The sequence below is a fragment of the Pseudarthrobacter arbutini genome (assembly GCF_054510915.1).
The window spans coordinates 57,172-114,529 of sequence record NZ_JBTNDQ010000016.1; the positions used below are offsets into that span (position 1 = coordinate 57,172).

Sequence of the window (57,358 nt, forward strand, 5' to 3'; positions counted from 1 at the left end):
GGCCGTACTACGCTCTTGGCATGAGATCAGCCCCGACGTCCGCCCCCGCCGTGGCCTACCTCCCGGACACCGCCTCGACCCGCCAGTACATCGGCGCCTGGTCCGTGCTGAGTGTCCTGCAGTATTTTGTGGCGGAAACGGCCGTGATCGGGGCGTGGGCGGGTCCGGTGCCCTATGACCGCCGGACCGGCTACATCAGCGACCTGGGCGCCGTTAACTGCGGGATCTACGACGGGCGGGACGTGTGTTCGCCGCTACATTGGCTGATGAACGCCTCGTTTTTGGTCCAGGGGCTGGGGATGCTGCTCGGTGCGCTGCTGCTGGGATCGGGGCTGCTGTGTGTCGCCGCCAGGGCAGGGGCCCGGGTCCAGCCTGCGCGCCGGAAGCCTTGGCTGGCTGCGGTCTGCGTTCGGATCCTGACCGGCGCCGCCGGTGCCGGGACCATGGTGGTTGGCCTGGTGCCGGAGGATGCCGGCTCGGCCTTCCACTTCATCGGCGCGGTGGTGTATTTCCTCGCCGGCGCGGCGGCCCTCGTGGTGCTGGGCATCCTGTGGCTGCGGCAGACGCCCCTGGGTTGGCTCGTCCTGGTGTGCGGGCTGGTGTCGCTCGCCGCGCTGGCGACCGGCGGTCTCACGGGGATGGACGTTCCGGAACCGGGCACCCTGGAACGGCTGATGGGCTACCCCGTCACTGTGGGTGTGGCTGCCTCAGGTCTGGTGATCGCACAGCGGGTCCACCGGCACCGGAAGGAAGTACGCTCGGTCGCGTCTGCGGGTAGCCGCTGACCCAGTGCTCCAGACGTGGCGGACTCATGGCCGGTCGAGGAAGAATTCCCGGAAATCGGTGAGCGAAGCACCACCGGGGTAGCCGAGTGCATCGGCGCCCACCGACACCGCGTCGTCGGGTGAAAAAATGCCGACCGAGAAGGTGCCGGTCTTAAGGTCTTCGGTTTCTTCCAGCATCGCCGGAAGGGCTCCCTCCAGCGCCCGGGCAAGCGCTGCCTCGTCGCTGTCTGTCCCCACCAGCTTCGCGGTGATGAAGTTTCCCGACGTGTTCATGTTCACGTGGAGTTGGGCCGAGGCGATCCCCGGAACGGACATCGCGGCGTCCTGCATCGCGGTCTTCAGGCGCTCAGCCGGTGCGGGTCCGCCCACGACGCAGGCTGAGAGGCCGAGGACGACCAGCCCCATGATGATCGTTGAGGCGATGGGCTTGAGAATTCTGTGCAAGGTCACTGCTTTCGGGAGACATTGGTCACCGTTGAGGTGACTTGGCTGGCGTCTGAGGTCAGGAACTTTTGGGTTGAGTCTTTCTGGCTGTAGTTGGCGATCGGTCCCTGGGACTCCTGGTTCTCGGTTGACGTTACGTACGCGGAACCGTCGTGGTAACTCATGTTGGCCAACCCCGGGCCGCCGTCGGGATTCGGCATGGTGACGACGGTGGCCCCATTGTCCTGGGTGATGGAGGTGCTCACAGGCCAGCCGACGGGTCCCGGTCCGACGGTGGCATCCCCCAGGTCCACTCTCGGCACGGGATCTCCCTCGTGCTGCAGGGCCAGGACATCGATGGACGGCGGGATGGGTGCGGAGTCCACGGGCGAACCGAATGTGACGACGTTGGTGACGTTGAACTGGGCGGTGAACGCACTGTCTGATGCCAGGGCAACGGCGATCATTCCGCCTTGGGAGTGCCCCGAAAGCATCACGGGCGCTCCTGGCGGAATGCCGGCCTTCTCCATCGCCAGCCGGACAGCTTCCGCCGCGGTCGACATATTGCCGCCTGCCAGCTCAAGGTTCCCGGTGAGGTCGGTTGGATTCGCTGCTCCGTCGGGATACCACCGGGTGGTGCCCGGAATGCTGACGATGTAGGCGGGTGGCTCGCCTGGTTTGTTGACCATTACGATGCGGATGCTGGTGTCAGGAGTACCGGGCTTTCCCTGGTCGCCATAGGCTGCCTGTGTGGTGGCCAGGATGGCGCTGACGGTGGAGGGGACCGGCGTGTTGCCCCTGCTGTTGGCGTCCAGCTTCCCTGGATTTCCAACGCCCACGGCGATGGGATCCCCTGCGACGGGCCGGCCGTCGTCGAACAGGTGCGGGTTGGAAAAGCCCAGGGTGAAAGTGGCCTGTCTGAGGTTCTCCAAGGAAGCTGCCAGCATCACGCTGTTGGAGACAAGCTCTGTGATGGATGGCGGTTCGCCCGACGTCAGCCATCGCCAGCCCATCTCCGCGACGTTGCCGGCGTGGCTGAAGACATTTCCCTGCGCATCCATGATGTTCCTGATGGGAAGCGGAGCGATCTCCTGGACGTAGTGCCACGTGTTGCTGACTGTGTCCCCGACAGCCTCCGTAACTTCTCCGGCGGTGTCCCACAGGTCCTCCGTGGCGTCGGCTACGGAGTCCATTAGCTGGTCAAAGATTGAGGGACCGCCGGTAGTTTGGGGCGCCGCGCTTGCCTCCAAGCGGCGGCTGGCTGCCACTTGTTCCTCAACATTCTGTTTGACGGCCTTGGAAGCGGCCGCGAGTGCATGGGCAGTCCCGATCAGCTGCCGCCGGTGTCCAACCCACTCATCCGTGAACCGCTTTCCGTCGTCACCATTCCAGGGCGCACCGGTGATCAGCGGAGTCAGGCTGCCGCTCAGGGCCAGCAGCCGGTCACTGGTGCGGGCAAACTCTTCGCTGAGGCGCCGCCCGCTCTCCACGTCCATTCCGTACAGGGCCATGGTCACGCCGCCTTTTCCGCAGCGCTGGCAAGGTACTCGCGGGCTCCGAGCACACGCCACGCAAACTCGCGGCTGAGGTCAGCAATGGAATAGCTACGCTCCGCCAGAGCCCAGGCGTCTCTACTGAGATGTCCCGAGTGATGTCCCTGGTCCGCAGCGGGCACCGCCGCCGACACCTCAAGATGGAACGCATGGGTGGCGACAGGACCGGTTTCCTCGATGACGGTATCCGGTGCCGCCTGCCGTTCCGCGGCCGCGGGCAAATGGCGCCGGATGGCAGCCCAGGCATCTTCCTCGCGGAAGAAGGAAACTTCGACCGCGTTGCGGACTTCCGTCACGGCCACACCGTCCACACCGTGCCGGATCCTGCGGTAATAGGTGATTCCAACGCCCCGCCCGCCGGCGAGTCCGATCTCGGTGTGGACGGACAGCTCCTGTGTTTGGACCACCGCCGCGGCCTTCACGGGAGCAGACGCCGCAATCCACACTGCGAGCACCCACTGCCGGGTGATGGCGCCCTGCCCGTCGACAATTCCTGCCCGGCGCAGCTCGGCTTCCATGGCCTGGGGGTCTTCAGCATCCAGTTGGCGGCTGGCCTCGGCCTGGGCCGACTCCCGGTACGCGGAAAGGTCGCCATCCGCCTCGTTCGCCAGTACTTCCGCCGCCTTGTGGACAGTTGACGCCCAGGCCAGTCCGCTGATCTCAAAGATATTGAGAGCAGGATCCGTCCGTGATTCCCCCATGGATTCCCCCGATGTTTAAGATCCCCGGCATCGGATGCCGGCACTGGACACACTATCGGGGTGTCCGGCAGGAACGGTATGGGGAGAACTCTCCGGAGGTACGGGCGGGAACCTACTGCTGGCGCGGCCGTTTGCGCAGGAACACTGCCGCTGCCCCGGCCAGCAGGCTGACGACGAACAGCACCCACCCCGCAACGGTGAGCCCGGACGCCAAGGCGACCTGGCCGGCGTCGGCCGTTTCCGATCCCAGCGCGGCGTCGACGGCGACATTGCCCCACAACCGGACCACCACAAACAGCAGCGGCACCGCCCAGAGGGCCCAGCGGAGCGTCTTCCTGGCGACGTTGGTTCCGATCAGGAGCAGCCACGTGAAGCCGAAGATCAGCGGGAACAGTGTGCCGGCAGTCTTGTGGACGTAGTTGAGCTGGCCGCGGGCGTCGTTGTCCATGGCGGCGTTCAATTGGCCAACATAGCCGGTGTCAAAACCGCCCACCAGGGAATCCGGCATGGCCAGGCCGCCGGAGAGCTGGGTGAGCTGCTGCAGCGTGAGCAGGTGGACGTACCAGAACAGGAACAGGCTCACTGTCACACCCGCGATGAGGATTAGGTTGGTGTTGTTCTGGGCCTTCTGCGGCGAACGGCTGGTGGTGGGGTTGATGACCGGCGGAAGGCTGTGCTGCGGAACAGCCGCCTTGGAGCCGTGCTTCTTGATCCGCTGCGCTGGGGTTTTGGCCATGGCACCATTATCCCGCCACCTAAACTGGGTCCATGACCACTGGCCGGCACAGCGCCCTTGAACTTGACCCCGCCCTGGACGATTACCAGCTGGCCTCCGCGCTGGTGCGCGAAGCCGGGCAACTGGCGCTCCTGATGCGCATGGCCGGACTGCAGTCCCAGCAGAAAACCTCCATCTCCGACGTGGTGACCGCTGCGGACCACGCTGCGGAAGCCTACGTGCTGGGGCAGCTGCAGCGCTGCCGGCCGGAGGACGGCATCCTGGGGGAGGAAGGCGCTTCGGTGGCCGGCACCAGCGGCCGTACCTGGGTGATCGACCCCGTGGATGGCACCTATAACTTCCTGCACGGATCCACGTACTGGTGCTCGGCCCTCGCACTGAAGGACTCGTCCGATGTGCTGCTCGGCGCGATATTCCAGCCCGAGGAGGACAAACTCTGGCTCGGCGGCACGGCCCACGCGGCCACGCTGAATGGAGAGGTGATGACCGCCTACCGGGACGCGGGGGCCGGTCAGGACGGCACCGCGCGCAATGCGACCGCGCTCGCCGAACTCGGCGCAGCCACCTACATCCACCCCACCTGGCTGATGGATCCGCTCTGCGCCATGCCCTGGCACGCTGCGGCCACCTCCGCCGCGGCGCTGCGGATGTTCGGCTCCGGGTCCTGCGACCTGGGCCGGGTGGCCGATGGCCAGCTGGGGTGCTGGTTCCAGCACAGCTGCCCGGAATGGGACTGGCTGCCCGGCAAGGCAATCGTCCGGGCCGCCGGCGGTGCCACGGACACGGTCCGGATCAACGGCCTGGACTGGTTTATGGCGGGAGGCACGACGGCGGTACGGGAGCTGCGTGCCGCCCTCGAGTCGGGCTCCGTGGCCTGAGTCCGGGCCGCTTTTGCGCGTTTCCGAGGTTGGGCTCACGGTGTTATCCACAGGGTTGGACCTGACTGTCAGCCCCACCGCCTAGACTTGTAGGCACCATGGATATGTTGTTTGACCCGTACTCTGACGGACCGTTCAAGGCCGCCGCGCCAGCCTCCGCCCGCACCAAGTCGCGCCCGGAAGGCCTTGCCGCGGCCGCCGAATTCGGTGGCGGCGGGCCTGGCAGCGGACCGGGCGGCGGGTCCGAACACGCAGCAGAACAGGGCGCCCAGCGCACGGGCGGCTGGGCCAACCAGCAGCCCTCTCATGACGGCAACGGCGAGCCGGCCCACCACCGGCCCAATGCCGAGGAACTCCTGCAGGGGCTTAACCCGCAGCAGGAGGAGGCTGTCAAGCACGCCGGCGGTGCCCTGCTTATTGTGGCCGGCGCCGGCTCGGGAAAAACCCGCGTCCTCAGCAACCGGATCGCATACCTCATTGCCACGCGCCGCGCGCATCACGGTGAGATCCTGGCCATCACGTTCACCAACAAGGCCGCCGCCGAGATGCGGGAGCGCATCGCTGCGCTGGTGGGTGGACGGGCCAAGATCATGTGGATCTCCACGTTCCACTCGTCCTGCGTGCGTATCCTGCGCCAGGAGGCCGCCAACGTCGGCCGGAAGTCGAACTTCTCCATCTACGACTCCGCGGACTCGCTGCGGCTGGTAATCCAGGTCTCCAAGAGCCTGGACCTGGACCCCAAGAAGTTCGCGCCCAAGGCCATCCAGCACAAGATCTCCGCGCTCAAGAACGAGCTCATCGACGCAGATGCCTACGCGTCCTCCGCGAACTACAACGATCCCTTCGAGTCCGCCGTGGCTGACGTCTTCAAGGGCTACACCCAGCGGCTGCGCCAAGCCAACGCCATGGACTTCGATGACCTCATCGCCGAGACCGTCTACATGTTCCGCGCCTTCCCGGCGCTCGCCGATTCCTACCGGCGGCGGTTCCGGCACGTCCTGGTGGACGAGTACCAGGACACCAACCACGCCCAGTACGCCCTGGTCCGCGAAATCGTGGGTGAGGGCCCCGGCGCGTCCGAGCTCACCGTCGTCGGCGACTCCGACCAATCCATCTACGCCTTCCGCGGCGCCGACATCCGCAACATCGTGGAGTTCGAAAAGGACTACCCGGACGCCCGCACCATCAAACTGGAGCAGAACTACCGCTCCACGCAGAACATCCTCAGCGCGGCCAACTCCGTGATCTCACGCAACCCCAACCGCCCCGACAAGCGGCTGTGGACCGCCGAGGGCGAGGGCCACAAGATCATTGGCTATGTGGGCGAGAACGAGCACGCCGAGGCCCAGTTCATTGCCAAGGAGATTGACCGGCTCCAGGACGAGGACAACCTCCGCCCCGGTGATGTTGCCATTTTCTACCGCACCAACGCGCAGTCCCGTTCCATCGAGGACGTGCTGGTCCGGGTTGGCCTACCGTACAAAGTGGTGGGCGGCACCCGCTTCTACGACCGCAAGGAAATCAAGGACGCCCTCGCGTACCTCCGCGTTCTGGTGAACCCGGACGACGACGTCAACCTGCGCCGGGTGCTCAACGAACCCAAGCGCGGCATTGGTGACCGCGCCGAAGGTGCCGTGGCCGCACTGGCCGAGCGCGAACGGATGTCGTTCATGGCCGCCGCCCGGAGGGCTGAAGAAGCTCCCGGCATGGCCACCCGTTCCGTCAACGCCGTCCTCGGGTTTGTGAAACTGCTGGACGACCTCGCAGAGGTTGCCTCCGGTTCGGGTGCCGCCGCTGCGCTGGAGGCCGTCCTGGAACAAACCGGTTACCTTGCGGGGCTGCGTTCCAGCACTGATCCACAGGATGAGTCCCGCGTGGAGAACCTGGCGGAACTCGTCGCCGTCGTGCGCGAATACGAACAGGAGAACCCGGAAGGTTCCCTAGGCGCATTCCTGGAACAGGTGTCCCTGGTGGCAGACGCGGACCAGATCCCGGACGCCCCCGGCGCGGACATCGACGCCGCCGTGGCCGAAGCCAAACGCCTGGGCGTGGTCACGCTGATGACCCTCCACACCGCCAAGGGGCTCGAATTCCCGGTGGTGTTCCTGACCGGCATGGAACACGGGCTGTTCCCGCACCAGCGCTCGGCCACGGACCCCAAGGAACTCGCCGAGGAACGCCGGCTGGCCTACGTGGGCCTGACCCGCGCGCGCAAGCGCCTCTACGTCACCCGGTCAGAAGTCCGCAGCATGTGGGGCCAAAGCCAGTACAACCCGGCCAGCCAGTTCCTCGAGGAAATTCCCGCCGAGCTGCTGGACTGGAAACGCGAAGGCACCAGCCGGCAGTCCGGCGGCTGGGGGAGCAGCAGCGCGTCGATCGGTTCCAGCCGTTACGGCGGATCCTTCTGGGGCGCCGGCACGTCCCGCGGCGCGGCCGCCGATACCTCGGCGGGCTTCAACGCGGACGTTCCCGCGGCCATCGCCAAGAACCGGGTCCAGCCGCAGAAGGAGATTGTGGCCGTCAGTGTAGGCGACAAGGTCAACCACACCAGCTTCGGCAACGGCACGGTGCTAGCGCTGGAAGGCGCGGGGGACAAGACGGTGGCCAAGGTGAAGTTCAGCGTCGGCGAGAAGCGACTCCTGCTCCGCTACGCGCCACTCACGAAGCTTGACGCCTGACCACGCTTGCCCTTGTCCGGGCGCCCCGGCTGGCTTACAGTTCAGGAACGCGCGTACCCGGGAAACAGCCGGTAGCCGGGGAACCGGTGAAGCGCAGGCCACTTGAGCACAGCAGAACTTGAGCACAGCAGATTCGGGGGCACCACTGTGAAGATCCTGTTCGCCAGCCAGGCCATTGACGGCCATTTCAACCCCATGACGGGCGTGGCGATGCGGCTCAAGGACCGCGGCCACGAGGTGGTCTGGTACACGGGTCCGGTCTATGCGGACAGGCTCGGCGGCATGGGAATCCAGCACTTCCCCTTCCGCAGGGCCATCGAGCACCGCGCGGACAACCTCAATGAGCTCTATCCGGAGCGGGCCAAGCTCAAGGGCCCACGGGCCATCGGCTTCGACGGCGAGAAGATTTTCGCCAGCAACGTCAGCCACTTCTTCGAGGACATCCGCGAGGTCGCGCAGCAGAATCCCTTCGACGTTCTTGTGGCGGACAGTTCCATGTTCATTCACCGGCTCGTCTCCCACTTGATGGGCAAGCCGGTGGTGAATTTTGTTGCGATCCCCAACATGGAAAGCGACCCGCAGGTGCCGCCGCTTTTCTTCGGGTTCCGGCCGCCCCGCAATCCTGCGGAGAAGGCGGTCCAAGGCTTGGCGGGCCTGCTGTCCGACAAGGTCATCCTTCGGCCGGCCAGTCAAAGCTACCGCCGGCAGCATGCCGCCTACGGCCAGGCTGTTCCGCGGGAAGGCCGGCTGACGGACGAACCCTATCGGTGCTCGGACGCCATTATCCAGACCGGCCCGGAATCCCTCGATTTCCCGCGGCGCCGGGTCAACCCCAAAGTGCACTACGTCGGTGCGCTCCTGCCATACCGGTCGCCAGGCCCGGCCGCCCCCGGTTCCGCTGATTTCAGCGGGGACGGCGGGTTTCCCCGGTCCTACCCCGCAACACTCGTTGTCACCCAGGGAACTGTGGACAACCTGGACCAAGACAAACTCATCGTTCCGTCGCTTGAGGCGGTCAAGGACATGGATGCGTTGGTCATCGTGGCAACCGGCGGGCACGGCACCGAAGAGTTGAAAGCCCGGTACGCGCAACCCAACGTGGTGGTCCGGGACTACGTGGACTTCGCGGAGGTCTTTGACTTCACGGATGTCTTCATCACCAACGGTGGATTTGGCGGTGTCCAGCTGAGCCTGTCCAAGGGGGTTCCCTTGGTGGTTTCGGGGATCAACGAGGGCAAAAGTGATGTTAACGCCCGGGTGGAAAACGCCGGCGTCGGCATTAACCTCAGGACGGAGTCACCCAAGTCCGCCGACATAGCCGCTGCAGTTCGAAAGGTCCTGGAGGATCCCGGCTGGAAATCCCGCGCCCGGACGATGCAGGAGCAGTTCGACCGTGAGGATCCCGCCGAAGCTGCTGCCGCCGTCGTCGAGGCCGCCGGGACGCGCCCGACGGCCTGAGACCGCTGCCGGGGCATAATGGAGGCCATGCGACGGACTGTATTGGGGATCCTGGCCGCCTTCTTCCTGCTGGCAGGCACTGCGTGCAGCATCACCACCGAGGACCCGGACTATGTGGCTCCGCCGCCGCTGCCGGCCATGGAACAACTGGAACAGGCAGCGCTGGCCGACCCCGCCGCGTTCAAGGCCAGCGGGGATGTCCTGTCCTTCATCACGGAGGACCGGAACATTGTGTGCTCCCTGACATCGGCCCGTGGGGAACACCTCAACCTCCCGTATGAGTCGAACAGCTTCAGTGATGCGGCCAACAACAAGCTCGCCACCGTCCCGGTGGCGCATTGCGAGCTTGCCGGTTACCCCAAGCCTGCCGCGGGCGACATCAAGGACGACTGCGCCGGCACCGGCCTGGGCTATCTGGGCGGAGCGGCGCTGCTCAGCCCGGACAAGGCAACGTATGGGGAGTGCCGTTCCGGCGTCACACAAATGGAGGCAGCCTACGGACCCAAAGGAAATATAAGCGGCCCGCTGACCGAACTGGCGGTCCTCGCCGAGGGCCAGAACCTGGAACGGAACGGGCTGCGCTGTTCGGCCCATAACGGCGGCGTGGCGTGCGGAAACGTCTCGGCCGGCGTCGGATTCTTTGTGGCCCGGGACCGCTACGAACTTATTTCCAAGGCAGCTGCAACGGCCTCCCCGGCACCCGCGGAGGCCTCAAAAACCCCGTAATCTAGGCGTTTTTCTACGCTCCATAGAATAGTGTCGTTACTCACATAAGCGGTAGTGTGGAACGGGCCGGTCCTCTGAGAGGGCTAGAGTTCCGAATGGAGCATTGCGCTGTGGGGCCCGTTTCCGGACTGGTCGCAGGTGCAGGCAATCCGCAGCCCGGTCATCGTCTTCGGCGGTGCCCGACTGTACAGAAACTACTTCGACGTAGAAGGACACTAAACCGTGGACCTGTTTGAATACCAGGCGCGCGATATGTTCGAGGCGCACGGTGTACCCGTGCTTGCCGGCATCGTGGCGTACACCCCAGAAGAAGCAAAGGCAGCTGCCGAGAAAATCGGCGGCGTAACTGTCGTTAAGGCCCAGGTTAAGGCCGGTGGCCGCGGTAAGGCTGGCGGCGTCAAGGTTGCCAAAACCGCCGATGAGGCGTTTGAGCACTCCACCAACATCCTGGGCATGGACATCAAGGGCCACACCGTCAACAAGGTGATGATTGCCCAGGGTGCCGACATTGCCGAGGAGTACTACTTCTCCGTGCTGCTGGACCGGGCCAACCGCAACTACCTGGCCATGTGCTCGGTAGAAGGCGGCATGGAAATCGAACAGCTCGCCGTCGAACGCCCTGAGGCGCTCGCCAAGATCGCCATCGACCCCGCTGTGGGCATCGACCAGGCCAAGGCTGACGAAATCGTTGCAGCTGCAGGCTTCGATGAGGAACTGCGCGGCAAAGTCGCCGCCGTGATCCTCAAGCTCTGGGACGTCTTCAAGAAGGAAGACGCCACCCTCGTTGAGGTCAACCCGCTGGTCAAGACCGGCGCCGGCGACATCGTGGCACTGGATGGCAAGGTCTCGCTCGACGAGAACGCCGACTTCCGCCACGCCAAGCACGCCCTCCTTGAAGACAAGGACGCTGCAGATCCGCTCGAGGCCAAGGCCAAGGCGCAGGACCTGAACTACGTCAAGCTGGACGGCTCCGTGGGCATCATCGGCAACGGTGCAGGCCTGGTCATGTCCACCCTGGACGTTGTCGCCTACGCCGGTGAAAACCACGGCAACGTCAAGCCCGCCAACTTCCTGGACATCGGCGGTGGAGCTTCCGCCGAGGTCATGGCTGCCGGCCTCGACGTCATCCTGGGCGACCCGCAGGTCAAGTCCGTGTTCGTGAACGTCTTCGGTGGCATCACCGCGTGTGACGCCGTCGCCAAGGGCATCGTTGGTGCGCTGGCCGAGCTGGGCCACTCCGCGAACAAGCCGCTGGTAGTCCGCCTCGACGGCAACAACGTTGAGGAAGGCCGCCGCATCCTGGCCGAGGCCAACCACCCGCTGGTTACCCTGGCCGCCACCATGGACGAGGGCGCCGACAAGGCCGCCGAGCTCGCCAACGCAGCTAAGTAAAGGGACGCACCATGTCTATCTATCTGAACAAGGACTCCAAGGTCATCGTCCAGGGCATCACCGGCGGCGAAGGCACCAAGCACACCGCCCTGATGCTGAAGGCCGGCACCAACATTGTTGGTGGCGTTAACGCCCGTAAGGCCGGCACCACGGTCCTGCACGGCGACACCGAAATCACCGTTTTTGGCACCGTCAAGGAAGCCATGGCTGAAACCGGCGCCGACGTCTCCATCGTCTTCGTCCCGCCGGCATTCACCAAGAACGCCGTGGTTGAGGCCATCGAGGCAGGCATCGGCCTGGTCGTCGTCATCACCGAAGGCGTGCCGGTCCAGGATTCCGCCGAGTTCTGGGCACTGGCCCAGTCCACGGTTGACGCCGACGGCAAGCAGGTCACCCGCATCATCGGCCCGAACTGCCCCGGCATCATCACGCCGGGCGAAGCGCTGGTTGGCATCACGCCGGCCAACATCACGGGCAAGGGCCCCATCGGCCTGGTTTCCAAGTCCGGAACCCTGACCTACCAGATGATGTACGAGCTGCGCGACCTCGGCTTCTCCACCGCCATCGGCATCGGCGGCGACCCCGTCATCGGCACCACGCACATCGACGCCCTGGCCGCGTTCGAGGCTGACCCCGAGACTAAGGCGATCGTGATGATCGGCGAAATCGGTGGCGACGCCGAAGAGCGTGCTGCCGACTTCATCAAGGCACACGTCACCAAGCCGGTTGTTGGCTACGTTGCCGGCTTCACCGCTCCCGAAGGCAAGACCATGGGCCACGCCGGCGCCATCGTCTCCGGTTCCGCCGGAACCGCCCAGGCCAAGAAGGAAGCCCTCGAGGCTGCAGGCGTGAAGGTCGGCAAGACGCCGTCCGAGACCGCCAAGCTGCTGCGCGAAGTTTACGCAGCGCTCTAGTAGTTCTGTAAGAGCAACGCGGGGTCACTCCCTGCCCGTTCCAGAGGTTGGATCGGGCGCTGAGTGACCCCGCGTTCTTGGTTAAGTAGCTGCCCGGCCCCGGCAGTGGCCCAGAGCTTGTCCCGCCGGGTTCACGGGCCGTTCACTGCGGATATTCCTGGCTGCTAGGAGACGCGCCTAGCGTCTTTCGGGTGAACATATCTCAACGGAGACGCACCGGCCTGGTTGCAGCAGCGCTGCTGGCCGCCGTCCTGCTGCCCTTGCCCGCTGCCCGCGCATCCGCCCCACAAGTTTCTCCTGGCACAGTGTTGCCCGCAGCTGAACCGGCGCCCGCCTACAGCCAGGACTTTTCCGGTCCGGGGCTCCCCGAGGGATTCACCGCCGTGGACGGCGCGTGGAAGGTGGAAAACGGGCGCCTGTATGGAACCAGCACATCGTCCAGTCAGCTCTCACGGGTGACCTTCGGCCCCCACCTGCCCAACTACCGGTTCGAAGCGACCGTCCGGTTTGAAAACGTCCTCAACGCGGCCCGCTGGTCTGCCCTCGCCCTGGACATGAGGCCCGACGGCGGTGTCCCGTTCTGGATTGCGACCATGCGCTCCGGCACCAAGGCAACAAACGGCCTGGAGTTTGCCGAACGGACGGCCGCCAACAGCTGGAACGTCACGGAGACTGCCTCCGCGCCGTCGGACGCAGGAACCGGAAACGACGTGCGCGTGGCGGTCGAGGTGCGCAGCAGGAACGCCGTCTGGTACTTCAACGGTCAGGAAATGATGGAGACCAACCGGCTGATCAGAACGGACAACGGCATTCTTGGCCTGGTGGCCAACGGAGCCACCGTCTCATATGACGATATCAAGGTCACCGAACTGCCCGCCACGGAATCGCTCCTGGTCAAGCCAGGGCAGCAGCCCGCCGTGATCGCCCACCGCGGGCTCTCCGCAGTCATTCCTGAGAATACGCTGCAGGCGCTCCTCTCCGGGGGCCGGGCCGGCGCCGACTGGATTGAAATGGACGTCAACACGTCCAAAGACGGGGTGCCGGTGGTCATCCACGACAACACGGTTGACCGCGTCACTGCCGGAACGGGCGACGTCTCCACCCTCACCGCCGACTACATCGCCGGACTTGAGGCAGGCTCCTGGTTTGCACCCGCCTACGCCGGGGCCAAGGTGCCCACCTTGGCGGAATTCCTGGACCAGACTGACACCGAAGGAACGGGCCTGCTCCTGGAGGTGAAGGGCCCGGAGACGCGCGAGGAAGTGCAGCGGACCGTCGAGATGCTCAAGGAACGGGGCATGCTGAACCAGACCATCCTGCAGAGCTTTGACACAAACGTTCTGCAGTACGCACGCGACTACGAACCTTCGCTGCGGCTGGGACTGCTCCGCGGCGCCTTGGACACGGACGTTGTGGCGGCGGCCAAGCAGTTCGGAGCCGTGACGTACAACCCCAGCTGGTCCGCGCTTGCTGCCCGTCCGGCGGCCATCAAGGAACTCCACGATGCGGGCATCGCCGTGATGCCTTACACCGTGGACAACCCCCGGCAGTGGAAGGACATGACCGACGCCGGCGTTGACGGCATCATCACCAACCGCGCCGGGGCCCTGGTGGGCTTCCAAAGCGCTATTGGCACCACACCCACACCGGCCGCGCCCACCGTACGCTTCGCCGGGAACCTGGACGGCGGCGTGCTTGGCCGCGCGGACACTGTGGCTCCCGCCGTCGAAACCTCGAGTGCGGACCACGTGTCCATCCAGCTGGACGGCCAGCCCATTGCTGAGGGCTACCAGAAAAAGGCGGCCAGCCTGGCCCTGGGGGAGCACACCCTGACTGCCCAGGCCACGGGGACGGGCGGCGAGGCCACGGCATCCCTGACGTTCACCGTGCAGGCGAGCAAGGCCGGGCTGTATACCCTGCTGGTCACTGACGGCGTCGACAGTAACGTGCGGGACCGCTTAATGAAGAATGTTGACCGTGATCGCTGGCAGGATGTGGCAGCCGATGCCACTGCCTCCTCCGGCAAGGGTTTGCCGCCGGAGCTGGCAGCCATCATTGCGGGGGACGCCGCGGCCCTTTAGCCATAGCGTTTGCGAGCATTACGACGACGGACGCTCGCCTTCTCCTGGAAGGTGAGCGTCCGTCGTCGTACTTGCAGCCGCCCTGGGTTGGTCGTGCCTAGACGTTCGCGTGGAGCCGGGGGAGTGCGTCCACCAGCGCGGCCAGCTCGGGAATCTCCTGGGCCTCCGCCAGGGCGCGTTCCAGGGTGGCGTCATGGACCGGCCGGGTTTCCTCCAGCAGGGCGATGCCGCTGGGCGTGAGCTCGGTGTAGATGCCGCGGCGGTCGTCCGCGCAGAGGATCCGGGTCAGCAGGGCGCGGTCCTCAAGCCTGTTGACCAGCCGGGTGGTGGCGCTGGCGCTGAGCGCGGTGGCGCGGGCGAGCTGCTGCATACGCATGTGCCAGCCGTCCTGGCGGCTGAGCGCATCCAGCACGGTGTACTCCACCACTGACAGCTTTGATTCGGCCTGCAGGGAGCGTTCCAGCTCACCCTCGATCAGGCCGTGCAGCGCCGCGAGCGTGCGCCAACCCTGTGCCCGGACCTCCACGGCGTCGTCCTTGATGCCCATCTGTCTTTCCTCTCGCGGGTGCTCCGGCCGCCTGGCGGCGTGAGGCGGAGCACAATCGATAATAGTTGCTTGCGCGGTGTATCTGCTTGTGCAACAATAAATAACGCGTCTGCAACTACTAGCTTACGCGTCCTATCTCATTCCGTACAGTTTTCAAAGGAGCATCCACATGCCCATTGGCCTGATAGCCCTCGCCCTCGGCGGGTTCGGCATCGGACTCACCGAGTTCGTGATCATGGGCCTGCTGCCCGAGGTTGCCGCCGACTTCCAGGTCAGCGAGGCCACGGCCGGCTGGCTGATCTCCGGATACGCCCTCGCAGTGGTCGTCGGCGCATTGGTGCTGACCGCGGCGGTGACCCGCTTCGAACGCAAGCCCGTCCTCGCCGTCCTGCTGGTGCTGTTCATCGCCGGCAACCTGGTCTCAGCCATCGCTCCCGATTACGGGATGATGATGATCGGCCGGATCATCGCCGCCCTGGCGCACGGTGCCTTCTTCGGGATCGGCGCCGTGGTGGCCGCGGACATGGTGGCCCCCACCAAAAAGGCCGGCGCCATCGCCATCATGTTCACCGGGCTCACCGCAGCCAACGTCCTGGGCGTGCCGTTCGGCACCATGCTGGGACAGGCCGCAGGCTGGCGCTCGACGTTCTGGGCCATCACCGTCATCGGAGTCATCGCCCTGGCGGGAATCCTGGCGCTCGTTCCGAAGACCGGCCATGGCGACACCACGCCCGGAACCCTGCGCAGTGAACTGCGCGCCTTCCGCTCGGGCCAGGTGTGGCTCTCCATCCTGGTCACGATCCTCGGCTACGGCGGGATGTTCGGCGCCTTTACGTACATCGCCTTTACCCTCACCGAGGTTTCCGGCTTCGCGGCTTCCACCGTGCCGTGGCTGCTGATCGTCTTCGGTGTAGGCCTCTTTATCGGCAACACCATCGGCGGCAAGGCCGCGGACCGCAACGTGGACCGCACGCTCGTTGTGGTGCTCTCGGTGCTGGTGGTTGTGCTCGTCGGCTTTGCCCTGACCGCCGGCAACCAGGTGCTCACCGTTGCCTCCATCGTCCTGATGGGCGGCTTCGGATTCGCCACCGTGCCGGGCCTGCAGATGCGTGTTATGAAGTATGCCTCCAGCGCCCCCACCCTCGCCTCCGGCGCCAATATCGGTGCGTTCAACGTCGGCAACGCCCTCGGCGCCTGGCTCGGGGGAGTGACCATCACGGCCGGACTCGGCTACACCTCGCCCATCTGGGCCGGCGCCGGCATCACCCTGCTGGGCCTCGCGGTGATGATCATCGCCGCCGCCGGAGCCAAGCGCGCCGTCCGGCAGGCGTCCCCCGACGCCGACGGGCGTGTGGTCGCCGAACCCGTACCCGTCCTTCACTAAGCCTTCAATACCCAATCCTCAAACCCGCAACAGGAGAACCCATGACTTCCACCCCCATCACCACGTCCATCCCGGAGATCACCCTCAACAACGGCGTGCGGATGCCGCAGCTGGGGTTCGGCGTCTTCCAGGTGTCCGACGACGACACCACCGCCGCGGTCAGCCACGCGCTTGCAGCCGGTTACCGGAGCATCGACACCGCCGCCATCTACGGCAATGAGGCAGGTACCGGACGCGCCATCGCCGAGTCGGGCATCGGCCGGGAAGAACTCTTCATTACGTCCAAACTGTGGGTGGCCGACCTCGGCTACGACGCCACGCTGGCCGCATTCGAGGCCAGCCTGGACAAGCTGGGACTGGACTACCTGGACCTCTACCTCATCCACTGGCCGGCGCCGGCAACCGGCCTGTACCTCGAGTCCTGGCGGGCGCTGGAGCACCTGCTGGCCAGCGGCAAGGCCAAAGCCATCGGCGTCTCTAACTTCCTCCCCGAGCACCTGCAGAAGATCATTGACCTGGGCGGCACGGTCCCGGCCATCAACCAGATTGAACTCCACCCAGCACTCCAGCAGCGGGACATTGCAGACTTCAACGCCGCACACGGGATCGCCACGGAGGCGTGGAGTCCCCTCGCCCAGGGTGCTGTGCTGGCGGATCCGGCCGTCGCGGACATCGCCGCACGGCATGGTGTGAGTCCCGCGCAGGCCATACTGCGCTGGCACCTGCAGCAGGGCCGGATCATCATCCCCAAGTCCGTCACCCCGCAGCGGATCCGGGAGAACCTGGACGTGTTCGGTTTCGACCTGACCGCGGATGAGCTGTCGGTCATCGACGGCCTGGAGCGGGACGGCCGCACCGGTCCGCACCCGGCGGAGTTCAACGGCTAGGAAAGCCCACCCTCGGGTCTCGACAGGCTCGACCACCGGCGCAGCGACGGGTCTCGACAGGCTCGACCACGAGTACGACGGCGGCCGGTTACCTTCTCCAGGAAGGTACCGGCCGCCGTCGTACTCGTTTAAGGGTTGTTCTAGACCTTGGCGCCGCTGAGCAGTTCGTCGAGCCGCTCGTAGCCCTCGGTCATGCCGCCTTCCATGCCGGACTGCGCCATGCCGTCGCGGGCCTCCTGGGTGGGGTAGACGGAGTGGCCCCGGACACGGGACCGGCCGTCGCCGAGATCCTCGAAGGTGACGAACTCGATGCTGACCACGTCGGGGTAGCCGCCGAATTCGAAGGTCTGGATGGCAAATTCGTTCTCGCGGACTGTGTGATAGACGCCGCTGAATTCGTAGGCGACGCCGTCGGGCCCGGTGTGCAGGTAGCTGTAGCTGCCGCCGGTCCGGAAATCGAAGTGGTTGATCTCCATCTTCATGCCACGCGGGCCGAGCCACTGGACGATAAGGTCCGGGTCCTTGTGCGCGCGGAAGACGTCCGCCACCGGGAAGTCGAACTCCCGCTCGAAGTCGATGAAGGGGAGTCCTTCAGGAATGGTGAGGTTCAGGGCATTGCTCATGATGATTCCTTTAGGTGGTTGCCGCCGTTCGCGGCATTGGATCTGAGCACGGCGTCCAGGCTGCGGAACTGCTCTTCGCGGACCAGCCGGTACTGGTCGATCCACGCTGTGAGAGCCTCCAGCCGTGCGGGATTCAGGTGGACGGGCCGGCGCTGGGCTTCCCTGCTGCGGGTGACGAGCCCTGCCTGCTCGAGGACCTGGATGTGCTTCGAGACCGCCTGTTTGGTGATCGCGAAGGGTTCCGCCAGTTCATTGACTGTGGCCTGCCCGCGGCTGAGCCGGGCGATGATCCGCCGCCGCACGGGGTCGGCCAAGGCCATAAAGGCCGAGTCCAGGGTGCCGTCGTCGGGGTCCATCGTGCTGCAGGCCTTTCTCGATCCATTAATCAACTGATTCATTGATCAACTATCTGGTTGTTTAACCATACTCCCGGCCCCGCCTGGGCGGAAGGGTGTTTCGGGATTTTCCTTGCAGGTCATCTCGAAAGTTTGTTAGTATGTCAGGACAAACTTCAGGGAGATGAAAAAATGCCGCTGGTACGAATCGATGTTAATCACGGGCGCACCGCTGAACAGTTGCAGCGCTTGAGCAGGGGCATCCACGATGCCATCCTCGCGGAGTATGCCATCCCGGAGCGCGATTACTTCCACGTTCTCACGGAGCATCCGCAGGGCCAGATTGTCGCCCAGGATGCGGGACTCGGCTTCGAGCGCACCCCCGATGTGGTGATGATCCAGATCTTTACGCAGGGTGGCCGGAGCCAGGCGGCCAAGCAATCCCTCTTTGCTGCAATTGCCGACCGGCTGGCTGGGCTTGATATTGCCGGTGAGGACGTGTTTATCGGATATGTGGAGAATGCGGCCGGCGACTGGTCCTTCGGCTTCGGGCGGGCGCAGTACGTCACGGGCGAACTGGCGGTCCCCCGGAAGTGATCCCGAGGGCGCCAATTCAGCGCCCTATGCAGGTTGTAAATATGTCAGTACAAACCTTTGACAGGACAATGATTCTAGGGCAAGGTAGTGGTTGTGGCCCCGCTCACGGGGGCCCGGCCAGGAACCCGAGCCCTAGCTCTTGCTGTACAGGGGTATGGAGCTCAAACCAGAAAGGTCCGCGATTACCGTGACCCACGAACTGCTCACGATCGGGCGCATCAGCGTTGATATCTACCCGAACGACATCGGGGTGGATCTGGAGGACGTCACGTCCTTCGGAAAGTACCTCGGAGGTTCCCCGTCCAATGTGGCCGTGGCCGCGGCGCGGCATGGCCGCAATGCAGGCGTGATCACGCGCACCGGCGACGACGCCTTCGGGAAATACCTCCACCGGGAACTGCGCAAGTTCAACGTGGACGATACATTCGTTACGCCGGTGAAGGAATGGCCCACCGCGGTGACGTTCTGCGCCATTATGCCGCCGGATGATTTTCCGCTCTACTTCTATGGGCGTTTCCCCACGGCGCCTGACCTGCAGATCAAGGCCGCGGAGCTGGACCTGGTAGCCATCCGCGAGGCCGGGATCTTCTGGTCGACGGTGACTGGTTTGTGCCAGGAGCCCAGCCGCGAGGCCCACCTGGCCGCCCATGCTGCCCGTCCCCGGACCGGTCTCAAGGAAGGCCAGTACACCATCCTGGACCTGGACTACCGGCCCATGTTCTGGGCTTCCGAAGAGGAAGCCCGGGCCGAGGTTGCAAAGATCCTGCCGCACGTCACGGTGGCCATCGGCAACGACAAGGAATGCGCCGTCGCCGTGGGCGAAGGAACCCCTGACGAACAGGCCGACCGGCTGCTGGCCGCCGGCGTCGAGATCGCCGTCGTCAAGCTTGGGCCGGAAGGCGTGATGGCAAAGACCCGCACCGAACGCGTGGTCTCCGCGCCGGTCCCGGTGCAAACCGTCAACGGCCTCGGTGCCGGCGACTCGTTTGGTGGAGCCTTCTGCCACGGACTGCTGTCCGGCTGGCCGCTGGCCCAGGTCCTCGATTACGCCAATGCCGCCGGCGCCATTGTGGCCTCCCGTCTTTCCTGCGCCGACGCCATGCCGACGCCGGCGGAAGTCACTTCGCTGCTGGCCGAACGCGGCCGCCTGGTACCCGCCCTGGCCGGTGCCGCTGCCTCACGCCCGTCCCACACCACAGTTTCCGAAGGAGCAGCGTCTTGAGCGCCAACGATGATCCCCGCCGCTACCAGCACCTTAGCGCCCTCCGGCTCGAAGACCCCGATGCCGTTGCCCGCGCGGCAGCCACGCGTCGCCGCCATCCGGGGTTGAAGTATGGTGTGCAGAACTTCATTGTTGCCGCCGACCACCCGGCCCGCGGAGCCCTCTCCGTGGGAAACGATCCGGTGGCCATGGCGGACCGCCGCGATCTGTTGGACCGCTTGCAGATCGCCTTGGCAAATCCCGCCGTGGACGGTGTCCTGGCGTCCCCGGACATCATGGATGACCTGCTCCTGCTGGGGGCCCTGGAAGGCAAGCTTGTCTTCGGCTCGATGAACCGCGGCGGTCTGGCCGGGCTCGTCAATGAAATTGATGACCGTTTCACCGGCCACACGGCCGCAGCCCTGGAAGCCCTGGGCGCCGACGGCGGCAAGATGCTGACCCGCATCTGCCTCGGTGACCCGGACACCGCCTCCGCCCTGGAAGCCACGGCGCGGGCAGTCGACTCGCTCGCCGCGCGCAAGCTGATCGCTATGGTGGAACCGTTCCTCTCGATCTGGCAGAACGGCAAGGTCCGCAACGACCTCAGCCCGGACGGAGTCATCAAGTCCATCGCGATCGCCCAGGGCCTGGGCTCCACGAGCGCCTACACCTGGATGAAGTTGCCCGTGGTGGCCGAGATGGAACGCGTCATGGCGGCCACGACGCTGCCCACCGTGCTCCTCGGCGGGGACCCGGAAGGCACCCAGGATGAGGTTTTCGCCAGCTGGCAGGCTGCCCTGGCACTGCCCGGTGTCCAGGGCCTCACCGTGGGCCGGACGCTGCTGTACCCGCAGGACGGCGATGTGGCAGGGGCCGTCGCCACCGCCGCCTCGCTGCTCAAGTCGCCCGTGCTGCAGTCATCAGCGAAAGTATCGGAGTAACTTCCCATGGGGACGAGAACAGCAACACGCAGAATGACAGTCGCCCAGGCCGTCGTCGAGTACCTGTCCAAGCAGTACACGGTGGACCGCATCGGCACCGAGGACTACCGGGAGCGGCTGATTCCGGGGACGTTCGGCATCTTCGGCCACGGCAACGTTGCCGGCGTCGGCCAGGCGTTGAAGCAGTACCAGGCCGCGGACCCCACGATCATGCCGTACTACCAGGGCCGCAACGAGCAGGCACAGGTGCACCAGGCTGTCGGTTATGCCCGGCACACCCGGCGCCGGCAGACGTTTGCGATCAGCACCTCGATCGGTCCGGGATCTTCGAACCTGCTCACCGGGGCGGCGCTGGCCACGACCAACCGCTTGCCGGTGCTGCTGCTGCCCAGTGACACCTTTGCCACGCGCGCCGCGGACCCGGTCCTGCAGCAGCTGGAGCAGCCCTACGCCTATGACATCACGGTCAACGACGCGTTCCGGCCGCTGTCCAAGTTCTTCGACCGGGTGACCCGCCCGGAGCAGTTGTTCTCGGCGTTCCACCACGGCCTGCGGGTCCTGACGGATCCGGCCGAAACCGGTGCCGTCACTATCTCGCTGCCGCAGGACGTCCAGGCCGAAGCCTTCGACGTGCCTGAGGAGTTCCTGGCCGAACGCGAGTGGCGCATCCGCCGTCCCGAGGCCGACGACGAGGACATCCGTCGCGCCGCCGAGGCTATCCGTGCCGCGAAACGCCCGCTGATCATCGCCGGCGGCGGCGTGCTGTACGCCTACGCCAACGAGGAACTCGCTGCATTTGCTGAGATGACGGGCATCCCGGTGGGCAACACCCAGGCCGGCGTCGGCGTCCTGCCGTGGGACCACAAGTTCTCCCTCGGTGCCATCGGCTCCACGGGCACGACGGCGGCCAACGCCATCGCTGCCGAGGCGGACCTGATCATCGGCATCGGTACCCGCTACGAGGACTTCACCACCGCGTCCCGGACTGCGTTCCAGAACCCGGACGTGAAGTTCATTAACATCAACGTCGCCGCGATCGACGCGTACAAGCACGGCACCTCGCTGCCGATCGTCGCGGACGCCCGCAAGGCCCTGGTCAAGCTGAACCAGGCGCTGGGCGGCTACCGCGTGGGCGCGGACCTGGAACAGCAGGTCGCAGCGGAGAAGAAGCGCTGGGACGCCACGGTCGACGAAGCGTTCGACACCCGGTTCACGCCGCTGCCGGCCCAGAACGAGATTATCGGCGCGACCAGCCGGGCCATGGACGCGGCGGACGTCGTCATCTGCGCTGCGGGCTCCCTGCCCGGTGACCTGCACAAGATGTGGCGCGTGCGGGACCCCTTCGGCTACCACGTGGAATACGCGTATTCCTGCATGGGCTACGAAATCCCGGGTGGACTGGGCGTCAAGCGTGCGGCGCTGGCGGAAGCGGCGCGCGGCGGCACGGACCGGGACGTGGTGGTCATGGTGGGGGACGGCTCCTACCTGATGATGCACACCGAACTGGTCACCGCCGTCGCCGAACGCATCAAGCTGATCGTGGTCCTGATCCAGAACCACGGCTACGCGTCCATCGGCTCGCTGTCCGAATCCCTCGGTTCGCAGCGTTTCGGCACCCAGTACCGGGCGCTGAACGAGGAGCAGCACAGCTTCGACGAAGGCGAAACCCTCCCCGTGGACCTGGCCCTGAACGCCGAAAGCCTCGGCGTGAAGGTGATCCGGATCGAACCGGGGGAGAAGGTCATCGCCGAACTCGAGCAGGCCATCCGGGACGCCAAGGCCGCGCCTGAACGCGGCGGGCCCATCCTGATCCACGTTGAATCCGACCCCCTGCTGGACGCCCCGAGCTCCGAATCATGGTGGGACGTTCCCGTCTCCCAGGTCTCTGACCTCGACTCCACGCAGCAGGCCTTCAAGACCTATACCGACCACAAGAACCGCCAGCGCAAACTGCTCGGCTAGACCCAGACCAAGGAAGTCCAACACCATGTCAACGACGACCGTCACCACCACCATCAACCACTTCATCAACGGGGCAGAGACCGCCGGCGTTGGCACCCGCACCCAGCCGGTCTACAACCCGGCCACGGGCGCCGTCTCCGGCGAGCTGCGGTTGGCCAACCGGGCGGACCTCGATGCCACTGTTGCCGCTGCCCGTGCCGCCGCCGACAGCTGGGGTGACATCTCCCTGGCCAAGCGCACCGCCGTGCTGTTCAAGTTCCGCGAACTCGTCGCGTCCCATGTTGGTGAGCTCGCCAAGCTGATCACCGCCGAACACGGCAAGGTCCTCTCCGACGCCAAGGGCGAGATCGGCCGCGGCCTGGAGGTCATCGAGTTCGCCTGCGGCATCCCGCAACTGCTCAAGGGCGACTACTCGGACCAGGTCTCAACCGGCATCGACGTCTTCTCGTTCCGCGAGCCCCTGGGCGTCGTCGCCGGCATCACCCCGTTCAACTTCCCGGTCATGGTGCCGCTTTGGATGGCGCCGATGGCCATCGCCACCGGCAATGCCTTCATCCTCAAGCCCTCCGAGCGGGACCCCTCCGCCTCGATGCTGCTGGCCAAGCTCTGGAAGCAGGCAGGCCTGCCCGACGGCGTCTTCCAGGTCCTGCATGGCGGCAAGGAAACCGTCGACGGTCTCCTGACCCACCCTGACGTGGACGGCATCTCCTTCGTCGGCTCCACCCCGATCGCCCAGTACGTCCACGAGACCGCCATCAAGCACGGCAAGCGGGTCCAGGCCCTGGGCGGCGCGAAGAACCACGCCATCATCATGCCCGACGCCGACCTGGACAACGCCGCCGACCACCTCGCCGCCGCCGCCTTCGGGTCCGCCGGGGAACGCTGCATGGCCATCTCCGTCGCCGTCGCCGTCGGTGACGCCGCGGACCTGCTGGTCAAGAAGGTCGAAGAGCGCGCCCTCGCGGTCAAGGTCAACAACGGCACCGCACCCGACGCCGAAATGGGACCGGTGATCACGCCGGCCTCCAAGGAACGCATCGTAAGGATCGTCACTGAGGCCGAAGCCGCCGGCGCCGCCATGGTGGTGGACGGCCGCGACCTGGTGGTCCCCGGCCACGAAGACGGATTCTGGGTCGGCCCCACCGTCCTGGACCACGTGAAGACGGAAATGACCGCCTACACGGAGGAAATCTTCGGACCGGTCCTCGTCGTCGTCCGGGTTGAAGACCTGGACGCAGGCATCAACCTGATCAATTCCAACCCCTACGGCAACGGCACCGCGATCTTCACCTCCTCCGGCGCAAACGCCCGCAAGTTCCAGCGCTCCGTCACCGTGGGCATGATCGGCATCAACGTGCCCCTGCCCGTGCCGGTGGCCTACCACTCCTTCGGGGGCTGGAAGGCATCGCTCTTCGGGGACAAGCACATGTACGGCCCCGAAGGCGTGTCCTTCTATACCCGTGGCAAAGTCATTACCTCACGCTGGCCCGAAGCCACCCACGCCTCCGGCGCCTCCTACAATTTCCCCTCCCACGCTGACGACAGCCACCAGGTCCGCCACGATGGAATCGCGGAGGGGCTCCCTGACGAGCTGGCCGTGGGAGAAGACGCCGTTCCCGGACGGGCTGACGATGCCAGCGAAGGACGGGGACGGCGGGACTAACGCTCCTTCCACCGACGCCACCCCCAGCCTGACCACCCCGACAACAGAAGGACAACGCTGTCATGACAGACCAAGAGAACAAGCTCATCATCGGCACCGCGCCGGACTCCTGGGGCGTATGGTTCGCCGACGACCCCCAGCAGACCCCGTGGGAACGGTTCCTCGACGAAGTGGCCGAATCCGGCTACAAGTGGATCGAACTGGGCCCCTACGGTTACCTGCCCACCGATCCCGCCAGGCTCGCCGAGGAGCTCAAGCAGCGCGACCTGAAGGTCACCGCAGGAACGGTTTTCACCGCGTTCCACCGCGGGCTTGACCAGTGGGAAACCGCTTGGGAGCCCGCCCGCAAGGTCGCCAAGCTCACGGCAGCCATGGGCGGCGAGCACATCGTGGTCATCCCGGCCATGTGGCGCGACGACGTCACAGGTGAAGCAGTGGAAAGCGGCCAACTCAGCGAGAAGGCGTGGAGCGACCTGTTCGACGGCCACAACCGCCTGGGCAAGACCCTGCTGGAGGACTTCGGCCTGAAGCAGCAGTTCCACTCGCACGCCGATTCCCACGTCGGAGCGCAGGAAGACATCGAAACGCTGCTGGCCGCCACGGACCCGAAGTACCTGAACCTGTGCCTGGACACCGGCCACGCCGAATACTGCGGAGCCTCCAGCCTCGAGCTCATCAAGAACTACCCGGACCGCATCGGCTACCTGCACCTGAAGCAGATCAACCCGGAGGTCCTGAAGAAGGTCAACGACGAAAACATGACTTGGGCAGCCGCAAACCTGGCCGGCGTTATGACAGAGCCGCCGAACGGTCTCCCGGACCTGCGCGCCGTCATCGAAGCAGTGGAAGCCCTGGACCGCCCTATCTTCGGGATCGTGGAGCAGGACATGTACCCGGTGGCCTTCGACGTCCCCATGCCGATCGCCAAGCGCACCCGCAACTACCTGCTGTCCTGCGGCTCCCGCACTGCCGTCAACTAACGCCCGCCCAAGCACCCGAAACGTAAGGAAAAAACAATGACTGAAACCCTTCGCGTCGCCGTCATCGGCGCCGGCCGCATGGGCGCGGACCACATCCAGCGCCTCCACACGCGTATCCACGGCGCTGAAGTGGCCGCCGTCGTCGACGTCGACCTGGCCCGCGCCCAGGCCGCCATCGAAGGTATTCTGGGCGCCGTCGCCCTGGCCGACGCCGAAGAGGCCCTCAGCAATGGCGACGTCAACGCCGTGCTGATCGCCACGCCCGGCTTTCTGCACGAGGACATCCTGCTCAAGGCAATCGCCAAGGACATCCCCATCCTCTGCGAGAAGCCGCTGACCCCCGACGCGGAATCCTCCTGGAAGATCGTCCAGGCTGAAGAGAAGCTGGGCCATAAGCGCATCCAGGTGGGCTTTATGCGCCGCTTCGACGCCGAGTACGCTTCCCTGGGCCAGATCATCCAAAACCGTGAACTCGGCGAACTGCTGATGCTGCACCACCAGCACCGCAACCCCACCACGCCAGCCGGGTTCACCAACGAGATGCTGATCAACGACTCCGTGGTCCACGAGTTCGACGCGATCCGCTTCTTCACCGGTGAGGAAATCACCAGCGTGCAGGTCCGCCTGGGCAAGGCCACCAAAAACGCCCCTGCCGGCCAGCACGATCCGCAGCACGTCCTGCTTGAAACCGAGTCCGGTGTCCTGGCCGACGTTGAAATCTACGTCAACGCCAAGTTCGGCTACGAAGTTGCCACGCAGGCCTCCTTTGAGGAAGGCATCGTGAGCATTGGCGGCGACAAGGGACCCTACACCCGCAGCGCCGGCCGCTGGGGCGGCAACGTTACCCCGGGTTTCGAAGAGCGTTTCGGTGCGGCGTACGACGTCGAAATCCAGTCATGGGTGGACGCCGCGCTCAAGGGCGAGATTGGCGGTCCCACCGCCTGGGATGGCTACGCCACCGCAGCCTGCTGCGAGGCAGGCGTCGAGGCCCAGAAGTCGGGCGAAAAGGTCAAGGTCCAGCTGAACGCCAAGCCGGACCTCTACACCTAACAGCCCATCCCGCTCCCGTAGTTTTTGTCCAGATAATGCGGCTTTGAGACCCTTCTCGGCGCATTATCTGGACAAAAACTCTAGATCAATGACTCATTCACAAAGGAGTGACCATGAAAATCGCCCTGGACCCCACCCCGTTCCACCACAGCCACAGCCTGCTGGAATTTCCGCGCGTGGCCGCCGATCTCGGTTACAAGTACCTGCAGCTGACTCCGCATGCGGACATGATCCCGTTTTACAACCACCCCAAAGCCGACGATGAGCTTGTGGCCCAGATGAACAAGGCCTGCAAGGATGCCGGCGTCGAAATCGCGTCGGTGCTTCCCGTGCTGCGCTGGTCGGGTCCGGACGAGGATGCCCGCGAGGCAGCGGTCCGCTACTGGAAGCGCGCCATCCAAATTGCCGTGGACCTTGGCGTCAGCACCATGAACACCGAATTCAGCGGCCGCCCCGAAAAGGCCGAAGAATCCGAGCGCGCCTTCTACCGCTCCATGGAAGAGCTGCTGCCGATCATCGAGCGTGAAGGCCTGGATGTCCTGATCGACCCCCACCCGGACGACTTCGTCGAAGACGGCCTGGCCGCCATCCGCGTCATCCGTGGCATCAACTCGCCCAACATCGGCATGGTCTACGTTGCCTCGCACTCGTTCCACATGGGCAACAAGCCCCTTGAAATCATGCGGGCAGCGGGGGACAAGCTGCGCCTGGTCCACGTCTCGGACACCATGGACCACCACGCCTCCCACGGCCTGCGCTACATCACCAACCCGCCCGGAAACGCAGTGCGGGTGCACCAGCACCTGAAAATCGGCGACGGCGACGTGAACTGGGACGAGTTCTTCGGCGGGCTCAAGGAAATCGGCTTCCTGGCCAAGGACAACACCGTCATGGTGTCCAGTGTCTTCGCCGAAGACGACAACGCCGAGGACGTGTCCCGCTACCAGCTGGAGACGATGCGCAACTACGTCGCCCAGGCCAAGTAGTGGTGGGGAAGACGGACCAAAGCAACGGAACCATGATGAATCCCGGCACAGTCCAGTCCGACGCGCCCGGCACCACCAAGCCGAACAACCCGGCCAAACCGGCCAATCCGAAGAAGTTCATGCGGAAGGTGGCGCTCTTCTCCACGTTCGGCGGACTCCTTTTCGGCTACGACACCGGTGTCATCAACGGCGCCCTGCCGTTTATGCAGCGGGACCTCGGACTGACGCCGCTCACCGAAGGGCTGGTCACTTCCACGCTCCTGTTCGGCGCGGCCTTCGGCGCCATCAGCGCAGGCCGGCTCTCGGACCGCTTCGGCCGGCGCAAGACCATCATGGGACTGGCCCTGATCTTCGTCGTGGCCACCATCGCCTGCACCCTCTCACCAAGCACTGAACTGCTCATCGCGGCGCGCACTCTGCTGGGCCTGGCAGTGGGCGGCGCCTCCGTGATTGTCCCCGTGTACCTCGCGGAAATGTCCCCGGCGGCCCAACGCGGCCGCATCGTCACCCAAAACGAGCTGATGATCGTCACCGGCCAGTTCCTGGCCTTCACCTTCAATGCGGTGCTCGGCAACGCTTTCCCCGAAGAAACGCACGTGTGGCGCTGGATGCTGGTTATCGCCACGCTCCCGGCCGTCGTCCTGTGGTTCGGCATGCTGGTCCTGCCGGAGAGCCCGCGCTGGCTGGCGTCGGCCGGCCGCTTCGGGGCCGTCCTTGAGGTGCTGCGCTCCACCCGCGCCGCCGGCGACGTCTCCGCGGAGTTCGACGAGGTGCGGCAGGCAGCCCGGGAGGACTACCAGGCCAGGATGGGCACGTTCAAGGACCTCACCGTTCCGTGGATCCGCAGGATCTTCGTGGTGGGCCTGGGCATGGCCATCATCAACCAGATCAGCGGCGTCAACGCCATCATGTACTACGGGACGTCCATCCTGTCCTCATCTGGATTCGGTGACCAGGGCGCCCTGATCGCCAACGTCCTCAACGGCGTCACCTCCGTGGCGGCCGTGATCGTCGGCATGTATCTGATGACGCGGGTGCCTCGCAAGCCCATGCTGATCGTGGGACTGTGCGGCACGGCCTCTTCCCTGACGGCCATCGCGCTCGTCTCCATGCTCCTGCCGGAGAGCACGTTGCGCGGCTACCTTGTGCTGCTGTTCATGGTGACATTCCTGGCGTCCATGCAGGGCTGCATCGGCACCGTCACGTGGCTGACCATGTCCGAGATCTTCCCCATGCACGTCCGAGGCATCGCGATGGGCATCTGCGTCTTTGTGCTGTGGATGATCAACTTCCTGATCGGGTTCTTCTTCCCGCAGATGGTCTCGTGGATCGGTGTTTCAGCGACGTTCTTCATCTTCGTGGCCCTGCAGCTGGGTGCCATTGTCTGGGTCAAGCGAGTCGTTCCGGAGACCAAGGATAAGTCCCTGGAGGAGCTCGAGCACCTGTTCAAGCAGCGCTCAGGCGTGTCCGCCTAAGGCGACGCAAGAAACGCCCGACGCCGGCCGGCGTCGGGCGTTTCTTCCTGTTCCCTTTCGGGGGACTCATCAGAGCGCGATCACCGCGTTCTCCAGCGCACTGCGGCGGGCCGCATCCAACACCTCCAGCGTCCGGATTCCTTCCGTTGCCGGTACGGGTTCAGGGCCGTCGCCGCGGACCGCGCGGGCGAACTCTGTATAGAAGCCGGCATAGTTCCCCTGCGCCGAGGCAATGGCCCCGCGGCCGTCCTTCGTGGACAGGGTGCCCCAGTTTTCGGCCGCGTCGATGCCCCACGTTGCCGGTTCCTCAACCGGACGGCGGCCCGACATCACGGCGTCCGCCTGAACGTCGGCGCCGGAGGCGATGTAGCTGCCCCTGCTGCCGTAGGCCCGCAGCTCCCGCGTGGTGGAATGGTTGAGTTTGCTGGCGGACACCGTGGAGACGGTTCCCGACGCATGCGTCATGGTGACAACAAAGCCGCAGTCCGTCCGTTCGCCGAAACGGTCCGTCCAGTCCAGGCTCGCGTGAACGTGGCTCGCCGGTCCCAGCAGCCACAGCATCTGGTCAACCAGGTGGCTGCCCAGGTCCCGCAGGAGTCCGCCGCTGGCACCAAGTTCAAGGCTGTTGGCGTTGTCCTGGTCCATGGTCGAATGCACCCGCCATGTCTCACCCAGTTCCCCTGAGGCCAGCACGTTGGCGAGCGTGAGGATATCCGCGTCGCGGCGCCGGTTGTGGTAGACGTTGAGGACAACACCTGCCCGTGCGGCGGCCTCGGCGAGTTCCCGCGCAGCCTCCGCATTCGGGGCGAAGGGTTTGTCGGCCACAACGTGCACGCCCGCCGTGACGGCGTCCATCACCAGGTGATGGCGGGTGTGCGGCGGCGTGGTGATGGTCACCGCGTCCACGCCGGCGTCGAGCAAACCGGCAAGGCTCCCATAAACGGGCAGCCCCGGGAAGTCCGCTTCCGCCTGCGCCCTTTTCGCTTCCGAACGGGCCACAATGCCGACCAGTTCGACTCCCTCGGCTGCTTCAATGAATGGGGCATGGAAGTACCTGCCGCCTGCCCCGTATCCGACAATGCCAATACGCATGTTTCGCTTCCTTCTGTCTTAGGGCCGGCCTCGGGTACAGCAAGGGGGCGACGCATGTGCGCCGCCCCCTTGCTGTCCACAGGCCTTTGCCTGACCAATTGTTTGACTAAGCCGTCACGTTCAGCGAAGACCTGAGCGCAGCGTCAGCATCCCGCAGCACCTTGGCCGCCACCTGCAGGCCCTCGATCCGGCCCAGTGAAACGTCCTCGTGCTCGATGTTGACCAGCATCTCCGGGTCTACCTCGTGCAGGGCGCGGAGAAACTCCGTCCAGTAGGCGGTGTTATGCCCGCGGCCCAGGGACACAAAGTCCCAGGCAGAGTTCTTGGGCCACTCGTTGGCCCACTCGTCGCCGCCGAGGTTGGTGCGGTTTTCCTCCGGCGTGAGCCGGCGGAAGCTGTTGTCCAGCACGCCGTAGAGCGCGGCGTTTTCGGTGTTGACGCGGACGTCTTTCGCCGCCGCCTGGAACACGAGGGGCCCGAGTTCGCGCACCACGGCGACCGGATCCATCTGCTGCCAGAACAGGTGGGAGGCATCCAGCTCGACGCCGACATGCGTGGCGTTGGTCAGCTCGATCAGCCTGCGGACGTCGGCGGTGTTGAAGACGAGGTTCTGCGGGTGCAGTTCGAGAGCCACCTTGACGTCGTGGTCAGCCGCCAGGCGGTCGGTTTCCTTCCAGAATTCCGCAGCCACGCCCCACTGGTAGTCCAAGACGTCCAGTGCTGCAGAGTTCCAGGCGTTGACCACCCAGTTGACGGTGGTGGCGCCGGGCTCTCCGCCGGGCAGGCCGGACATAGTGACCACCCGGTCCTGGCCGAGGCGGCTGGCCAGGCGGATGGAACGGCGGATGTCCTCGGCGTGCTTCTCGCCGATCTCACGGTTGGGGTGCAGCGGGTTGCCGTTGCAGTTGAGTCCTGCGATCGAGACGCCGGTGCCCTCGAAAATCGCCAGGTAGTCGTCGCGGGCGGCGTCGCTTTCCAGGATCTGGTCCATGGTGGGGACGTGCACGGCGGGGAGGAAGCCGCCGGTGTTGATCTCGATCCCGGTGAGACCAAGATCGGCAATGACCTTCAGGGCTTCGGGAAGCGGACGGTCGTGCAGGATTGCGTTGTAGACACCGAGCTTCATAGCGTGATCTTCTTTCCGTTGTTCAGGGCGGATTCGGCGACTGCGCCGAGCAGTTCCATGTTGCGCACGCCTTCGTCGAAGGTGGCACAGCGGGGCAGGGACTCTTTTTCGGTGAGGCCGGCGACCTCTTCGAGGAACGCCCGGGCCTGGTAGCCGAACGCGTCGTTCTGGCCGAAACCGACTTCGGGGGCGTCCATGGCGAGGCCGCCGGCGATGTAGGGGTGTCCCGGGCCGAGGATGACCTGGCGGTAACCGTTCTCGTTGCCGGAGCCGTCATTGAGGAACAGCTGGATTTCGGCGGGGCGGCGCTGGTCAAACTTGGCGGCACCGTTCTCGCAGAACACCTCGAAGGTCAGGCTGTTGGCCTGCCCGGCCGCAACCCGGGAGACCTCAAAACTGCCGGCGCCGGTTCCGAACTCCGCGTTGAAGGCTGCGTAGTCGTCGTTCTCGACGGCTTCGAAGGTGTCGCTGACGGCAGCATGGTCGTGGCCCATCACGACCGCGAGCGGCAGGGGCCGCTTGTCGATCACGGTGCTGAGGCTGCCGCCGGTGATCGACTTGATGTCACCACAGAGGAACTCGGAGATGTACGTCAGGTGGCTTCCAACATCGGCGAGCGCACCGGAGCCGGGGCCGCCCTTGTAGCGCCAGCTCATGGGAGCGGAGGGGCTGAAGCCGTAATCGGTCCAGTAGCGGCCGCTGAAGTGCAGGACATTACCGAGGACGCCGTTGCGGATCAGGTCCCGGATGTAGGCGATGCCGGGGGTGCGGCGGAACGTGAAGCCAATACGGGCGATCGTTCCGCCGGCCTCGGCCGCGCGGGCTGCCTCGGCCATGGCGCGGGCGTCTGCCAGGGAGCCGCTCAGCGGCTTTTCGCACAGCACGTGCTTGCCGGCCGCGAGCAGGCCCTCCACCACTTCGCGGTGGAGCGAGTTGGCGATGACCACGCTGACGACGTCGATGTCATCGGCTTCGGCGATAGCCTGCCACGACGTGTCGTTGCGTTCGTATCCGAAACGGCGGGCGGCCAACGAGCCGAATTCGGCGTTGACGTCGCCGATCGAGACCAGGCGCACCGGGGGAAGTACCGGGCTGTAGAGGGCAGACGCGGTGCGGTATGCAGCAGCGTGGGCCTTGCCGGCCATGCCTGCACCGATGACGGCGACGCCTAGGCTTTCAGCCATTGATTTCTCCTTTGAAATTCAGCCGCGGCGGGAAGGTCCAACGGCATTTTGTAGCGCTACAATTTAGTGCACTGGATCTGAGCGTATCCATGTATGTATGTCCTGTCAATCACCTGGCGGATATCCTCAAGGGCAGACACGAAAGGCACCTCCGATGACGTTGCACAGCCCCAAGGCACGACGCCCGACGATCTATGACGTGGCGAAGCAGGCGGGCGTCTCGCCGTCGCTGGTTTCACTCGTACTGCAGAATCCCGCGAGGGTGAGCGACAAGCGCCGCGAAGCCGTCCAGGCGGCCATCTCGGACCTCGGGTACCGCCCCAGCCGCGCCGCCACTACGCTTGCCAGCAGTCGCACGAAGAGCATTGGGCTGGTGATTGACGACTACCGGAACCTGTGGTTCGTCGATCTGCTGCGTGGGATGGAATCTGCGCTGACGGAACATGGCTACCAGGTCATGCTGGCTGATTCCCGCCCCGGGGAGAACCGCATCCAGGGAGCTGTTGACGGTTTGCTTGCCATGCACGTTGACGGGCTGGTGATAGCGGCAGAGCCAAGCGCCTCAATGTTGGCTGGGGTGGAGATTCCGACGGTCGTGGCTGGGTGGCGCGATGGCGTGCCGGCCGGTGCGGATCTGATTACCAACGACGACGACAGTGGCGGCGGAATGGCGGCCAGCCACCTCCTGGGGCTCGGGCACGCCCGGATAGGTCACCTCTCCGGATCCGGCGGTGCCGCTGCTCACCGGCGTGCGGGCTTCCGCAGCCGGCTCCGGGAGTCAGGCGCCGAACTTCGGATTGCGGGGGAGTCGGGCGGCACGTCCGAGGAGGATGGCTACGCCTCGACGTGCTGGCTGCTGGACCACTATCCGGACACCACTGCCATCTTCGCCGCCAATGACACCATGGCCTTGGGTGCCTTGGGTGCCATCAAGGCGCGCGGGCTTGCGGTCCCGGCGGACATCTCCGTGATCGGATACGACAATTCAACCCTGGCAAAGTCGCGGTATCTGGAGCTGACCTCAGTAGACAACCGAAGCGATCTGGTGGGTGTGGATGTGGCCAAGGCGCTGCTTGTACGCATTCGCGACTCCGCGGTTGGCCCGCAACGCAAGCTGATTGAGCCGGCCCTGGTTGTTCGCGGGACCACGGCGCGGCCGGCATTTTAGGGCGGCCGCAGTAGGCTCCTTACGTAAAAACATCCTAATGTCAGGACAAACTATTGACATTCGTGAGTTGAATCACCATGATCGAGGTAGACAGTGCTCCGGCGGTTGCAGAGTGGCAGCCCGGACCCTGAGATCAAAGGAGATTAACGTGGCTAATTTTTCTTGGCGCAAGGCGGCTCTCGTTGCGGCAGTTGTGCCGATGATGGCACTCAGCGCCTGCTCCAGCACGGGCGGGAAGCCGGTTGAGGGCGGCGGCGCCGCCGGCGGCGGTCAGGTGGCCACCACAGACCGCATGAAGGTGGCTCTCATCACCCACGCCGCGGCAGGCGACACCTTCTGGGACATAGTCCGCAAGGGCGCCGAGGAGGCCTCAGCGAAAGACAACGTGGAACTGCTCTACACCAGTGACCCGGAGGCCGGACGCCAGGCCCAGCTCGTCCAGCAGGCCATCGATCAGAAAGTCGACGGCATCGCCGTTACCCTCGCAACCCCGGAGGCCCTGAAGGACGTCCTGAAGAAGGCCACCGATGCCGGGATTCCGGTGGTCAGCCTCAACGCCGGCGAGTCCGTGTCGGCGCAGCTCGGCGCATTTACGCACTTCGGCTCGAATGAGCAGCTTGCCGGCCAGGCGGTGGGCACCAAGCTCGCCGAACAGGGCTTCAAGCACCCGGTCTGCGTCATTCAGCAGCAGGGCCACGTTGGCCTTGAAGCACGGTGCGCAGGCGTCAAGGCCAAGGTTCCGGGTGCGGAGATTCTCTACGTCGACGGCAAGGACATGACCGGCGTCCAGTCCACCGCCACCGCGAAGCTCCAGGCAGCCAAGGATGCAGACGTCATCATTGGCCTCGGCGCACCGATCACCCTCACGCTGCTCAAGTCCGTCGCGGACGCCGGCAGCTCTGCGAAGGTTGCCAGCTTCGACCTGAACGCAGAGCTCGCCCAGAAGATCGTGGATGGTGACGTGATCTTCACCGTGGACCAGCAGCCGTGGGCCCAGGGCTACATGTCGGTCGACTCGCTGTGGCAGGCCAAGCGTGGCGGCTTCAAGCTTGGCGGCGGCCAGCCGGTCTTGACCGGTCCCACCATCGTTGACCAGTCCAACGCTTCCGACGTTCTCAAATTCGCCCAGCAGGGCGTCCGCTAGATCCGGGACTCAGGCCGTGCGGCGGGCAACCGCCGCACGGCCTGACCAACAAGGAGTTCTTCCTATGGCAAAAACAGCAACCCTGCCCCCGGCACCGGCTTCAGCAGCCGGGCCACGTGGCGATGAGAGAATTGGGCGGCGGAACCCGCTCCAGACGCTCCTGGGCCGTCCCGAAGTCGGCGCGCTCGTAGGAGCGGTGGTCCTGTTCGTCTTCTTCGCGTTGGTTTCCCCGACGTTTACCCAGCCCAATGCCTTGGCGACCATTCTGTACGGCAGTTCCACGATCGGCATCATGGCGGTGGGGGTTTCCTTGCTGATGATCGGCGGGGAGTTCGATCTTTCCACCGGTGTCGCGGTGATCTCATCGGCACTGACGGCGTCGATGTTCAGCTGGTACTTCAGCACGAATATCTGGGTCGGGGTTCTCCTGGCCCTGGTGGTCTCCGTGGGCATCGGTTATATCAATGGCTGGATTTTGATGAAGACCAAGCTGCCCAGCTTTATCGTCACCCTGGCCACGTTCCTTATGCTGACCGGCCTGAACCTGGGCCTGACCCGGCTGATCGGCGGCTCCGTGTCGTCGCCGTCGATCTCCAGCATGGACGGCTTCGCCTCCGCCCGCGCGGTGTTCGCGTCCTCGGTCTCCATTGGCGGCATCGATGTCAAGATCACGGTGTTCATCTGGATCGCGCTGGTCGCCGTGGCCACCTGGGTGCTGATGCGGACCCGGGTGGGGAACTGGATCTTCGCCGTCGGCGGGGACGAGAATGCGGCCCGCGCCGTGGGTGTGCCGGTCAAGGCCACGAAGATCGGATTGTTCATGGGCGTGGGCTTCTGCGGCTGGATCCTGGGCATGCACAACCTCTTCGCTTTCGATACGGTGCAGTCCGGTGAGGGTGTGGGCAACGAGTTCCTGTACATCATCGCCGCGGTGATCGGCGGGTGCCTCCTGACCGGCGGCTATGGTTCGGCGGTGGGCGGCGCGATCGGCGCGTTCATCTTCGGCATGGCCAACAAGGGCATCGTCTATGCCCAGTGGAACCCCGACTGGTTCAAGTTCTTCCTGGGCCTGATGCTGCTGCTGGCCACCATCATCAACCTCATCGTCAAGCGCCGCGCGGAACTCAAGTAAAGGGGCCGGAGAAATGAACGCCAAAGAGATCGACCAACAGACCCTGCTCAAGGATGAAAAAGATCCCCTCACCCACACCCCCGTCCACTTGCTCTCCCTCGACGGAGTAGGCAAGCACTACGGCAACATCATCGCCCTCTCCGATGTGACCATGGCCGTGGACAACGGCCGTGTCACCTGCGTACTGGGCGATAACGGTGCGGGCAAGTCCACCCTGATCAAGATCATCGCCGGCCTGCACCAGCACGACGCCGGGGTGCTGAACATCATGGGCGAGGAACGGAAGTTTGGTTCGCCCCGTGACGCCCTTGACGTGGGCATCGCCACCGTCTACCAGGACCTCGCGGTGGTGCCCCTGATGCCCATCTGGCGGAACTTCTTCCTCGGTTCGGAGCTGACCAGCGGTTTCGGCCCGTTCAAAAGCATGGACGTCGAGAAGATGAAGGCCATCACGCTCAAGGAACTTGCCGAGATGGGCATCGACCTCCGCGACGTGGAACAGCCCATCGGCCAGCTGTCCGGCGGTGAGCGCCAGTGTGTCGCGATCGCCCGCGCCGTGTACTTCGGCGCAAAGGTCCTGATCCTGGACGAACCGACGGCGGCGCTGGGCGTCAAGCAGTCCGGCGTCGTGCTCCGCTACATCCTGCAGGCTCGCGACCGGGGACTCGGCGTCATCTTCATCACGCACAACCCGCACCACGCCTTCCCTGTCGGGGACCGGTTCCTCCTGCTCAAGCGCGGCAAGTCGATCGGCTACTACGACAAGAAGGACATCACCTTGGACGAGCTCACCGCCCAGATGGCCGGCGGTGCGGAACTGGCGGAACTCGCCCACGAGCTCGAGCAGCTCGGCGGACACGGCGACGTGGTCAAGGAAGTGCAGGCAGAGGTCGCTGACGTTACTCACAACCGAGAGACGTCAACGGAAAGCAGCCCCCGGCACGTGTAACAGGACCGAGGCGGGGCCCGCCGGAAAACCGGACGGGCCCCGCCCGCCGTGCCACGGCGCGAAGGTCACGGCAAAGATAGCGAAAAGTAGACGGGAAGACAGTATGCCGATCCGGGTAGGCGTCATCGGCGCCGGAATCATGGGTGCCGACCACATCAGGAACCTCTCCGGTACCATCGGCGGCGCCGAGGTGACCTTCGTGGCAGACCTCGACGCCGGACGTGCCGCAGCAGCTGCGCCGCCGGCCGCCCGCATCACCACGGAACCGTCGGAGCTGATCAACTCCAGCGAGGTGGACGCCGTCGTTATTGCTTCGCATGACTCCACGCACGCCGGACTTGTGCTGGAGTGCTTCGAGGCGATGACCCCGGTGCTGTGCGAGAAGCCGCTGGCCCCCACGCTGCTGGAAAGCCGGGAGGTTGTGGCGGCCGACGCCGACATCGTCGCCGCCACCGGGGCGTCCCTGCTGTCGCTGGGCTTCATGCGGCGCTTCGACCCTGGCTACGTGGCGCTGCGCCAGTCTGTGCAGGGCCGCGCCCAGGGGGAACCGCTGATGGTCCACTGCACCAGCCGCAATGCTGCCGCCGGCCCGGGTACCACTGCCGAATCGGCCATCACCAACTCGGCCATCCACGAGCTGGACATCATTCCCTGGCTGCTGGGCTCTCCCATCACGGAAGTCTCATGGCAGGCGGGGCAGAGTTCCCGCAACGCTGAAGGCGGCCTGCAGGATCCAGCCTTCATGCTGCTCCGCACCGCCGACGGGACCCTGACCACCCTGGAGCTGTTCCTGAACGCCCAATACGGTTACACGACGCGCTGCGAAGTCGTCTCCGAACGCGGTGTCACCGGGCTGAGGGACGCGGCTCTGCTGGGTGTCGAAGAGGACGGCATCCGGCGGACCGCCGTGCCCGCGGACTGGCGGCCGCGGTTTGCCGATGCTTACAGGCTGCAGCTGCAGGCGTGGATCACGGCGCTCGGCCAGGGTGATCAGCCGCCGCTGGCCGGGGCAATGGATGGCCTCCACGCCTCGCTCGTGGCGCACGCAATGATCCGCTCCATGCACGGCGACGGCGCCTACACCAAGGTCAGCTACGCGTGAGCGTCCGGAACCTGCCGGCGTCCGCCGTGCCCGCCTCCCGGGATGCCCCGGTGCTGCGCTGGGGAATCATGGGGCCCGGCTGGATTGCCGAACGGTTCACCGAGTCGGTCCAGGCGCACACGGACCAGGTGATCGCCGCCGTCGCGTCCCGCTCGCTCAGCCGCGCCAAGGCCTTCGCCGAATCCTTCGGCATTCCGACGGCCTACGGCAGCTACGAGGAGTTGACGGCCGATCCGGGCATCGACATCGTCTACGTGTGTACTCCGCACACCGGACACCACCAGGCGGCGGTCCTGGCACTCGACGCTGGCAAGCACGTGCTGATCGAGAAGCCCATCGCACTCAACGCCGTACAGGCACGGGACATCGCCGCTCGTGCCGAAGAGGCGGGCGTTTTTGCCGCCGAGGCCATGTGGAGCTTTTTCCTGCCAAAGTTCGATGTGATCCGGCAAGTCCTGGACGCCGGGACCCTGGGCGCCATCACCACGGTAGTCGCGGAATACGGTGAATACTTCGAGCCCACCCACCGCATCTTCGACCCGGAACTGGCGGGCGGCCCCCTGCTGGACCTCGGCACGTACCCGCTGGCCCTGGTCACCGAGGTCCTGGGCCGGCCCGAACGGCTGTACGCCATCGGACAGCCGCACCCGTCCGGGGTCAACGCCCAGCTCTCTGCCGTGATGCAGTTCGCCAGCGGCGCCCAGGCCGTAGTCAACACCCATGTCCACAACTTCACACCCACCGGCGCCACGATCGTAGGATCCGACGCCACGCTGACCATCGACGGACCCTTCAACATGCCGGGCGGCTTCGACATCCGCTACCCGGACGGGACCCGGGTGCGGTACGAGGAAGCGAACGGTGCGCACTTTGAGGGCCTGCACTATGAGGCCGCCGCGGTGGCGCGTGCCGTGGCCGCCGGCCGCACCCAGGCCAGCCAACGGACCCTGGCGGCCTCCATCCGCACCCTGGAGGTTGCCGATGAGATCCGCCGGCAGCTAGGCGTGGTTTTCCCCGGGGAAGCTGCCCTGCCGGGCGAAGCCGCTGCCCGACCCTGATTCATCCATCTGCATACAACTACCGAAAGGACCGGCTCATGGCCTACCTTACTCAAAACCCCGCTGGTGTTCCTGCGCCCGTCCGGATCGGGCTCATTGGCTCGGGCTGGATGGGGGCGTTCCACGCTGACAGCATCGCCCGGCGGGTCCCGGGCGCTGTCCTGGCGGCCATCGCCGACCCCAACACCGAATCTGCCGAGGCCCTCGCACAGTCCCTCGGCACCGCCAAGGTCACCGCCAGCGCCGAAGATATCCTGGCCGATCCCGAGATCGACGCCGTGATCATCGCCAGTCCGGCACGCTTCCACGCAACCCTCATTGCCCAAGCCGCTGCCGCCGGGAAACACGTCTTCTGCGAGAAGCCCGCCGGCCAGGGGCTCGACGAACTCGACACCGCCCTTGCCGCCGTGGAAGAAGCCGGAGTGCACTTCCAGATCGGCTTCAACCGCCGGTACGCGGCGGACTTCCAGGCCGCCAAGAAGGATCTCGCCGCGGGCGTCGCCGGTCAGCCGCAGCTCCTGCGCTCGCTGACCCGCGACCCCGGGACCGGAAGCATCCCGAACGCGGCCAGGGTCCCCGCGTGGACTGTCTTCCTGGAGACCCTGATCCACGACTTCGACACCCTCAACTGGTTCAACGAAGGTGCCGAGCCCGTAGAGGTCTACGCCGTGGCGGACGCCCTCGTGGAACCGGAGCTGCGCGATCAGGGCTTCCTGGACACAGCAGTGGTGACCATCCGCTACAGCAACGGCGCCATCGCCGTGGCGGAAGCAAACTTCAGTGCCCTCTATGGCTATGACATCCGCGGAGAGGTCTTCGGTTCCAAGGGCATGGTCCAGGCCGGCCGTGCCACCGAGACGGCGGCCCGGCGTTACACGGCGGAGGGACTGTCCGCGGACACCCCGCGCCTCAACGTGGAACTCTTCCGGCAGGCCTACACGGATGAACTCGCCGATTTCGCCGCCCTGGTGCGTGCACAGCGGGATGGCACACCGCCGCCGTCGGGCGCTTTCACCCTCACTCCCGGGGCCGCAGACGCCCGCCGTGCGCTGGCCATGGCGCTGGCGTGCATCGAATCGGTCAAACAGGGCGGTCCGGTGGCTGTGGCTGCTGCCCCTGTACCGGCGCTCCGTGACGACACCCGGACCGGCGTCTGATGCGGCTGGCCGTCTGCGCGGAAATGGTCTTCACGGACCTGCCGTTTGTGGAACGGGTGCAGCGGATCCACGACGCCGGCTTCGACGTCGAGATGTGGGACTCCAGGGGCAAGGACCTGGCCGGGCTCAAGGCAACCGGCGCGGCGTTCTCCTCCATGACCGGGTACACCTCCGGAAGCCTCGTGGACCCCGACACGGCCGACGACGTGGTGCGGACGGCCGAGTCTCTGATTCCCACAGCCCTGGAGCTCGGCGTGAGCCGCATGGTGGTGCACCCAGCGGAGCTCATCGATGGCCAGGCGGCCCGCCCCCTCTACCGGTCCACCGGCCGCATGTGGAGCACCGGCGCGCGGACCCTGGAACGGCTCGGCAACTTGGGGGAGAAGTATGGGGTGACGTTCTGCCTGGAAAACCTCAACACGGTCCTGGACCACCCCGGCATCCCGCTCGCCCGCGCCAAGGACACCCTGGCGTTGGTGGAAGCAGCCGGGCACCCCAACGTGAAGCTCATGCTGGACCTGTACCACGCACAACTGGGCGAGGGGAACCTCATCGAGCTCGTGCGGACCGCGCTGCCGCACATCGGCGAAGTCCAGGTTGCCGACGTACCGGGCCGCTGCGAACCCGGAACCGGGGAGATCAACTACCGGGCCGTGGCCAAGGCGCTCGCGGACGCAGGCTACGAGGGGACGGTGGGTATGGAAGCCTGGGCCAGCGGTGACGACGAGGAAGCCCTTGCGGCCTTCCGGGCGGCGTTCACGGTGCAGGACGCCAGCGTCCAGATCGCCTCGACATAGGCGTGCCGTTCAGGGGTGAGGGGCGGCGGTGCTGCCCCTCACTTCCAGCGTCGGCACCAACAGTTCGTCTGGGGGCAGCGTGCTGCCCGGCTCCAGTCGTGCGATCAGGAGTTCGGCCGCCCGCTGCCCGGCGGCAAAACTGGCCGTGTCCACTGAAGTCAGGCTGATCCGGCGCAACCGCGCCAGCGGGGTATTGTCGTAGCCGGCCACCGAAAGATCGGCGGGTACGGCGAGCTCGCATTCCTCGGCGGCTGAGAGGACCCCCAGCGCCGCCATGTCGTTGACAGCGAACACCGCTGTGGGCCGGTCGACAACTGACAGCAGCTCGAGTGCTGCACGGTGGCCGCCCTCTTCGCTCAGGTCTCCCGGCACGGTCCGGATGAACTCCGCCAGGCCGGCGGCCCTCATCTCCGCTTCATACCCCCGACGGCGGGCAATCCCGACGGCGGTGGCGGGTGCCCCTACATGGGCGATGCGGCGGTGCCCCAGCGCGATCAGATGAGCCACCGCGAGGCGGGCCCCGGCGTCGTCGTCGTTGGTCACGACGGTGACGTTGGCACCTGGGCCGCTGGGCGCCCCCAGCGCGATGGTTGGCACCTGCAAGGCTGCTGCCGTCAAACCGGGGCTCTCCGGCATGGTCCCCACCAGCACCAGGGCCTCGATGTTCATCTCCAGCAGTTTCTTCAGCAGGGATTCGCCGCTGCGGCTGTCCAGGCGGAAGTCGCCCATCAGCATTTGCAGGCCGAGCTCGTTGAGAGTGCTGTTGAGCCCTTCCACCGCGCTGACGAACCAGGGGTTCCGCATGTCGTTGAGTACCACGCCCACGGTGCGGCTCCGCGATTCGCCGAGGGCCCGGGCAGCCGCGTTCGGACGGTAGCCGAGTTCCAGCACGGCATGTTCGACGGCGGTGCGCTTGGCCGCGCTGACGTAGCCCGTGCCGCGCAGCACGAGGGACACCACCGACTTGGAAACACCCGCGGCGGCGGCCACGTCCAGGATGGTGGCGGCGCGTTTCCGTTCGAGGGCAGTCACAGTGACCTCCTGTTTGTTAATACAAAGTCTTGACTCGGCATGCGGATTCACCTACTCTAGCAAGACAATGTTGGAACGTTCCCACATTGTTGTCTGCCCGGATTCCGGGCCCGGTACTGCTTGCGAAGGAACACTATGAAGGACGTCATTCTCGGTCTGGTCGGAGTGGGACGCATCGGCGTCATGCACGCCAACAACATCTCCGCTCTCAATGGAGTCCTCAATCCGCAAGGCATCAATGTCCGGCTCCGGCTCACCGACGTCGCCGAGGTCCACGCACGGGGCGTCGCGTCCGGCCTCGGTGCCGAGTTCCTGCCCTCCGTGGAAGCCCTTATCGCCGCCGGCGTGGACGGCCTCGTCATCGCAACGGGGACCGGAACCCACCCCGAACTGATTCGCGTGGGAGTGGACGCCGGAATCCCGGTCTTCTGCGAAAAGCCCGTGGCCATGAACGTGGCGGACGCCCTGCCGGTGCTGGACTACATCCGCGACAACAACGGCGTGGTGCAGATCGGCCACCAGCGCCGCTTTGACCACGGCTACCTGGAGGCCAAGCGTGCCTACCAGGCGGGCGAGCTGGGCTGGATCCACTCCCTGCGCGCCGTCACCTGCGACATGGCGCCGCCGCCCGTGGAATTCCTCGCTACCTCCGGCGGGCTGTTCCGCGACTGCTCCGTCCACGACTTCGACATCCTGCGTTGGCTGACCGGCCGCGAGATCGTGGAGGTCTACGCAAAGGGGTCCAATAACGGCGACCCGGCCATCGGGGGAGTGGGAGACGTGGACACGGCGCTGGCACTGATCACGTTCGACGACGGCACGGTCGGTACCGTGTCAGCCACCCGCTACAACGGGGCCGGCCACGACGTCCGCCTGGAAATCCAGGGCTCCAGCCGTTCGCTGATGGTTGGGCTCGATCAACAAACGGCCATGGCGTCGGCCGAAGCCGGGATCGATTTCCCAGCCGGGGAACCCCACAGGACCTTCGCGGAGCGCTTCGACCAGGCGTACCGATCCGAAATGGCCGCGTTTGTGGAGCTGATCCTGGGTCGCCGGGAGAATCCCTGCACCCCGGAGGACGCCGTGGCCGCTTCCCGCGTTGCGGACGCCGCCCAGGAATCGCTGGCCACGGGCGTCCCGGTCAGGGTGGTGCTGGCCGCGGCCAACGCTGGCTAGGCAAGTCCTGGCGAGGCGAACCAGGCAGCAGTTCCACGCAAAAAACTCCCCTCCGGAATCATGTTTCCGAAGGGGAGTTTTTTGGGTTCTGACTGTTTATGCCGTGAACGGCAGCCGGGGATCGATGTCCTGGCCGTCCCAGCTTTGGCGGACCCAGCCGTGATGCGGGTCATCGCTGATAAGCCATTCACGGACGGGGCCCGGGCCGGCCATCACGTTCAGGTAGTACAGGTCATAGCCCGGGGCCGCCATGGCGGGGCCGTGCCAACCGTAGGGGACCAGCACAACGTCGCCGGTGCGGACCTCGGCCGCCACGTCGATGGGACGCTCATCCGAGGCGTACACGCGCTGGTAGCCGATGGCGTCGGCGTCGGCGGGTGCCCGGGAGCCAGCAGCCACCTGCGTCTCGAAGTAATAGATCTCCTCGAGGTTCGTTTCGCCGTCCTTCTCCTCATCGTGCTTGTGCGGAGGGTAGGAGGACCAGTTTCCGGCGGGGGTGAGGACTTCACACACGATGAAGCGGTCAGCCTCGAGGGCCGCAGGCGTGCCGAAGTTGTGGACTTGGCGGGAGCAGTTGCCGGCCCCGCGCAGTTCCACGGGTGTCTCCGCCGCCGTGACCAGGCGGGTGGGATAGGAGGCTTTTGCCGGTGCGGTGGCGACCGCCACCCGTCCGCCGTCGGACGAACTGATGGTGACGGTCCGGCCCGTTCCTGAGTACAGCACGTCGCTGGGTCCGTGGAACACGGACGCCCGCCCCTTCAGGACATGGTCTTCGCCGTCCACAGAGACGGTGAAGGAGCCGTTGAGGGGAACCACAATCCGCTCTTCGTTCGCTGCCGGGAGAACGACGGCGGCCCCTGCTGTTAAGGTTGCCACCTTCAGGCCCGTATGGGCCCAGCCGTCCACGGCCAGGTTTGAATCGGAGGTTCCGAGCGAGATGTCCCAGCCGCCGTCGGCGGCGCTGCCCAGGGGGTAGACCCAGTTAGTCATTGATGTATTCCTTGCGCTATCGCTGTACGAGTGTCATTTCAAAGCTGTACGAATCCGCCCGGTACACGTGGTGTCCGGTTTCCACCCGGCGGCCGGCGTCGTCCGTTGCGGTGCGCTCCATGGTGACCAGCGCGGAGTTGACCTCGGCCTCCAGCAGGCGGGCCTGGTAGTCGTTGGCGATCATCGCGCCGATTCGTTGCGAGGCCAGGCGGAAGTTCACGCCGCCGCGGCGAAGAATGGCGTAAAGCCCCTCAGCGGCCAGCATGGCTTCGTCCATGCTCGCGATGTCGTCCCGGACCCAGTTCTCCATCAGGGCAAGGGGCTTGCCGCCCACTTTGCGCAGGCGGGTGAAGTGGTACACCTTGGAGCCGGCCGGCAGTTCGAGGGTGGCGAGCGTCGCAGCGTCGGCCTCCATGTGGGAGAAGGTCAGCACCTGGGTGGTGGGCTTCTTGCCGTTGTTGGAGAGGTCATCAAACAGGCTGGAGAGCTCCAGGGGGCGGCGGACCTGGCTGGAGACCACCTGAGTACCCACGCCGCGCTTGCGGACCAGCAGCCCCGAGCGGACCAGTTCGTCCATGGCTTTGCGCATGGTGGGCCGGGAGAGGTTCAGCTGGGCCGCGAGATCGATTTCGTTCTCCAGCCGGCTGCCGGGTTCCAGGATTCCGCTGTGGATGGCGGCCTCGATGCCCTGTACCACCTGGTGGTACAGGGGTACGGGCGAGGAGCGGTCGATGATAAGACCAAGTTGATTCGCCACTGGATATTCCTCGTTCCATGCCGGAAGCTGGTGCCCGCCCGAGGCCCGGGAGGGAATCCATGTCCTACTATGTTCGCTTGATAGGACATACTGCCTTTGTTGATAATATCAGCCGAACTTTGGCGGTCAAGGCTACGGCCATGCTGTGGCGCCACGCGTCCCGTGCGGAACCGGACCGCCGCGGCCACACTGGCCGGCTCGCTGCCAATGGTGCCCGTGGTCCTAGGCTGGGGGGATGAACAACCGATACCTCGTGTCACGCGAACGCTTCATCGCTGCCCCGCCCGAAGTGATCTTTGAAGTCCTGGCCACTCCGGCGCTGCACAGTGCGATTGACGGTTCCGGCACGGTTAAGGGCGCCCAGCCGCGCGGCCCGGAACGGCTGAGCCTCGGAGCCCGCTTTGGCATGGAAATGAACATGCCCGTGGACTACAGAATCCTGAACACGGTCTCCGAATTCGAGGAAGGCAGGCGCATTGCCTGGCGCCATTTCTATGGCCACATTTGGCGCTATATCCTGGAACCGGCCACCGGCGCCGACGGTACTGCCGGCACGCGCGTGACCGAACAATGGGACGCCACCCCGTCAGCATCGAAAAGACACTAACCAATCTTGAGGCCTACCTTGCGGCCTCCGGTCGGCGCGAGGCCGGCAATACGGGGATTTCCTGAGACGCCGTTTCTTTCCTGAGACGCCGCTTCAACGGGCGGTGAGGCTGGCGGGGTCCCGGTCCGTACGGCGGCTTCTGTAATGTGGATGGCACCCGGAGTACGGGGTAAGACTAAAGGTGGGAAGCACGATGGGCCGCAGGACACTTGTTGACGACCTTGTCGACGGCCTGCTCGAAGACATCCTGGACGGCAAACTGCAGCCCCACGTAGCCTTACCGCCCGAAGCCGACATCGCCAAAGCCTACGACGTCAGCCGCCTCACTGTGCGCGAGGCACTCAAGGCCCTGCGGGCACAGAACATCCTCTACGTTAAAGCCGGCCGCGGGACCTTCGTCAACCCGACCGACAACTGGACCGGTCTGGATGCGATCTTCAAGGCCGCTTCGCACGATAATGGGGCGGAGCAGGTCGCAGTGGGGTTGATCGAGATGCGGCGCATGGTGGAAACCGGGGCCGCTGCGCTCGCGGCCAAACGCCATACACCCGAGCATGCCCAGCAGATGCGCGAGTGCATTGCGGACATGAAGCGCTTCCATGATTCCGGCGACCTCGATGCCTTCGTGGCGGCAGACATCGCCTTCCACGACGCAGTGTTGAAGGCTTCCGGCAATCCATTTGTCCGGGCGCTGTTCGCGCAGCTGGGTCAGCTCCTTTACGTAAAACGGCGTGAAACGTCCGCCGTCGAAGAGATCCAACTGCACGCCATTGACTACCACCAAAAGGTCATGGAAAGCATCCTCAGCGGCGAGGCCGAGCTGGCCCGCCGCACCATGGACGAGCATATGGACCAGACATACCGGGACTACGAACGCTACGTGCACCACGCGGCATCGTGACGTCGCAGCCCGCACCAAACAGGTCTTGACGTAATCCGCATCACTAACCTATGCTTTTTCTGAGTTCTTCAGTCAGATGTCTGACATCTGACTCAAATCGCATCGGATCCCGTCCTCATTGGACAGGGCCCTCCAAGATATCCGCACGGATTCCCGCCACCACCGCCGGTGCCGGACTCCGTTAGACAGAAGGTCGAAGATGACTTCACTCTCCTTAAAATCCGCAGGGCTCGGCGAGCTTGGCGAGCGTACGCTCCGCAAGGTCCGCCGCCGCGTTATGCCACTGATCGTCCTGCTCTATTTCGTTGCCTACCTTGACCGCAACAACGTGGGCTTCGCCAAGCTCACCATGAGCGAGGACATCGGCCTGAATGCCGCAGCTTACGGGCTCGGCGCCGGCATCTTCTTCCTCGGCTACGCGCTCCTTGAGGTGCCCAGCAACGCAGGTATGTACCGGTTCGGCGCACGCAAGTGGCTGGCCCGGATCCTTATTACGTGGGGCATCTTCGCCACGGCCATGTGCTTGGTGAACGGTGAAACGACCTACTACGTCATCCGGTTCCTGCTGGGGGCGGCAGAGGCTGGATTCTTCCCGGCCATCCTTTTCTACCTGACGCTGTGGTTCCCTGCCGCTCAGCGCGTCACGGTACTGGGCATCTTCATCCTCGCCCAGCCCATCTCCAACGCCCTGGGCGCCCCGGTCTCCGGACTGCTGCTCCAGATGGACGGCATCATGGGTCTTCATGGATGGCAGTGGCTGTACATCATCGAAGGTATCCCGGCCATCATCCTGGGCTTGCTCACCCCCATCCTCATGACCGACCGCCCGCGGGATGCCAAGTGGCTCAACCCGGACGAGCGCGAATGGCTTGCCACCACCATGGACAAAGAGTTGGCCGTCAAGTCCAGTTCCGGCAGCCACAACTTCCTGTCCGGCCTCAAGGACAAGCGGACCCTGACCTACTCGGCCCTGTACTTCGGCCTGGTCTGCGGCATCTACGGACTGGGTCTCTGGATGCCCACCATCGTCGCCGCCTTGGGCAAGTTCTCCACCGCCCAGGTCGGGTTCATCGTCCTCATTCCCTACTCCGTGGCCGCAGTCTTTGTGTTCTTCTGGAGCAAGCGTGCGGACAAGACCGGAAAGCGGGCCTGGCACAGTGCGGTCAGCATGGTCCTTGCCGGCATGGGCCTCCTGGCTGCAGGCTACCTGCTTCCGGTCAACCCCGTACTGGCCCTCATTGCCCTGACCGCCGCGGCCATGGGTATCTACGGCGCCATCGCGCCTTTCCTGTCCATGCCGTCCGCGGCGCTCACCGGGGCAGCTGCTGCTTCCGGCCTCGCCCTGATCAACTCACTGGGTAACCTCGGGGGTTTTGTGGCCCCCTATGCTGTCGGCCTGCTGAACGACGCCACGGGCAACAACCAGAGCGGCCTGCTGTTCCTGTCCTTCTGCCTCTGCGTCACGGCGGTTGCCACCTACCTTTACGCACGCAAGCGCCCCGAAGGCGATGCCGCGCTGGATCCCTCAGTTGCCGCGACTGCCGCTGTGACCCCTGACTCCAAGGCTCCGGCAAAAATCTCCTAATCTCGAAATCCCTAATCTCGAAATCACTGAAGGAAAACCTCATGACTATCAGCAACTTCCCCTCCGAACGCACAGTTGTCCTGACCGGCGCCGCGTCGGCCCGCGGCATCGGGCGCGCCGCCGCTGACCGGATGGCCAGTGAGGGATGGTCAATCGCTATCCTCGACATCAATGCGGAGGACGCCAAGGCCGCTGCCGCGGAGATCGGCTCCAACCGTGCGGTCAAGGCCATTGGCGTTGGAGCCGACGTGTCCGACGAGGCGTCCGTTGACCGGGCCATCACCGAGATCGAAGACGCTCTTCCCCCGATTGTTGCGCTCGCCAACCTCGCCGGGATCAGCTCCCCGACGACGTTCATGGAAACCACCGTGGCGGAGTGGGACAACGTCTTCGCCATCAACATGCGCGGTACGTTCATCGTTTCCCAGCGGGTCCTCAAGGGCATGATCGAGCGCAAGCTCGGGCGCATCGTGAGCATCTCGTCCATCTCCGCCCAGCGCGGCGGCGGAACGTTCTCGAAGGTTGCCTACAGCGCCACCAAAGCCGGAATCCTCGGGTTTACCCGCGCCCTGGCCCGGGAAGTCGGCGAGTTCGGCATCACGGTCAATGCGATTGCCCCCGGCCCGATCGACACCGACATCATGGGTGGAACCCTCACCGATGAGCGCAAAGCGCAGCTTTCCGAGGGCATCATGATGGGCCGCGTGGGCACCCGCGAGGAAGTGGCAGCCTTGATCGCCTTCCTGTTGGGCCAGGACTCGGGCTACATCACCGCCGCCACCTATGACATCAACGGCGGCCTCCAGGTTTCCTGACCGGGAACCGGACCAGGCACGGGCACCCCCTCCGGAATTCCGGCGGGGGTGCCCGTGCCAGTGCCGTGCCGGGGCCTCGGCCGAAGTCTAGGCTGGCACTATGAACCCCTCCGGCGGCCTGGTCCCCAGCCCGCGGACCCTTGAGGTTGAGAGCCTGGACGCCTTCGACCGGCTGGTCGCCGCCGGCGCGGTGGCCATGCACGGCTGGCACGCCCAGTCCCTGGACCTGCGCGGCCGCAAGGCAGCGCTTGAGGCGCTGGACGTGGAGGGTGCCATTTTCCTGGGCTGCACTTTCGACCAGGGCGTTGAAGACGGGCTTCGCCGCCGCGGCGCACTGATCTTCCCCAGGCTGCAGGGTGTGCCGTTCGATCCCTACCGGGCCCGGCTCTATACACCGCAGGAACTGTACGCCGGCCTGGAACACTCACCCTATGAGGAGCTGCCTGACGCCCTGGTGTACCAGTGGAGCATCCGCCCGGGGCAACGCAACCGGCTGGACGCCACCCTGGCCTCGGCGCTGCATGACCACGCCATCGGCGACGCCCTGGATGAGTTCACTCACTCGGACCCCTACGCCGGCCGCACCACCGTGGGCGTGATGGGCGGGCATGCCGCCCTGCGGGGCACCCCGGACTTCGCTCAGGCAGCCGAGCTGGGCAGGCTCCTGGCGCAGAGCGGGCGGATCGTGGCAACCGGCGGCGGCCCGGGTGCCATGGAAGCGGCAAACATCGGCGCGTATCTGAGCCAAGTTCCGCACGCCGAGTTCACGGCGGCGCTCGCGGGCCTTGGAGCCGTCCCCGGCTTCCGCCCCTCGGTGTCCGCGTGGGCACGCGAGGCGGCCGCCGTCGTCGAGCGCCATCCGGGCGGAACGCCGTCCCTAGGGATCCCCACCTGGTTCTACGGGCATGAGCCGCCGAACTACTTTGCCACGCACATCGCCAAGTACTTCGCCAACGCCATCCGGGAGGCGATCCTGCTGGAACTGTGCGACGGCGGCATCATCTTCCTGCCGGGAGCGGCCGGTACCGTGCAGGAAATTTTCCAGGACGCCTGCGAGAACTACTACAGCGCCCGCGAAGCCGTGACGCCGATGGTGCTGGTGGGACGGCAGCACTGGGAGCACGAGTATCCCGCGTGGCCCATGCTCCAGCGACTCGCTGCCGGACGGGCCATGGAGGACCGGATCTTCCTGGTGGACAGTGTGGACCAGGCGCTCGCGGTGCTGGGCGGCTAGCACTTTCCAAGCCGGCAGCCCGTCGCCCGTGCTCGGCGGTTAACCCACCACGGTGCCGAAGGCCAGCCCCAGCACATAGGTCACGGCGGCGGCGCCCAGGCCGATGCCCAACTGGCGCAGCCCGCGCGTCAGCGGCGACGTTCCGGACAGCAGGCCCACGATTCCGCCGGTCGCCAGCAGCGCCAGCCCCACCAGCACTGCTGCCACCACGAGTGCGGTCACCCCGGTCAGGCCGAACAGGAACGGCACGATGGGGACCACGGCGCCGGACGCGAAAAAGCAGAAGCTGGACAGCGCCGCCCCCCACGCGGTGCCCACGGCCTCGTGCTGGTCCTCCGCCTCCGGCACCTCGGGCTGGAGCGACAGGCTGGGATCGCAGTCGCAGCTCAGCAGCCCCATGCGTTCGGCCACACGGTGTTCGGCCGCTTCGTGGGACATCCCGCGCGCCAGGTAAACGAGCATAAGTTCGTTGTGTTCGATGTCCAGTTTCGGGGCGGCCGCGAGGGTGATCTGGGTGGGACGCGTGGCTGCCAGGAGCTCGCGCTGGGACCGCACGGAGACAAACTCGCCCGCGGCCATGGACATGGCACCGGCGAGGAGCCCTGCCACACCGCTGAGCAGCACCACCCCGCTCGCCACTCCGGAAGCGGCCATGCCCACAACGAGTGAGAGGTTGCTGACCAAGCCATCATTGGCGCCAAAAACGGCGGCACGGAACGTCCCGGCGAGCCTGTTGCGGCCACGGGTTGCCAGGCCTCGGACCACTTCCTCATGGATCTGTTCGTCCGCTGCCATGGCATCCGTGGCGTTGGGATCCAAGGCGTAGGGGGAGCGGCCTTCAGCGCGCTGGGCGAGGGCCAGGACGAAAACGGAGCCGAAGTGGCGGGCCAGGAAGCCCAGGAACTGGCTGCGAAGGGACGCCGGCCGGGACTTTTGGGCGTGGTCGCCGAGGAGCCGCAGCCAGTGGGCCTCGTGCCGCCCCTCGGCTTCGGCGAGGGCCAGCAGGATGGCACGTTCTTCGCCGTCGCGGTTTTGGGCGAGATCGCGGTAGACGGCGGCCTCTGCCCGTTCGTCCGCCAGGTACTGGCGCCACCGGCGGATGTCGGCCGGGGTGGGCTGCGGCGCGGATGGGGTGGAATCCGCCGGCCGGGCTTGGCTGGGATTGGGGTGCTGAGACACGCAAGGCTCCTGTGCTGGATGGGCATGGTTCGGCCCCATTGCACCGCCCAGCTTACCGCGGAATTCCGCGGATTTTCGGCTGGCTGCCCTCACTGCGGAGTTTAGGTTTCCCTCAAAATTCGGCGGTCTGCCGCGTGTGCCGGGACGGGTTGCGCCGGCTCTTGACCGGGCCCAACGGCGGTGCTGTGATGAAGGAGTGGCGTCCGCCCGCGCCCACCGGCGGCGCCCATCAACAAAGCACGTCAGGCGAACAAACGGAGGTCGAATCATGAGCACCACCGGACAGCACCCGGACATGCCGCACCTGGAATCTGTTGAATCGGATCCCGCTTACGACTACGCCGAGGACGTCCCCATCAGCGTGGACGACTGGGACGCCGAGGACGAATTCCTGGACGCCGAAAAGGTGGTGGTTCCCACGCCCCCGGTGGCAGTCGACGCCGAGGAGCGCGTGGTTCCACTCGATGAGGACGAGTTCCGCGGAACCGAATAGAACGAACGACGGCGGCACTCCGGTTCGCGGGGAAGCGAAGGGGAGTGCCGCCGTCGTACTTAACTCAGTGAAGCTGCGGGCTCAGTGGCCGCCGGTGATCGAGCCTGTCGAGATTAGTGGCTGGGGTGGCTGGCGACCGGGTGGGCCTCCATGGGCAGCTCTTCGGTGACCGCTCCCGCGACCCGCTTCTCCCAGGCCTCGCGGACCTCGGGGTCCGTGGGAGGCGTGAGCAGCGAGATCACGATGTACGAGACCAGCGAGGCGCCGAGGCCCCAGTAGATGGGTTCGTTGGCGTAGACGCCGTCAGCGCTGGGGATGACCCCTACGGCGTACATGATCAACAGTGCCAGGGTCAGGACCGAGCCAACGGCCATGGACCAGGCGGCTGCGATGCCGGTGCCGCGCTTCCAGACCAGGCCGCCGAGGATGGCCACCAGCAGGCCGCCCACCAGGATGTCGTAGGCGATGGTCAGTGCCACCACGACGTCCTGTGCCGCCATGGAGATCAGCACGGCCACGATGCCCAGGCCCAGGACCCAGTAACGGTTGGCCTTGACGTCGTGCTCGGGGTTTTCGGTGTCGTCGGTGTTGATCGTCTTGCCGAACCAGCTGGCGACGAACGGCACCACGTCGGCGCGGGCCACCGTGGCGGCTGCGATGAGGGCGCCGGAGGCGGTGGACATCATGGCGGCGACTGCGGCGGCCATGACCAGGCCGCCGATGCCGATCGGCAGGATCTGGGTGGCGACCTCGGCGTAGACAACGTCCTTGCCGAGGTTGGCGACGTCGATGTCGGGCAGGGCCACGCGGGCGGCCAGGCCGATCAGGGCACCGGCGACACCGTACAGGATGCAGTAGACGCCGGCCGTTGCGCCGCCCCAGCGGGCCACGGTGGGGGTCTTGGCGGTAAAGACGCGCTGCCAGATGTCCTGGCCGATCAGCAGGCCGAGGGTGTAGACCACGAAGTACGTGATGATCGTCTGCATCCCGATGCCATCAAGCTGGAAGAAGCTGGCGTCAACGCGGCTGCGGATGCCGTCGAAGCCGCCGGCGGCGTTGAGCGTGAACGGCAGCATCAGGGCGAAGATGCCCACGGTCTTGATGATGAACTGCACCTGGTCGGCCAGGGTGATGGACCACATGCCGCCGATGGTGGAGTAGACCAGGACGATGGCGCCGCCGACTGCGATGGCGAGCCAGCGCTCCCAGTCGAACAGGACGACAAAGATGGTGGCGTAGGCGCCGGTGGAGGTGGCGCAAAGCATCAGGGTGTAGGCCAGCATCACGATGCCGGAGGTCTGGGTGGCGCGCTGGCCGTAGCGCAGGCTGAGCATCTGGGAGACCGTGTAGATCTTCAGCCGCTGGATGGTGCCGGCGAAGAGCAGGCTCAGGAGGAGCACACCCGCGCCGATGGCGACCACCAGCCACATGCCGGAGATGCCGAACTTGTAGCCCAGGCCGACGCCGCCGACGGTGGAGGCACCGCCCAGGACGACGGCGGCCATGGTGCCGGTGTAGAGCAGCGGGCCGAGGCGGCGGCCGGCCACCAGGAAGTCGCTGTTGTTCTTGGTGCGGGACTTGCCCCACCAGCCGAAGGCCAGCATGGCGATGAGGTACACCACCACGATGGCGATGTTGACGAAGTTAGCGTCCATTTGGGGCTCCTTGGAGCTGATCTGCAGCTTGGCTGGTATCCCGGCGGCGCTGCTGGGGAAGCCGGTTTTCCGCTGCTCTTGTGGAATTGGGAGGAAGAGTTCCTCAAATATTGCCTCACAGGCAACACTTGTTGCCAAGAAGCGTATGCTGTGACCGACGCAACAGTCAAGGTCGGCCGTACTATCTGTTGTTCGCCGCGGCGTCCGCCACGTCACACGGGCCGGCTGGCCATAGGATTGCTCCAGAGATGGGGCCGCACCGCCGGCCACGAAAGGTCCGCACATGAAGGCACTGCCAGTTGAGCCGAGCAACGTTCCCGTTGCCATCGGTTCCCGAATCCGTGCCGCCCGGCAGTCGCAGCGGCTGACCATCGAGCAGGTTGCCGACGCCACCGGCCTGACCAAGGGCTTCCTCAGCCGCGTGGAACGTGACCTTACGTCGCCGTCGGTGGCGTCCCTGGTGACCCTGTGCCAGGTCCTGTCCATCTCCATTGGCGACCTGTTTGTGGCCCCGGAAACCCACCTGACCAAGCGGGACGAGGGCCCACGGATCTCCCTGGGCGGCGAAGGCATCGTGGAGAGGCTGCTGACTGCCCGTTCCGAACGGCGCATCCAGATCATCCAGGCCGTCATCGAGCCGCATGGCCGCGGCGAGGCTGAGCTTTACGCCGTGGACTGCGACGTGGATGTGCTCCATGTGATCAAGGGGCGCATCCGGCTGATCCTGACCAACGAGGAATACGAGCTCAGCACCGGCGACACCGTGACCTTCCCGGGCCGCGAACCGCATACGTGGGTCAATCCCACCGACGAGGCCGTGGAAGTTCTCTGGGTCCTGGTCCCCGCCGCCAGCCGGTAGGTTGCTGCCCCCCGCTCGCTAGCGTTGCTGCGTTCCTTCCCGGTTTGTGGCCCGGGGGCGATCGGCGAGACCTCGGCCAGGAGAGTTTGTAAACAACTGATGCGCATAAGAAAACTTCAGGCTATGATGGCTGTCACACCCGCCGATCAATCCTCGAAGGAGAGGCTCATCTTGAAAGAGCTGCGCATCGAAGCCAACGGCAACCTTGGCCCCATCGATTCATCCCGTATCCCGCGCTATGCCGGCGCTGCAACCTACGCCCGCCTGCCGCGCCTGGACCAGGTGGCCAAGGCTGACGTGACGGTGGTGGGAGTGCCCTTCGACTCGGGTGTTTCGTACCGCCCGGGTGCCCGTTTCGGCTCCAACCACATCCGCGAGGCCAGCCGCCTGCTCCGCCCGTACAACCCCGCCTGGGACGTCAGCCCGTTCGAAAACATCCAGGTGGCTGACGCCGGCGACATGGCGGTCAACCCGTTCAACATCAACGAAGCCATCGAAACCATCCAGCAGAACGCCCTGGACCTCACCGCGGCCGGCAGCAAGCTGGTGACGCTCGGCGGGGACCACACCATTGCCCTGCCATTGCTCCGCGCGGCTGCCGAGCGGGCGGGCGGGCCCATTGCCATGCTGCATTTTGACGCCCACCTCGACACGTGGGACACCTACTTCGGCGCCGAATACACGCACGGCACCCCGTTCCGCCGGGCCGTTGAGGAAGGCATCCTGGACACGGAAGCGATCAGCCACATCGGCACGCGCGGCCCGCTCTACGGCAAAAAGGATCTCGACGACGACCACCGCTTCGGGTTCGGCATCGTCACCTCCGCGGACGTCTACTACCAGGGCGTCCTCGAAACCGTGGCCAAGGTCCGCGACCGGATCGGCAACCGCCCGCTCTACATCTCCGTGGACATCGACGTCCTGGACCCCGCACACGCGCCGGGCACGGGAACACCCGAAGCCGGCGGCATCACCAGCCGCGAACTCCTGGAGATCATCCGCGGCTTCCGCGGCATGAACCTCGTGGGCGCCGACGTCGTCGAGGTTGCGCCCGCCTACGACCACGCCGAAATCACCGGCGTGGCCGCCAGCCATGTGGCCTATGAACTGATCACCCTGATGGCGGACAATGCTGTTGAAGGTGACCGGTTCGGGACGGCCAACGGCTACGCCGCCCAAGCTCTCGGCCAAGAAGCCCGCCAACCTGCCGGTTTCGCCGCCGGAACCAAGGAGTAGCCACCATGATTGATTTCGATCCGGGCACAGCAGCCCCTACCAAGGGGACCAGCCAGCGCAACGGCGGGGACCTCGTCGTCGAAACCCTTGAAGCGCTCGGCGCCAAGACCGTCTTCGGCATCCCGGGCCAGCACGCGCTGGGCCTGTTTGACGCCATGGGCCGTGGCAATCTGCACTTCGTGTCTTCTCGCGTGGAGAACAACAGCGCCTTCGCCGCGGACGGGTACTCCCGCGCCACCGGCGAAGTGGGCGTGCTGTTCCTGTCCACCGGTCCCGGCGCGCTGACCTCCCTGGCCGGCCTGCAGGAGGCCTACGCCACGGGTGTGCCCATGGTGGTGGTGGCCAGCCAGATCCCGCTCGAAGGACTGGGCGCCCGCCGCAAGGGCATGCTGCACCAGCTCGATGACCAGAAGGCCTCGGCCGCGAACGTCACCAAGAGCCAGCGCCTGATCCAGCACGCGTCCGGTATTCCGTCGGCCATCCAGGATGCCTGGACCGAGGCCATCTCCTCGCCGCAGGGCCCGGTCTGGCTGGAAATCCCGCAGAACGTGCTGCTGGATCCCATCATGGTGCCCCCGGTGGAGGACGCGCTCGCCGAAGCAGCGGACAACCCGCCCCGCGTGGAGCTGGTCCGGGAAGCAGTGAAATGGCTGTCGACGGCGGAACGTCCCGCCATCATCGCAGGTGGTGGTACCCGGCGGGGCCGGGCCGAAAAGTCGCTGCTCTCGATTGCCGAAAAGCTGCGCGCACCGGTCATCTGCACGCCTGGCGGCAACGGCGCCTTCCCCTGGATCCATGAGCTCTCGCTGCAGTCCTGGATCGAGGACCGCCACATGACGGACCTCCTGGAAGACGCCGACGTCCTGATTGTCATTGGCTCCTCCCTTGGTGAAGTCACGTCCAACTACTTCACGTTCGCGCCCCGCGGCCGCATCATCCAGATCGACGCCGAACCGCGCGTCCTCGAATCGAACAGCCCCGGCCTGGGCATCCGTGCCGACGCCGGCCAGGCGCTCGCCGCCCTCGACGAGGCCCTGGTGGCGCCCGTCGACACCGCCCGCAGCTGGCACGGGACCACTCCCGAGGACCTGGTGAAGGACTCGCTCGCCAAGGTCAAGGCAAGGCTGGAATCCCAGGACCTGGGCAAAGAGCTGAAGTTCATGTCCGACATCCGCGAAGCCGTCCCCGCGGACATGCAGACCTTCTGGGACATGACCATTTCCGCGTACTGGGGCTGGAGCTGCTGGGATGCCCGGCAGGGCCAGTTCCACTCCGCCCAGGGTGCCGGCGGCCTGGGCTACGGCTTCCCGGCAGCCATCGGCGGCGCCGTCGGGCTGGAAACAGTCGGCAAGCCCGGCCGGGTCCTCGCCGTGTCCGGTGACGGTTCATCCATGTACTCCATCTCCGAACTCGCCACCGCCAAGCAGCACAACATCCCGGTCACCTGGCTGATCGTGGACGACGGCGGCTACGGCATCCTGCGTGAATACATGGTGGGCGCGTTCGGCAAGGCCACGGCCACCGAGCTTGCGCGCCCCGACTTCGTCAAGCTCGCCGAAGCATTCGGCGTGCCGGCCACGCGGGTGGCCCCCGAGGACGTCGGGGACGCGCTCAAGGCGGGCTTCGCGGCGGACGGACCCAACGTCGTCGTCGTCGAAACCCTGCTCAAGATGTTCGGCCCCACCCACCTGGACGACTGAACACCCAGCACCAACCACGCGCGAACTGGCAGCTAATACCCTCCTCAAGCAAATTTGAGGGTATTAGCTGCCGGTTCGCGCTTGGCGTTTAAGGCCAGAGACCCTGGTCATCTCTTCTTTAGTTTCCCAAAGCAACCATTTAACGATATGGTTGCCTTAGGCAAACAAAAGAGGAGAGCTCAATCATGGCAGTCGCCCCGGACACCGCAGCGGACCTTGTGTACCGCATCTTCGACCTCCAACGGGTGGTCCGATGCGTCGCCGCGGCGAGCTT

At 65.6% G+C, this 57,358-nt stretch carries 52 protein-coding genes and 1 pseudogene (1 of these 53 cut by a window edge); 38 read left to right on the forward strand and 15 right to left on the reverse strand.

All coding sequences use genetic code 11. The annotated features are described in order from the left end of the window. The first annotated feature begins 20 nt into the window (after positions 1–20). Entirely contained in the window at positions 21–785 is a 765-nt protein-coding gene (locus ACX80V_RS17460; RefSeq protein ID WP_485844201.1) for a DUF998 domain-containing protein, read from the forward strand. A gap of 24 nt (positions 786–809) precedes the next feature. Here the strand turns inward: ACX80V_RS17460 and ACX80V_RS17465 are convergent, their stop codons facing one another. The 4 genes from ACX80V_RS17465 to ACX80V_RS17480 all read right to left on the reverse strand — a co-directional run bounded on the left by ACX80V_RS17465 (position 810) and on the right by ACX80V_RS17480 (position 4,198). Beyond that, positions 810–1,235 carry a hypothetical protein gene (locus ACX80V_RS17465; protein ID WP_485844202.1) on the reverse strand — a complete coding sequence of 142 codons (426 nt, stop codon included), beginning with the start codon at positions 1,233–1,235 and terminating at the stop codon, positions 810–812. Next, the gene (locus tag ACX80V_RS17470; protein WP_485844203.1) at positions 1,232–2,719 is read right to left on the reverse strand and encodes a PGAP1-like alpha/beta domain-containing protein; all 1,488 of its coding nucleotides are present in this window, start codon (positions 2,717–2,719) and stop codon (positions 1,232–1,234) included. The genes ACX80V_RS17465 and ACX80V_RS17470 overlap by 4 nt, the downstream gene beginning before the upstream one ends. Before the next feature lie 2 nt (positions 2,720–2,721). Then, positions 2,722–3,462, reverse strand: a complete 741-nt coding sequence (locus ACX80V_RS17475; protein ID WP_485844204.1) for a hypothetical protein — start codon at positions 3,460–3,462, stop codon at positions 2,722–2,724. A 112-nt stretch (positions 3,463–3,574) separates the two neighbouring features. Next, the gene (locus ACX80V_RS17480) at positions 3,575–4,198 is read right to left on the reverse strand and encodes a hypothetical protein (RefSeq protein ID WP_485844205.1); all 624 of its coding nucleotides are present in this window, start codon (positions 4,196–4,198) and stop codon (positions 3,575–3,577) included. Positions 4,199–4,230: 32 nt separating this feature from the next. On the opposite strand from ACX80V_RS17480, the gene ACX80V_RS17485 reads away from it, so the two are divergent. From ACX80V_RS17485 to ACX80V_RS17515, 7 genes are all read left to right on the forward strand, one after another. Beyond that, positions 4,231–5,076: an inositol monophosphatase family protein gene (locus ACX80V_RS17485; protein ID WP_485844206.1), complete on the forward strand. Its 846-nt coding sequence runs from the start codon at positions 4,231–4,233 to the stop codon at positions 5,074–5,076. Between the two features lie 98 nt (positions 5,077–5,174). Continuing rightward, the gene (gene pcrA, locus ACX80V_RS17490; RefSeq protein WP_485844207.1) at positions 5,175–7,754 is read left to right on the forward strand and encodes a DNA helicase PcrA; all 2,580 of its coding nucleotides are present in this window, start codon (positions 5,175–5,177) and stop codon (positions 7,752–7,754) included. Positions 7,755–7,856: 102 nt separating this feature from the next. Further along, entirely contained in the window at positions 7,857–9,212 is a 1,356-nt protein-coding gene (locus ACX80V_RS17495; protein ID WP_485844208.1) for a glycosyltransferase, read from the forward strand. Positions 9,213–9,230: 18 nt separating this feature from the next. Further along, on the forward strand, positions 9,231–9,938 hold the full coding sequence (locus ACX80V_RS17500; protein ID WP_485844209.1) for a hypothetical protein: 708 nt from the start codon (positions 9,231–9,233) through the stop codon (positions 9,936–9,938). A gap of 222 nt (positions 9,939–10,160) precedes the next feature. Beyond that, complete coding sequence (gene sucC, locus ACX80V_RS17505; protein WP_104062812.1) at positions 10,161–11,330, forward strand: ADP-forming succinate--CoA ligase subunit beta; 1,170 nt, start codon at positions 10,161–10,163, stop codon at positions 11,328–11,330. An 11-nt stretch (positions 11,331–11,341) separates the two neighbouring features. Beyond that, on the forward strand, positions 11,342–12,244 hold the full coding sequence (sucD, locus tag ACX80V_RS17510) for a succinate--CoA ligase subunit alpha (RefSeq protein WP_485844210.1): 903 nt from the start codon (positions 11,342–11,344) through the stop codon (positions 12,242–12,244). 191 nt (positions 12,245–12,435) lie between these two features. Continuing rightward, complete coding sequence (locus ACX80V_RS17515) at positions 12,436–14,325, forward strand: glycerophosphodiester phosphodiesterase (RefSeq protein ID WP_485844211.1); 1,890 nt, start codon at positions 12,436–12,438, stop codon at positions 14,323–14,325. A gap of 97 nt (positions 14,326–14,422) precedes the next feature. Here the strand turns inward: ACX80V_RS17515 and ACX80V_RS17520 are convergent, their stop codons facing one another. Next, positions 14,423–14,872: a MarR family winged helix-turn-helix transcriptional regulator gene (locus ACX80V_RS17520; protein ID WP_485844212.1), complete on the reverse strand. Its 450-nt coding sequence runs from the start codon at positions 14,870–14,872 to the stop codon at positions 14,423–14,425. A 169-nt stretch (positions 14,873–15,041) separates the two neighbouring features. On the opposite strand from ACX80V_RS17520, the gene ACX80V_RS17525 reads away from it, so the two are divergent. Further along, a complete protein-coding gene (locus ACX80V_RS17525; protein ID WP_485844213.1) occupies positions 15,042–16,256 on the forward strand; it encodes an MFS transporter in 1,215 nt (404 codons plus the stop codon). 41 nt (positions 16,257–16,297) lie between these two features. Continuing rightward, positions 16,298–17,143: an aldo/keto reductase gene (locus tag ACX80V_RS17530; RefSeq protein WP_485844214.1), complete on the forward strand. Its 846-nt coding sequence runs from the start codon at positions 16,298–16,300 to the stop codon at positions 17,141–17,143. A 140-nt stretch (positions 17,144–17,283) separates the two neighbouring features. Here ACX80V_RS17530 and ACX80V_RS17535 read toward each other — a convergent pair whose 3' ends face one another. Together ACX80V_RS17535 and ACX80V_RS17540 are read right to left on the reverse strand one after the other, a co-directional pair. Continuing rightward, the gene (locus ACX80V_RS17535) at positions 17,284–17,766 is read right to left on the reverse strand and encodes an SRPBCC family protein (protein WP_485844215.1); all 483 of its coding nucleotides are present in this window, start codon (positions 17,764–17,766) and stop codon (positions 17,284–17,286) included. Then, positions 17,763–18,122: an ArsR/SmtB family transcription factor gene (locus ACX80V_RS17540; protein WP_485844258.1), complete on the reverse strand. Its 360-nt coding sequence runs from the start codon at positions 18,120–18,122 to the stop codon at positions 17,763–17,765. The genes ACX80V_RS17535 and ACX80V_RS17540 overlap by 4 nt, the downstream gene beginning before the upstream one ends. 171 nt (positions 18,123–18,293) lie before the next feature. Here ACX80V_RS17540 and ACX80V_RS17545 point away from each other — a divergent pair, with 171 nt between their 5' ends. The 9 genes and pseudogenes from ACX80V_RS17545 (at position 18,294) to ACX80V_RS17585 (ending at position 28,956) form a co-directional block, all read left to right on the forward strand. Next, entirely contained in the window at positions 18,294–18,698 is a 405-nt protein-coding gene (locus tag ACX80V_RS17545) for a tautomerase family protein (protein ID WP_485844216.1), read from the forward strand. 187 nt (positions 18,699–18,885) lie between these two features. Beyond that, positions 18,886–19,920, forward strand: coding sequence for a 5-dehydro-2-deoxygluconokinase (gene iolC, locus ACX80V_RS17550; RefSeq protein ID WP_485844217.1), 1,035 nt, complete (start codon positions 18,886–18,888; stop codon positions 19,918–19,920). Next, complete coding sequence (locus ACX80V_RS17555) at positions 19,917–20,840, forward strand: Cgl0159 family (beta/alpha)8-fold protein (protein ID WP_485844218.1); 924 nt, start codon at positions 19,917–19,919, stop codon at positions 20,838–20,840. Before iolC ends, ACX80V_RS17555 begins: the two co-directional genes overlap by 4 nt. A gap of 33 nt (positions 20,841–20,873) precedes the next feature. Next, positions 20,874–22,802, forward strand: a complete 1,929-nt coding sequence (gene iolD, locus ACX80V_RS17560) for a 3D-(3,5/4)-trihydroxycyclohexane-1,2-dione acylhydrolase (decyclizing) (protein ID WP_485844219.1) — start codon at positions 20,874–20,876, stop codon at positions 22,800–22,802. A gap of 25 nt (positions 22,803–22,827) precedes the next feature. Further along, positions 22,828–24,336 (forward strand): annotated as a pseudogene (locus ACX80V_RS17565) (CoA-acylating methylmalonate-semialdehyde dehydrogenase); the annotation flags it as partial. Positions 24,337–24,527: 191 nt separating this feature from the next. Further along, on the forward strand, positions 24,528–25,445 hold the full coding sequence (locus tag ACX80V_RS17570) for a sugar phosphate isomerase/epimerase family protein (RefSeq protein ID WP_485844220.1): 918 nt from the start codon (positions 24,528–24,530) through the stop codon (positions 25,443–25,445). Positions 25,446–25,481: 36 nt separating this feature from the next. After that, complete coding sequence (locus tag ACX80V_RS17575) at positions 25,482–26,495, forward strand: Gfo/Idh/MocA family protein (protein ID WP_485844221.1); 1,014 nt, start codon at positions 25,482–25,484, stop codon at positions 26,493–26,495. 113 nt (positions 26,496–26,608) lie between these two features. Then, a complete protein-coding gene (locus ACX80V_RS17580; protein WP_485844222.1) occupies positions 26,609–27,481 on the forward strand; it encodes a sugar phosphate isomerase/epimerase family protein in 873 nt (290 codons plus the stop codon). A gap of 35 nt (positions 27,482–27,516) precedes the next feature. After that, on the forward strand, positions 27,517–28,956 hold the full coding sequence (locus ACX80V_RS17585; RefSeq protein ID WP_485844259.1) for a sugar porter family MFS transporter: 1,440 nt from the start codon (positions 27,517–27,519) through the stop codon (positions 28,954–28,956). A gap of 69 nt (positions 28,957–29,025) precedes the next feature. Here ACX80V_RS17585 and ACX80V_RS17590 read toward each other — a convergent pair whose 3' ends face one another. From ACX80V_RS17590 to ACX80V_RS17600, 3 genes are all read right to left on the reverse strand, one after another. Beyond that, positions 29,026–30,048: a Gfo/Idh/MocA family oxidoreductase gene (locus ACX80V_RS17590; protein ID WP_485844223.1), complete on the reverse strand. Its 1,023-nt coding sequence runs from the start codon at positions 30,046–30,048 to the stop codon at positions 29,026–29,028. Between the two features lie 106 nt (positions 30,049–30,154). Continuing rightward, positions 30,155–31,174, reverse strand: a complete 1,020-nt coding sequence (locus ACX80V_RS17595; protein WP_485844224.1) for a sugar phosphate isomerase/epimerase family protein — start codon at positions 31,172–31,174, stop codon at positions 30,155–30,157. After that, on the reverse strand, positions 31,171–32,358 hold the full coding sequence (locus ACX80V_RS17600; RefSeq protein ID WP_485844225.1) for a Gfo/Idh/MocA family protein: 1,188 nt from the start codon (positions 32,356–32,358) through the stop codon (positions 31,171–31,173). Before ACX80V_RS17600 ends, ACX80V_RS17595 begins: the two co-directional genes overlap by 4 nt. 154 nt (positions 32,359–32,512) lie before the next feature. On the opposite strand from ACX80V_RS17600, the gene ACX80V_RS17605 reads away from it, so the two are divergent. The 8 genes from ACX80V_RS17605 to ACX80V_RS17640 all read left to right on the forward strand — a co-directional run bounded on the left by ACX80V_RS17605 (position 32,513) and on the right by ACX80V_RS17640 (position 40,865). Next, on the forward strand, positions 32,513–33,526 hold the full coding sequence (locus ACX80V_RS17605) for a LacI family DNA-binding transcriptional regulator (RefSeq protein WP_485844226.1): 1,014 nt from the start codon (positions 32,513–32,515) through the stop codon (positions 33,524–33,526). Between the two features lie 148 nt (positions 33,527–33,674). Next, on the forward strand, positions 33,675–34,670 hold the full coding sequence (locus tag ACX80V_RS17610) for a substrate-binding domain-containing protein (protein WP_205630641.1): 996 nt from the start codon (positions 33,675–33,677) through the stop codon (positions 34,668–34,670). Positions 34,671–34,734: 64 nt separating this feature from the next. Further along, complete coding sequence (locus ACX80V_RS17615) at positions 34,735–35,802, forward strand: ABC transporter permease (RefSeq protein ID WP_058929934.1); 1,068 nt, start codon at positions 34,735–34,737, stop codon at positions 35,800–35,802. A gap of 13 nt (positions 35,803–35,815) precedes the next feature. Beyond that, on the forward strand, positions 35,816–36,751 hold the full coding sequence (locus ACX80V_RS17620) for an ATP-binding cassette domain-containing protein (protein ID WP_058929933.1): 936 nt from the start codon (positions 35,816–35,818) through the stop codon (positions 36,749–36,751). Between the two features lie 103 nt (positions 36,752–36,854). Continuing rightward, positions 36,855–37,853, forward strand: coding sequence for a Gfo/Idh/MocA family oxidoreductase (locus tag ACX80V_RS17625; RefSeq protein ID WP_485844227.1), 999 nt, complete (start codon positions 36,855–36,857; stop codon positions 37,851–37,853). Beyond that, positions 37,850–38,911, forward strand: coding sequence for a Gfo/Idh/MocA family protein (locus ACX80V_RS17630; RefSeq protein ID WP_485844228.1), 1,062 nt, complete (start codon positions 37,850–37,852; stop codon positions 38,909–38,911). The genes ACX80V_RS17625 and ACX80V_RS17630 overlap by 4 nt, the downstream gene beginning before the upstream one ends. 38 nt (positions 38,912–38,949) lie before the next feature. After that, positions 38,950–40,068, forward strand: a complete 1,119-nt coding sequence (locus ACX80V_RS17635) for a Gfo/Idh/MocA family oxidoreductase (RefSeq protein ID WP_485844229.1) — start codon at positions 38,950–38,952, stop codon at positions 40,066–40,068. Further along, positions 40,068–40,865, forward strand: coding sequence for a TIM barrel protein (locus ACX80V_RS17640; RefSeq protein WP_485844230.1), 798 nt, complete (start codon positions 40,068–40,070; stop codon positions 40,863–40,865). Before ACX80V_RS17635 ends, ACX80V_RS17640 begins: the two co-directional genes overlap by 1 nt. A 9-nt stretch (positions 40,866–40,874) precedes the next feature. On the opposite strand, the gene ACX80V_RS17645 is transcribed toward ACX80V_RS17640, so the two are convergent. Then, complete coding sequence (locus ACX80V_RS17645; protein ID WP_485844231.1) at positions 40,875–41,897, reverse strand: LacI family DNA-binding transcriptional regulator; 1,023 nt, start codon at positions 41,895–41,897, stop codon at positions 40,875–40,877. Positions 41,898–42,032: 135 nt separating this feature from the next. Here ACX80V_RS17645 and ACX80V_RS17650 point away from each other — a divergent pair, with 135 nt between their 5' ends. Continuing rightward, positions 42,033–43,073, forward strand: coding sequence for a Gfo/Idh/MocA family oxidoreductase (locus ACX80V_RS17650; RefSeq protein ID WP_485844232.1), 1,041 nt, complete (start codon positions 42,033–42,035; stop codon positions 43,071–43,073). A 96-nt stretch (positions 43,074–43,169) separates the two neighbouring features. Here the strand turns inward: ACX80V_RS17650 and iolB are convergent, their stop codons facing one another. Together iolB and ACX80V_RS17660 are read right to left on the reverse strand one after the other, a co-directional pair. Continuing rightward, positions 43,170–44,063, reverse strand: coding sequence for a 5-deoxy-glucuronate isomerase (iolB, locus tag ACX80V_RS17655; protein ID WP_485844233.1), 894 nt, complete (start codon positions 44,061–44,063; stop codon positions 43,170–43,172). Positions 44,064–44,079: 16 nt separating this feature from the next. Next, complete coding sequence (locus ACX80V_RS17660) at positions 44,080–44,820, reverse strand: GntR family transcriptional regulator (RefSeq protein WP_485844234.1); 741 nt, start codon at positions 44,818–44,820, stop codon at positions 44,080–44,082. A gap of 235 nt (positions 44,821–45,055) precedes the next feature. Between ACX80V_RS17660 and ACX80V_RS17665 the strand changes: the two genes are divergently transcribed. The 5 genes from ACX80V_RS17665 to ACX80V_RS17685 all read left to right on the forward strand — a co-directional run bounded on the left by ACX80V_RS17665 (position 45,056) and on the right by ACX80V_RS17685 (position 49,962). Continuing rightward, positions 45,056–45,427 (forward strand): SRPBCC family protein, encoded by a 372-nt coding sequence (locus ACX80V_RS17665; RefSeq protein WP_485844235.1) that lies wholly within the window; start codon positions 45,056–45,058, stop codon positions 45,425–45,427. A gap of 193 nt (positions 45,428–45,620) precedes the next feature. After that, positions 45,621–46,328 (forward strand): FadR/GntR family transcriptional regulator, encoded by a 708-nt coding sequence (locus ACX80V_RS17670; protein WP_485844236.1) that lies wholly within the window; start codon positions 45,621–45,623, stop codon positions 46,326–46,328. 199 nt (positions 46,329–46,527) lie between these two features. After that, positions 46,528–47,913, forward strand: coding sequence for an MFS transporter (locus ACX80V_RS17675; protein ID WP_485844237.1), 1,386 nt, complete (start codon positions 46,528–46,530; stop codon positions 47,911–47,913). A gap of 41 nt (positions 47,914–47,954) precedes the next feature. Further along, on the forward strand, positions 47,955–48,728 hold the full coding sequence (locus ACX80V_RS17680; protein ID WP_104062786.1) for an SDR family NAD(P)-dependent oxidoreductase: 774 nt from the start codon (positions 47,955–47,957) through the stop codon (positions 48,726–48,728). Between the two features lie 100 nt (positions 48,729–48,828). Then, positions 48,829–49,962: an LOG family protein gene (locus ACX80V_RS17685; RefSeq protein ID WP_485844238.1), complete on the forward strand. Its 1,134-nt coding sequence runs from the start codon at positions 48,829–48,831 to the stop codon at positions 49,960–49,962. A gap of 39 nt (positions 49,963–50,001) precedes the next feature. On the opposite strand, the gene ACX80V_RS17690 is transcribed toward ACX80V_RS17685, so the two are convergent. Continuing rightward, positions 50,002–51,180 carry a VIT1/CCC1 transporter family protein gene (locus tag ACX80V_RS17690; protein WP_485844239.1) on the reverse strand — a complete coding sequence of 393 codons (1,179 nt, stop codon included), beginning with the start codon at positions 51,178–51,180 and terminating at the stop codon, positions 50,002–50,004. A 229-nt stretch (positions 51,181–51,409) separates the two neighbouring features. Between ACX80V_RS17690 and ACX80V_RS17695 the strand changes: the two genes are divergently transcribed. Beyond that, positions 51,410–51,634 (forward strand): hypothetical protein, encoded by a 225-nt coding sequence (locus ACX80V_RS17695; protein WP_485844240.1) that lies wholly within the window; start codon positions 51,410–51,412, stop codon positions 51,632–51,634. A gap of 113 nt (positions 51,635–51,747) precedes the next feature. On the opposite strand, the gene ACX80V_RS17700 is transcribed toward ACX80V_RS17695, so the two are convergent. Next, entirely contained in the window at positions 51,748–53,289 is a 1,542-nt protein-coding gene (locus ACX80V_RS17700; protein WP_485844241.1) for a sodium:solute symporter family protein, read from the reverse strand. A gap of 283 nt (positions 53,290–53,572) precedes the next feature. Between ACX80V_RS17700 and ACX80V_RS17705 the strand changes: the two genes are divergently transcribed. The 4 genes from ACX80V_RS17705 to ACX80V_RS17720 all read left to right on the forward strand — a co-directional run. Continuing rightward, positions 53,573–54,148, forward strand: coding sequence for a helix-turn-helix domain-containing protein (locus ACX80V_RS17705; RefSeq protein WP_058929916.1), 576 nt, complete (start codon positions 53,573–53,575; stop codon positions 54,146–54,148). A 171-nt stretch (positions 54,149–54,319) separates the two neighbouring features. Further along, entirely contained in the window at positions 54,320–55,384 is a 1,065-nt protein-coding gene (speB, locus tag ACX80V_RS17710) for an agmatinase (protein ID WP_056347317.1), read from the forward strand. Positions 55,385–55,389: 5 nt separating this feature from the next. Continuing rightward, complete coding sequence (locus tag ACX80V_RS17715; protein WP_485844242.1) at positions 55,390–57,084, forward strand: thiamine pyrophosphate-binding protein; 1,695 nt, start codon at positions 55,390–55,392, stop codon at positions 57,082–57,084. Positions 57,085–57,269: 185 nt separating this feature from the next. After that, positions 57,270–57,358 carry the start of a MarR family winged helix-turn-helix transcriptional regulator gene (locus ACX80V_RS17720; protein ID WP_485844243.1) on the forward strand. 418 nt of this gene lie beyond the right edge of the window, so 89 of the gene's 507 nt are visible here — the first part of the coding sequence; its start codon is at positions 57,270–57,272; its stop codon lies off the right edge, out of view.

Coding starts and splice junctions, on each gene's coding strand:
- iolB (WP_485844233.1), bottom strand. CDS start 44,063: ATGACTAACTGGGTCTACCCCCTGGGCAGCGCCGCCGACGGCGGCTGG.
- ACX80V_RS17460 (WP_485844201.1), top strand. CDS start 21: ATGAGATCAGCCCCGACGTCCGCCCCCGCCGTGGCCTACCTCCCGGAC.
- ACX80V_RS17595 (WP_485844224.1), bottom strand. CDS start 31,174: ATGAAGCTCGGTGTCTACAACGCAATCCTGCACGACCGTCCGCTTCCC.
- ACX80V_RS17715 (WP_485844242.1), top strand. CDS start 55,390: ATGATTGATTTCGATCCGGGCACAGCAGCCCCTACCAAGGGGACCAGC.
- ACX80V_RS17670 (WP_485844236.1), top strand. CDS start 45,621: ATGGGCCGCAGGACACTTGTTGACGACCTTGTCGACGGCCTGCTCGAA.
- ACX80V_RS17690 (WP_485844239.1), bottom strand. CDS start 51,180: ATGGGGCCGAACCATGCCCATCCAGCACAGGAGCCTTGCGTGTCTCAG.
- ACX80V_RS17545 (WP_485844216.1), top strand. CDS start 18,294: ATGCCGCTGGTACGAATCGATGTTAATCACGGGCGCACCGCTGAACAG.
- ACX80V_RS17525 (WP_485844213.1), top strand. CDS start 15,042: ATGCCCATTGGCCTGATAGCCCTCGCCCTCGGCGGGTTCGGCATCGGA.
- ACX80V_RS17475 (WP_485844204.1), bottom strand. CDS start 3,462: ATGGGGGAATCACGGACGGATCCTGCTCTCAATATCTTTGAGATCAGC.
- ACX80V_RS17585 (WP_485844259.1), top strand. CDS start 27,517: ATGAATCCCGGCACAGTCCAGTCCGACGCGCCCGGCACCACCAAGCCG.
- ACX80V_RS17470 (WP_485844203.1), bottom strand. CDS start 2,719: ATGGCCCTGTACGGAATGGACGTGGAGAGCGGGCGGCGCCTCAGCGAA.
- sucD (WP_485844210.1), top strand. CDS start 11,342: ATGTCTATCTATCTGAACAAGGACTCCAAGGTCATCGTCCAGGGCATC.
- ACX80V_RS17600 (WP_485844225.1), bottom strand. CDS start 32,358: ATGGCTGAAAGCCTAGGCGTCGCCGTCATCGGTGCAGGCATGGCCGGC.
- ACX80V_RS17575 (WP_485844221.1), top strand. CDS start 25,482: ATGACTGAAACCCTTCGCGTCGCCGTCATCGGCGCCGGCCGCATGGGC.
- ACX80V_RS17520 (WP_485844212.1), bottom strand. CDS start 14,872: ATGGGCATCAAGGACGACGCCGTGGAGGTCCGGGCACAGGGTTGGCGC.
- ACX80V_RS17705 (WP_058929916.1), top strand. CDS start 53,573: ATGAAGGCACTGCCAGTTGAGCCGAGCAACGTTCCCGTTGCCATCGGT.
- ACX80V_RS17635 (WP_485844229.1), top strand. CDS start 38,950: ATGGCCTACCTTACTCAAAACCCCGCTGGTGTTCCTGCGCCCGTCCGG.
- ACX80V_RS17615 (WP_058929934.1), top strand. CDS start 34,735: ATGGCAAAAACAGCAACCCTGCCCCCGGCACCGGCTTCAGCAGCCGGG.
- ACX80V_RS17650 (WP_485844232.1), top strand. CDS start 42,033: ATGAAGGACGTCATTCTCGGTCTGGTCGGAGTGGGACGCATCGGCGTC.
- ACX80V_RS17590 (WP_485844223.1), bottom strand. CDS start 30,048: ATGCGTATTGGCATTGTCGGATACGGGGCAGGCGGCAGGTACTTCCAT.
- ACX80V_RS17540 (WP_485844258.1), bottom strand. CDS start 18,122: ATGGACCCCGACGACGGCACCCTGGACTCGGCCTTTATGGCCTTGGCC.
- ACX80V_RS17695 (WP_485844240.1), top strand. CDS start 51,410: ATGAGCACCACCGGACAGCACCCGGACATGCCGCACCTGGAATCTGTT.
- ACX80V_RS17535 (WP_485844215.1), bottom strand. CDS start 17,766: ATGAGCAATGCCCTGAACCTCACCATTCCTGAAGGACTCCCCTTCATC.
- ACX80V_RS17485 (WP_485844206.1), top strand. CDS start 4,231: ATGACCACTGGCCGGCACAGCGCCCTTGAACTTGACCCCGCCCTGGAC.
- ACX80V_RS17685 (WP_485844238.1), top strand. CDS start 48,829: ATGAACCCCTCCGGCGGCCTGGTCCCCAGCCCGCGGACCCTTGAGGTT.
- ACX80V_RS17620 (WP_058929933.1), top strand. CDS start 35,816: ATGAACGCCAAAGAGATCGACCAACAGACCCTGCTCAAGGATGAAAAA.
- ACX80V_RS17480 (WP_485844205.1), bottom strand. CDS start 4,198: ATGGCCAAAACCCCAGCGCAGCGGATCAAGAAGCACGGCTCCAAGGCG.
- iolD (WP_485844219.1), top strand. CDS start 20,874: ATGACAGTCGCCCAGGCCGTCGTCGAGTACCTGTCCAAGCAGTACACG.
- pcrA (WP_485844207.1), top strand. CDS start 5,175: ATGGATATGTTGTTTGACCCGTACTCTGACGGACCGTTCAAGGCCGCC.
- ACX80V_RS17675 (WP_485844237.1), top strand. CDS start 46,528: ATGACTTCACTCTCCTTAAAATCCGCAGGGCTCGGCGAGCTTGGCGAG.
- ACX80V_RS17605 (WP_485844226.1), top strand. CDS start 32,513: ATGACGTTGCACAGCCCCAAGGCACGACGCCCGACGATCTATGACGTG.
- ACX80V_RS17665 (WP_485844235.1), top strand. CDS start 45,056: ATGAACAACCGATACCTCGTGTCACGCGAACGCTTCATCGCTGCCCCG.
- ACX80V_RS17570 (WP_485844220.1), top strand. CDS start 24,528: ATGACAGACCAAGAGAACAAGCTCATCATCGGCACCGCGCCGGACTCC.
- ACX80V_RS17530 (WP_485844214.1), top strand. CDS start 16,298: ATGACTTCCACCCCCATCACCACGTCCATCCCGGAGATCACCCTCAAC.
- ACX80V_RS17580 (WP_485844222.1), top strand. CDS start 26,609: ATGAAAATCGCCCTGGACCCCACCCCGTTCCACCACAGCCACAGCCTG.
- ACX80V_RS17700 (WP_485844241.1), bottom strand. CDS start 53,289: ATGGACGCTAACTTCGTCAACATCGCCATCGTGGTGGTGTACCTCATC.
- ACX80V_RS17500 (WP_485844209.1), top strand. CDS start 9,231: ATGGAGGCCATGCGACGGACTGTATTGGGGATCCTGGCCGCCTTCTTC.
- ACX80V_RS17680 (WP_104062786.1), top strand. CDS start 47,955: ATGACTATCAGCAACTTCCCCTCCGAACGCACAGTTGTCCTGACCGGC.
- ACX80V_RS17625 (WP_485844227.1), top strand. CDS start 36,855: ATGCCGATCCGGGTAGGCGTCATCGGCGCCGGAATCATGGGTGCCGAC.
- ACX80V_RS17640 (WP_485844230.1), top strand. CDS start 40,068: ATGCGGCTGGCCGTCTGCGCGGAAATGGTCTTCACGGACCTGCCGTTT.